This is a genomic window from Kitasatospora sp. NPDC023385 (assembly GCF_055664045.1).
Genome location: NZ_JBVOOL010000021.1, coordinates 1 through 55,942, shown reverse-complemented (window position 1 = coordinate 55,942; position 55,942 = coordinate 1). Strand labels below are relative to the sequence as shown.

51 protein-coding genes and 2 pseudogenes (1 of these 53 cut by a window edge) are annotated in these 55,942 nt (G+C 72.6%); 34 read left to right on the top strand and 19 right to left on the bottom strand.

Features of this window, described 5'->3' with window-relative positions; genetic code table 11:
* The 3 genes in view from AC0B61_RS27705 to AC0B61_RS27695 are tightly spaced (at most 43 nt apart) and all read left to right on the top strand, a layout consistent with a single transcriptional unit that may run on beyond the window.
* A protein-coding gene (locus AC0B61_RS27705) for a sensor histidine kinase (protein WP_471743692.1) crosses the window boundary here: on the top strand, window positions 1–838 show its 3' portion. Its footprint begins 419 nt before the window's first position; only the last 838 of its 1,257 coding nucleotides appear in the window; its start codon lies beyond the left edge, outside the window; it ends in the stop codon at window positions 836–838.
* A complete protein-coding gene (locus AC0B61_RS27700; RefSeq protein ID WP_471743691.1) occupies window positions 835–1,467 on the top strand; it encodes a response regulator in 633 nt (210 codons plus the stop codon). The genes AC0B61_RS27705 and AC0B61_RS27700 overlap by 4 nt, the downstream gene beginning before the upstream one ends.
* 43 nt (window positions 1,468–1,510) lie before the next feature.
* Window positions 1,511–2,539: a nitronate monooxygenase gene (locus tag AC0B61_RS27695; RefSeq protein WP_471743689.1), complete on the top strand. Its 1,029-nt coding sequence runs from the start codon at window positions 1,511–1,513 to the stop codon at window positions 2,537–2,539.
* Between the two features lie 135 nt (window positions 2,540–2,674).
* Here the strand turns inward: AC0B61_RS27695 and AC0B61_RS27690 are convergent, their stop codons facing one another.
* Window positions 2,675–4,135 (bottom strand): aminopeptidase P family protein, encoded by a 1,461-nt coding sequence (locus AC0B61_RS27690; RefSeq protein ID WP_471743687.1) that lies wholly within the window; start codon window positions 4,133–4,135, stop codon window positions 2,675–2,677.
* A 177-nt stretch (window positions 4,136–4,312) separates the two neighbouring features.
* Between AC0B61_RS27690 and AC0B61_RS27685 the strand changes: the two genes are divergently transcribed.
* The 5 genes from AC0B61_RS27685 to AC0B61_RS27665 are packed head-to-tail and all read left to right on the top strand — an operon-like array spanning window position 4,313 to window position 10,103.
* Window positions 4,313–6,064: an ABC transporter substrate-binding protein gene (locus AC0B61_RS27685; protein WP_471743685.1), complete on the top strand. Its 1,752-nt coding sequence runs from the start codon at window positions 4,313–4,315 to the stop codon at window positions 6,062–6,064.
* A gap of 13 nt (window positions 6,065–6,077) precedes the next feature.
* Window positions 6,078–7,040, top strand: a complete 963-nt coding sequence (locus AC0B61_RS27680) for an ABC transporter permease (protein WP_471743683.1) — start codon at window positions 6,078–6,080, stop codon at window positions 7,038–7,040.
* Entirely contained in the window at window positions 7,037–8,023 is a 987-nt protein-coding gene (locus tag AC0B61_RS27675) for an ABC transporter permease (protein ID WP_471743681.1), read from the top strand. Before AC0B61_RS27680 ends, AC0B61_RS27675 begins: the two co-directional genes overlap by 4 nt.
* Window positions 8,023–9,021 carry an ABC transporter ATP-binding protein gene (locus AC0B61_RS27670; protein ID WP_471743679.1) on the top strand — a complete coding sequence of 333 codons (999 nt, stop codon included), beginning with the start codon at window positions 8,023–8,025 and terminating at the stop codon, window positions 9,019–9,021. The genes AC0B61_RS27675 and AC0B61_RS27670 overlap by 1 nt, the downstream gene beginning before the upstream one ends.
* Window positions 9,021–10,103: an ABC transporter ATP-binding protein gene (locus AC0B61_RS27665; RefSeq protein ID WP_471743677.1), complete on the top strand. Its 1,083-nt coding sequence runs from the start codon at window positions 9,021–9,023 to the stop codon at window positions 10,101–10,103. The genes AC0B61_RS27670 and AC0B61_RS27665 overlap by 1 nt, the downstream gene beginning before the upstream one ends.
* Before the next feature lie 142 nt (window positions 10,104–10,245).
* Here the strand turns inward: AC0B61_RS27665 and AC0B61_RS27660 are convergent, their stop codons facing one another.
* The 3 genes from AC0B61_RS27660 to AC0B61_RS27650 all read right to left on the bottom strand — a co-directional run bounded on the left by AC0B61_RS27660 (window position 10,246) and on the right by AC0B61_RS27650 (window position 15,380).
* Window positions 10,246–12,618, bottom strand: a complete 2,373-nt coding sequence (locus AC0B61_RS27660; RefSeq protein ID WP_471743675.1) for an immune inhibitor A domain-containing protein — start codon at window positions 12,616–12,618, stop codon at window positions 10,246–10,248.
* A gap of 215 nt (window positions 12,619–12,833) precedes the next feature.
* Window positions 12,834–13,211: a YrdB family protein gene (locus AC0B61_RS27655; RefSeq protein ID WP_471743673.1), complete on the bottom strand. Its 378-nt coding sequence runs from the start codon at window positions 13,209–13,211 to the stop codon at window positions 12,834–12,836.
* Between the two features lie 102 nt (window positions 13,212–13,313).
* The gene (locus AC0B61_RS27650; protein WP_471743671.1) at window positions 13,314–15,380 is read right to left on the bottom strand and encodes a S9 family peptidase; all 2,067 of its coding nucleotides are present in this window, start codon (window positions 15,378–15,380) and stop codon (window positions 13,314–13,316) included.
* An 84-nt stretch (window positions 15,381–15,464) separates the two neighbouring features.
* Here AC0B61_RS27650 and AC0B61_RS27645 point away from each other — a divergent pair, with 84 nt between their 5' ends.
* Window positions 15,465–16,637 (top strand): aminotransferase class V-fold PLP-dependent enzyme, encoded by a 1,173-nt coding sequence (locus tag AC0B61_RS27645; RefSeq protein ID WP_471743669.1) that lies wholly within the window; start codon window positions 15,465–15,467, stop codon window positions 16,635–16,637.
* A gap of 69 nt (window positions 16,638–16,706) precedes the next feature.
* On the opposite strand, the gene AC0B61_RS27640 is transcribed toward AC0B61_RS27645, so the two are convergent.
* A complete protein-coding gene (locus AC0B61_RS27640; protein WP_471743809.1) occupies window positions 16,707–17,102 on the bottom strand; it encodes an ArsR/SmtB family transcription factor in 396 nt (131 codons plus the stop codon).
* 35 nt (window positions 17,103–17,137) lie between these two features.
* Complete coding sequence (locus AC0B61_RS27635; protein WP_030242892.1) at window positions 17,138–17,512, bottom strand: hypothetical protein; 375 nt, start codon at window positions 17,510–17,512, stop codon at window positions 17,138–17,140.
* A 331-nt stretch (window positions 17,513–17,843) separates the two neighbouring features.
* On the opposite strand from AC0B61_RS27635, the gene AC0B61_RS27630 reads away from it, so the two are divergent.
* On the top strand, window positions 17,844–20,699 hold the full coding sequence (locus tag AC0B61_RS27630) for a DEAD/DEAH box helicase (RefSeq protein ID WP_471743807.1): 2,856 nt from the start codon (window positions 17,844–17,846) through the stop codon (window positions 20,697–20,699).
* Between the two features lie 270 nt (window positions 20,700–20,969).
* Here AC0B61_RS27630 and AC0B61_RS27625 read toward each other — a convergent pair whose 3' ends face one another.
* From AC0B61_RS27625 to AC0B61_RS27610, 4 genes are all read right to left on the bottom strand, one after another.
* Complete coding sequence (locus AC0B61_RS27625) at window positions 20,970–21,449, bottom strand: HIT family protein (protein WP_471743667.1); 480 nt, start codon at window positions 21,447–21,449, stop codon at window positions 20,970–20,972.
* A gap of 107 nt (window positions 21,450–21,556) precedes the next feature.
* Entirely contained in the window at window positions 21,557–22,459 is a 903-nt protein-coding gene (locus AC0B61_RS27620) for a 5'-3' exonuclease (RefSeq protein WP_471743805.1), read from the bottom strand.
* Window positions 22,460–22,519: 60 nt separating this feature from the next.
* Entirely contained in the window at window positions 22,520–23,623 is a 1,104-nt protein-coding gene (locus AC0B61_RS27615) for a cation diffusion facilitator family transporter (protein ID WP_471743665.1), read from the bottom strand.
* Window positions 23,624–23,845: 222 nt separating this feature from the next.
* The gene (locus AC0B61_RS27610; protein ID WP_471743663.1) at window positions 23,846–24,619 is read right to left on the bottom strand and encodes a gamma-glutamyl-gamma-aminobutyrate hydrolase family protein; all 774 of its coding nucleotides are present in this window, start codon (window positions 24,617–24,619) and stop codon (window positions 23,846–23,848) included.
* A 156-nt stretch (window positions 24,620–24,775) separates the two neighbouring features.
* Here AC0B61_RS27610 and AC0B61_RS27605 point away from each other — a divergent pair, with 156 nt between their 5' ends.
* The 4 genes from AC0B61_RS27605 to AC0B61_RS27590 all read left to right on the top strand — a co-directional run bounded on the left by AC0B61_RS27605 (window position 24,776) and on the right by AC0B61_RS27590 (window position 29,745).
* Complete coding sequence (locus AC0B61_RS27605) at window positions 24,776–26,161, top strand: glutamine synthetase family protein (RefSeq protein WP_471743661.1); 1,386 nt, start codon at window positions 24,776–24,778, stop codon at window positions 26,159–26,161.
* A gap of 83 nt (window positions 26,162–26,244) precedes the next feature.
* Complete coding sequence (locus AC0B61_RS27600) at window positions 26,245–27,612, top strand: aldehyde dehydrogenase family protein (RefSeq protein ID WP_471743659.1); 1,368 nt, start codon at window positions 26,245–26,247, stop codon at window positions 27,610–27,612.
* Window positions 27,613–27,619: 7 nt separating this feature from the next.
* A complete protein-coding gene (locus AC0B61_RS27595) occupies window positions 27,620–28,420 on the top strand; it encodes a 3-oxoacyl-ACP reductase (RefSeq protein WP_471743658.1) in 801 nt (266 codons plus the stop codon).
* A 113-nt stretch (window positions 28,421–28,533) separates the two neighbouring features.
* Window positions 28,534–29,745 carry a DUF2510 domain-containing protein gene (locus AC0B61_RS27590; RefSeq protein ID WP_471743656.1) on the top strand — a complete coding sequence of 404 codons (1,212 nt, stop codon included), beginning with the start codon at window positions 28,534–28,536 and terminating at the stop codon, window positions 29,743–29,745.
* Window positions 29,746–29,927: 182 nt separating this feature from the next.
* Here the strand turns inward: AC0B61_RS27590 and AC0B61_RS27585 are convergent, their stop codons facing one another.
* From AC0B61_RS27585 to AC0B61_RS27575, 3 genes are all read right to left on the bottom strand, one after another.
* Window positions 29,928–30,854: a lytic polysaccharide monooxygenase auxiliary activity family 9 protein gene (locus AC0B61_RS27585; protein ID WP_471743654.1), complete on the bottom strand. Its 927-nt coding sequence runs from the start codon at window positions 30,852–30,854 to the stop codon at window positions 29,928–29,930.
* 242 nt (window positions 30,855–31,096) lie between these two features.
* Window positions 31,097–31,495, bottom strand: coding sequence for a hypothetical protein (locus AC0B61_RS27580; RefSeq protein WP_471743652.1), 399 nt, complete (start codon window positions 31,493–31,495; stop codon window positions 31,097–31,099).
* A 57-nt stretch (window positions 31,496–31,552) separates the two neighbouring features.
* On the bottom strand, window positions 31,553–32,770 hold the full coding sequence (locus AC0B61_RS27575) for an amino acid deaminase/aldolase (protein WP_471743650.1): 1,218 nt from the start codon (window positions 32,768–32,770) through the stop codon (window positions 31,553–31,555).
* A 90-nt stretch (window positions 32,771–32,860) separates the two neighbouring features.
* Here AC0B61_RS27575 and AC0B61_RS27570 point away from each other — a divergent pair, with 90 nt between their 5' ends.
* Window positions 32,861–33,634 (top strand): SseB family protein, encoded by a 774-nt coding sequence (locus AC0B61_RS27570; protein WP_471743648.1) that lies wholly within the window; start codon window positions 32,861–32,863, stop codon window positions 33,632–33,634.
* Between the two features lie 112 nt (window positions 33,635–33,746).
* Here the strand turns inward: AC0B61_RS27570 and AC0B61_RS27565 are convergent, their stop codons facing one another.
* Window positions 33,747–34,124, bottom strand: coding sequence for a DUF1844 domain-containing protein (locus tag AC0B61_RS27565; protein WP_051829769.1), 378 nt, complete (start codon window positions 34,122–34,124; stop codon window positions 33,747–33,749).
* A 459-nt stretch (window positions 34,125–34,583) separates the two neighbouring features.
* Between AC0B61_RS27565 and infC the strand changes: the two are divergent.
* From infC to AC0B61_RS27510, 11 genes and pseudogenes are all read left to right on the top strand, one after another.
* Window positions 34,584–35,160, top strand: a pseudogene (gene infC, locus AC0B61_RS27560) (translation initiation factor IF-3); the annotation flags it as partial.
* Window positions 35,161–35,514: 354 nt separating this feature from the next.
* The gene (gene rpmI / locus AC0B61_RS27555; protein WP_030055648.1) at window positions 35,515–35,709 is read left to right on the top strand and encodes a 50S ribosomal protein L35; all 195 of its coding nucleotides are present in this window, start codon (window positions 35,515–35,517) and stop codon (window positions 35,707–35,709) included.
* 108 nt (window positions 35,710–35,817) lie between these two features.
* Window positions 35,818–36,213, top strand: coding sequence for a 50S ribosomal protein L20 (gene rplT, locus AC0B61_RS27550; RefSeq protein WP_030055649.1), 396 nt, complete (start codon window positions 35,818–35,820; stop codon window positions 36,211–36,213).
* Between the two features lie 149 nt (window positions 36,214–36,362).
* Window positions 36,363–37,229, top strand: a complete 867-nt coding sequence (locus AC0B61_RS27545) for a TrmH family RNA methyltransferase (RefSeq protein WP_471743645.1) — start codon at window positions 36,363–36,365, stop codon at window positions 37,227–37,229.
* A gap of 116 nt (window positions 37,230–37,345) precedes the next feature.
* Window positions 37,346–38,449 (top strand): sensor histidine kinase, encoded by a 1,104-nt coding sequence (locus AC0B61_RS27540; protein WP_471743643.1) that lies wholly within the window; start codon window positions 37,346–37,348, stop codon window positions 38,447–38,449.
* Window positions 38,450–38,681: 232 nt separating this feature from the next.
* Window positions 38,682–39,803 (top strand): phenylalanine--tRNA ligase subunit alpha, encoded by a 1,122-nt coding sequence (gene pheS / locus AC0B61_RS27535; RefSeq protein ID WP_471743641.1) that lies wholly within the window; start codon window positions 38,682–38,684, stop codon window positions 39,801–39,803.
* A complete protein-coding gene (gene pheT, locus AC0B61_RS27530; protein ID WP_471743639.1) occupies window positions 39,803–42,304 on the top strand; it encodes a phenylalanine--tRNA ligase subunit beta in 2,502 nt (833 codons plus the stop codon). The genes pheS and pheT overlap by 1 nt, the downstream gene beginning before the upstream one ends.
* 198 nt (window positions 42,305–42,502) lie before the next feature.
* On the top strand, window positions 42,503–42,940 hold the full coding sequence (locus tag AC0B61_RS27525) for a GntR family transcriptional regulator (RefSeq protein ID WP_471743637.1): 438 nt from the start codon (window positions 42,503–42,505) through the stop codon (window positions 42,938–42,940).
* A complete protein-coding gene (locus AC0B61_RS27520; protein ID WP_471743635.1) occupies window positions 42,940–43,866 on the top strand; it encodes an ATP-binding cassette domain-containing protein in 927 nt (308 codons plus the stop codon). The genes AC0B61_RS27525 and AC0B61_RS27520 overlap by 1 nt, the downstream gene beginning before the upstream one ends.
* The gene (locus AC0B61_RS27515) at window positions 43,863–44,828 is read left to right on the top strand and encodes an ABC transporter permease subunit (RefSeq protein WP_471743633.1); all 966 of its coding nucleotides are present in this window, start codon (window positions 43,863–43,865) and stop codon (window positions 44,826–44,828) included. The genes AC0B61_RS27520 and AC0B61_RS27515 overlap by 4 nt, the downstream gene beginning before the upstream one ends.
* A 123-nt stretch (window positions 44,829–44,951) precedes the next feature.
* The gene (locus AC0B61_RS27510) at window positions 44,952–45,794 is read left to right on the top strand and encodes a chitosanase (protein WP_471743631.1); all 843 of its coding nucleotides are present in this window, start codon (window positions 44,952–44,954) and stop codon (window positions 45,792–45,794) included.
* Window positions 45,795–45,916: 122 nt separating this feature from the next.
* Here AC0B61_RS27510 and AC0B61_RS27505 read toward each other — a convergent pair whose 3' ends face one another.
* Complete coding sequence (locus AC0B61_RS27505) at window positions 45,917–46,786, bottom strand: 3-hydroxybutyryl-CoA dehydrogenase (protein ID WP_471743629.1); 870 nt, start codon at window positions 46,784–46,786, stop codon at window positions 45,917–45,919.
* A gap of 282 nt (window positions 46,787–47,068) precedes the next feature.
* Between AC0B61_RS27505 and AC0B61_RS27500 the strand changes: the two genes are divergently transcribed.
* On the top strand, window positions 47,069–47,887 hold the full coding sequence (locus AC0B61_RS27500; protein ID WP_471743627.1) for an SDR family NAD(P)-dependent oxidoreductase: 819 nt from the start codon (window positions 47,069–47,071) through the stop codon (window positions 47,885–47,887).
* 77 nt (window positions 47,888–47,964) lie between these two features.
* Here AC0B61_RS27500 and AC0B61_RS27495 read toward each other — a convergent pair whose 3' ends face one another.
* Window positions 47,965–48,867, bottom strand: coding sequence for a polysaccharide deacetylase family protein (locus tag AC0B61_RS27495; RefSeq protein ID WP_471743625.1), 903 nt, complete (start codon window positions 48,865–48,867; stop codon window positions 47,965–47,967).
* A gap of 208 nt (window positions 48,868–49,075) precedes the next feature.
* Here AC0B61_RS27495 and AC0B61_RS27490 point away from each other — a divergent pair, with 208 nt between their 5' ends.
* Window positions 49,076–49,960, top strand: coding sequence for an SAM-dependent methyltransferase (locus tag AC0B61_RS27490; protein WP_471743623.1), 885 nt, complete (start codon window positions 49,076–49,078; stop codon window positions 49,958–49,960).
* 153 nt (window positions 49,961–50,113) lie between these two features.
* Window positions 50,114–50,620, top strand: a complete 507-nt coding sequence (locus AC0B61_RS27485) for an FBP domain-containing protein (RefSeq protein WP_471743621.1) — start codon at window positions 50,114–50,116, stop codon at window positions 50,618–50,620.
* 35 nt (window positions 50,621–50,655) lie between these two features.
* Here AC0B61_RS27485 and AC0B61_RS27480 read toward each other — a convergent pair whose 3' ends face one another.
* Window positions 50,656–51,033, bottom strand: a complete 378-nt coding sequence (locus AC0B61_RS27480; protein WP_471743620.1) for an RNA-binding S4 domain-containing protein — start codon at window positions 51,031–51,033, stop codon at window positions 50,656–50,658.
* 34 nt (window positions 51,034–51,067) lie between these two features.
* Window positions 51,068–51,472 carry a VOC family protein gene (locus tag AC0B61_RS27475; RefSeq protein ID WP_471743619.1) on the bottom strand — a complete coding sequence of 135 codons (405 nt, stop codon included), beginning with the start codon at window positions 51,470–51,472 and terminating at the stop codon, window positions 51,068–51,070.
* A gap of 96 nt (window positions 51,473–51,568) precedes the next feature.
* Here AC0B61_RS27475 and AC0B61_RS27470 point away from each other — a divergent pair, with 96 nt between their 5' ends.
* From AC0B61_RS27470 to AC0B61_RS27450, 5 genes are all read left to right on the top strand, one after another.
* The gene (locus AC0B61_RS27470; protein WP_471743617.1) at window positions 51,569–52,768 is read left to right on the top strand and encodes a methyltransferase; all 1,200 of its coding nucleotides are present in this window, start codon (window positions 51,569–51,571) and stop codon (window positions 52,766–52,768) included.
* 198 nt (window positions 52,769–52,966) lie between these two features.
* Window positions 52,967–53,467, top strand: a complete 501-nt coding sequence (locus tag AC0B61_RS27465) for a DUF4265 domain-containing protein (RefSeq protein ID WP_471743615.1) — start codon at window positions 52,967–52,969, stop codon at window positions 53,465–53,467.
* Between the two features lie 64 nt (window positions 53,468–53,531).
* Window positions 53,532–54,077: a DUF6368 family protein gene (locus tag AC0B61_RS27460; RefSeq protein WP_471743613.1), complete on the top strand. Its 546-nt coding sequence runs from the start codon at window positions 53,532–53,534 to the stop codon at window positions 54,075–54,077.
* Between the two features lie 330 nt (window positions 54,078–54,407).
* Window positions 54,408–54,698 carry a barstar family protein gene (locus AC0B61_RS27455; protein WP_471743611.1) on the top strand — a complete coding sequence of 97 codons (291 nt, stop codon included), beginning with the start codon at window positions 54,408–54,410 and terminating at the stop codon, window positions 54,696–54,698.
* Between the two features lie 20 nt (window positions 54,699–54,718).
* Window positions 54,719–55,036 (top strand): hypothetical protein, encoded by a 318-nt coding sequence (locus AC0B61_RS27450; RefSeq protein WP_471743609.1) that lies wholly within the window; start codon window positions 54,719–54,721, stop codon window positions 55,034–55,036.
* A gap of 360 nt (window positions 55,037–55,396) precedes the next feature.
* Here AC0B61_RS27450 and AC0B61_RS27445 read toward each other — a convergent pair.
* A pseudogene (locus tag AC0B61_RS27445) lies at window positions 55,397–55,942 on the bottom strand (hypothetical protein); the annotation flags it as partial.

Sequence of the window (55,942 nt, the reverse complement as noted above, 5' to 3'; positions counted from 1 at the left end):
CTCGATCGGCCCCGCGCTCGGCGCGGCCGTCGCCACCGCCACCGTGCTCGGCTACCAGGCGCTGTACCGGGAGAGCGAGGAACGGAGCCGGCTGATCGACGAACTCACCGCCGCCCGCGCCGACCTCGCCGCCGCCCACCACACCGCCGGAGTGCTGGCCGAGCGCGAGCGCCTCGCCCGGGAGATCCACGACACCCTGGCCCAGAGCCTCAGCTCCATCCAACTGCTGCTCCGGGCAGCCCAGCGGGCCCTGCCCGAACGCACCGACGCCGCCGCCGGATACGTCGAGCAGGCCCGGCAGGCCGCCCAGGACAACCTGGACGAAGCCCGGCGCTTCGTCCGCGCGCTCACCCCGCCCGCACTCGACGAGGACTCGCTGCCGGTCGCGCTGGAGCGGCTGTGCGCGACGACGACGGCGCAGAGCGGCCTGCCGGTGAAACTGCACCTCTCCGGCGACCCGGTACGGCTGCCGGCCGCGCAGGAGACCGCACTGCTGCGGATCGCGCAGTCGGCGCTCGGCAACACCAGCCGGCACGCGAAGGCCTCGCGGGCCGAGGTGACACTCAGCTACATGGAGGGCGAGGTGGCGTTGGACGTGGTCGACGACGGGGTCGGGTTCGACCCGGCGGCGGTCGCGGGCCGCACCGGCGGGGACGGCGGCTTCGGGCTGCCCACCATGCGGGCCCGGGCCCGGGCGCTCGGCGGCGGCTTCACGGTCGAGTCGGCGCCGGGGGAGGGGACGGCGGTGGCCGTGCAGCTGCCGGTCGGGCCGGTGGTGCCGGTCGGGCCGGTCGGGCCGGTCATGCCGACCGTTCCGGGATCGGGGGAGACGCCGTGATCCGGCTGCTGATCGCGGACGACCACCCCGTGGTGCGTGCCGGACTGCGGGCGGTGCTGGAGAGCGAACCGGACTTCGCGATCGTCGCGGAGGCCGCCACCGCCGAACGGGCCGTCGAACTGGCCGCGGACACGGCCGTCGACGTCGTGCTTATGGACCTGCAGTTCGGGCCCGGATCGGCGATGAACGGCGCGCAGGCCACCGCCGCGATCACCGGCCGGGCGGGCGCGCCACGGGTCCTGGTCGTCACCACCTACGACACCGACGCCGACACCCTGCCCGCCCTGGAGGCCGGCGCCACCGGGTACCTCCTGAAGGACGCGCCGCCCGAGGAACTGGCCCAGGCCGTACGGGCGGCCGCGGCCGGGCGCTCGTCGCTCGCACCCAGCGTCGCGGACCGGCTGCTGGAGCGGATGCGGACGCCCGCGGCGGCGCTCAGCGCGCGGGAGACCGAGGTGCTGGGGCTGGTCGCGGACGGGCTGAACAACCGGCAGGTCAGCCAGCGGCTGCACCTCAGCCAGGCCACCGTGAAGTCCCATCTGGTGCACATCTACACCAAGTTGGGGGTGGACTCGCGGACGGCGGCGGTGCGGGAGGCGCGGGGGCGGGGGCTGATCCGGCGAGCGTAGGGTGGGGAACGGTCCGTACCCGCAGCAGTGTGAGGAGCCCCCGATGGCCGCCCGTCCCGACCTCGACTCGCTCGCCGTACCCGTGCTCGCCGCGCCGATGGCGGGCGGGGCCTCGACGCCGGAGCTGGCCGCCGCGGTGAACCGGTCCGGCGGGCTGGGGTTCCTCGCGGCGGGGTACAGGAGCGCTCCGGCGATGGCCGAACAGATCGCACTGGTACGGAAGTTGACCGACCGGCCGTACGGGGTGAACCTGTTCGTGCCGGCCCCGCCCGGGGACCGGGCGGCCGTCGCCGCCTACCGGGAGCGGCTGCGGCCCGAGGCCGAGCGGTGGGGGGTGGCGCTGCCGGAGGACATCGGGCCGGACCGGGACGACTGGGAGGCCAAGCTCGCCGCCCTGCTCGCGGACCCGGTGCCGGTGGTCTCGTACACCTTCGGGCTGCCGACGGCCCAGGAGACGGCCGCGCTGCGGGCGGTCGGCACCCTGCAGGTCGGCACCGTCACCACGCCGGAGGAGGCGCGGGCGGCGGAGGCGCTCGGCATGGACGCGCTGTGCGTGCAGGGCCCCGAGGCGGGCGGGCACCGGGCCACCCACCGCGCGGCGGACGCGCCGGGCGAGGTGCCGCTGCTCGAACTGCTGCCTGCCGTACGGGAAGTAACGGCGCTGCCGCTGATCGCCGCAGGCGGGCTCGGCGACGGCCCGGCGATCGCGGCGGCGCTGCGGGCCGGGGCGGTCGCGGTGCAACTGGGGACGGCCCTGCTGCGCTCCGACGAGTCCGGCGCCTCGGCCGTGCACCGGGCGGCGCTCACCGAACTCCCGGAGACGACCGTCACCCGCGCCTTCACCGGCCGCCCCGCCCGCGGCCTGCGCAACGCCTTCATCGACCGCCACGGCCCGTACGCCCCGCCCGCCTACCCCGAGGTCCACCACCTCACCGCCCCGCTGCGCGCCGCCGCCACCCGCCGCGGGGACACGGACGCCATGCACCTGTGGGCCGGCACCGCCCACCGCCTGGCCCGCCCGGGCCCGGCGGAGGAGATCGTCGCGGAGCTGTGGCGGAGCGCGCGGGGGTAGCGCGCCGGGCGCGCGCCGGCTGTGGTGTGTTGTCGCCCGCAGGAGCGGATCGGACGGGAAAGCGCGCGGTAGGAGGTGGCCGTCCGGCACGGGGAGCGGACGATCAAGGTGGCTTGACCGGCGGCTCCCCCCGTCTCAGCCGAGCAGGCCGGCCATCCACGACTCGACGTCCCTGGCCGTCCTCGGCAGGGCGCCGGACATCAGGTGGGCGCCGTCGGCGGTGATGACCAGGTCGTCCTCGATGCGGATGCCGAGGCCGCGGAGTTCGACCGGGAGGGTTTCGTCGTCGGGCTGGAGGTAGAGGCCGGGTTCGACGGTGAGGACCATGCCCTCCTCCAGGACGCCGTCGAGGTAGCGGTCGGCGCGGGACTTGGCGCAGTCGTGGTAGTCGAGGCCGAGCATGTGGCCGCTGCCGCAGAGGGTGTAGCGGCGGTAGAGGCCGTTGTCGTCGGCGAGGGCCTGTTCGGCGGGGATGCGCAGGACGCCCCAGTCGGCGAGGCCTTCGGCGATGACCCGCATGGCGGCGCGGTGGAAGTCGCGGAAGCGGGCGCCGGGGCGCAGGGCGGCGATGCCGGCGCTCTGGGCGGCGAGGACGAGGTCGTAGGCCTGGCGTTGGACGGGCGTGAAGGTGCCGCCGAGCGGGAGGGTGCGGGTGATGTCGGCGGCGTAGAGGGTGTCGGTCTCGACGCCGGCGTCCAGTAGGAGCAGGGAGTTCGGGTCGAGGGCGCCGTCGTTGCGGATCCAGTGCAGGACGCAGGCGTGGGCGCCGGAGGCGGCGATGGTGGTGTAGGCGGTGCCGTTGCCCTCGGCGCGGGCGCGCAGGTCGAAGACGCCTTCGATCCAGCGTTCGCCGCGGTGGTGGCGCAGCGCGGTGGGCAGGGCGCGGACGACGTCCTCGAAGCCGGTGACGGTGTGGTCGACGGCGAGTTGCAGTTGCTCGACCTCCCAGGTGTCCTTGACCAGGCGCAACTCGGCGAGTACGGCCGCGAGTTCACCGTCGGCTGAAGCGCGAGCGGGGGAGCCGGGGCGGCCGGTGGCGTCGTCGACGCGTGCGTCGGTGCCGGCCAGGACCCGGGTGGGCGGTTGCGGTCCGCAGAGCAGTGCGTCCAGGTCGTCGAGGTGTTCGGTGCGCACTCCGGTGAGCCGGCCGGCTTCGGCGAGGTCGGGTCGGGGGCCGACCCAGAATTCGCCGTAGCGCCGGTCGCGGTAGAACTCGCCGCCGTCGCGCGGGGAGCGGGGGCGTAGGTAGAGGACCGGTTCGTGGCCTCGGGGGCCGGCGGGTTCGAGGACGAGGACGTGGTCGGCCTGGTCCTCGCCGGTGAGGCCGGTGAGCCAGACGTACGCGCTGTGCGGGCGGAAGCGGTGGTCGAGGTCGTTGCAGCGGACCTTGAGCCGGCCGGCCGGGACGATCAGCCGTTCGCCGGGGAAGGCGGCGGAGAGGCGGGCGCGGCGGCCGGGGAAGCGGTCGTGGCCGGGGACGCGCCGGTCGGCGGGGAGCGGGGTGGCGGTCCAGCGGGTGCCCATGAAGGCGGCGAGGGCGGGGGTGACGGGAAGGTCGTGGCTTCCGGTGTTGAGGCCGGTCTGGGGGTGGGTCACCGGTGAACTCCTTGACGGGGCTGGGGAGGTGTCTGGCGCTCAGGAGGTGCGGGTGCGGGCACGGACACAGCTCGGTAACGGGGGGCATCACCTCTTGTGCAGTGCAATTTCACATTACTATGTTACGGGTCACACAGCGGAGCGGCCGGATCAGGCCCCCCACAGCGGAGTTGCAACATGACCAGGCGCACCCACACCGCCCTCGCGGCAGCCCTCGCGGCGACCCTCACCCTCGGCCTCGGGGCCTGCAAGAACGACAAGAGCGACAGCGGCAGCGACGCCGGGCCCTCGAACAGCCAGGGCCCCGGCGCGGCGTCCGGCTCGGTCGTCGGCGGCACCCCGGCCAAGGGCGGCACGCTCACCGTCCTGACCAACCAGGACTTCGCCCACCTCGACCCGGCCCGCAACTGGGTGGTGCCGCACATGGACTTCGGGACCAGGCTGCTCTACCGCACGCTGACCACCTTCAAGTCCGAGCCGGGCGCCGCGGGCAGCGAGATCGTCCCGGACCTCGCCACCGACCTGGGCCGGTCCTCCGAGGGCGGCGCGGTTTGGACCTTCACCCTGAAGGACGGCCTCAAGTACGAGGACGGCAGCCCGATCAAGTCCGCCGACATCAAGTACAACGTCGAACGGTCCTTCTCCCCGGACCTCACCGGCGGCCCCGACTACGCGGCTCAGTACCTGGCCGGCGGCGAGAACTACAAGGGCCCGCTGGGCGGTGAGCACCTGGCGAGCATCGAGACGCCGGACGACAGGACCATCGTCTTCCACCTGAAGCGGCCGGTCGCCGAGTTCTCGGACACCGTCACCCTGCCGACCTTCTCCCCGGTGCCGCAGTCCCAGGAGAAGGGCACCCAGTACGACTCCCGGCCGTTCTCCTCCGGCCCGTACAAGATCGAGACCTACGACCGCGGCAAGCAGCTGGTGCTGGTCCGCAACACCGCCTGGGACCAGGGCACCGACACCGTCCGCAAGGCGTACCCGGACCGGATCGTGGTCACCCAGGGCATCAAGGGCGGCCAGGCCGACGACCGGATCATCGCCAGTGACGGCGCCGACGCCAACGCCATCAATATGCCGTGGATGCAGCACGAGACCGTCGCCAAGGTGCTGCCCAAGGCGGACGTCAAGTCCCGCATGGTGGCCGAGCAGACCGGCTGCACCGACATGCTGTACCTGAACACCGCCAAGGCCCCCTTCGACGACCCGAAGGTGCGCGAGGCGATGATGTGGGCGGTCGACCGGGAGGCGCAGGTGACCGCCTTCGGCGGCCCGGCGGTGACCGACGTGGCGACCTCCTTCCTGCCCCCGTCGCTGACCGGCGGCGTCAAGTCCGACCCGCTGAAGATCCCGGCGGCCGGTGACCCGGCGAAGGCCAAGGCGATGCTCAAGGACGCGGGCAGGACCGACCTCAAGGTCGGCCTCACCGTGTCGCTCGGCGACAAGACCCGCGCCGAGGCGATCCAGCAGTCGCTGGCCAAGGCCGGTGTCGAGGTCACCGTCAACACCACGGACCCGTCCGCCTTCGCCGACACCGTCGGCGACATCAGGAACGCCCCCGAGCTGACCATCAGCGGCTGGTGTCCCGACTACCCGTCCGCGGCGACCTTCCTGCCGTTCCTCTTCGACGGCCGCACCATCAAGGAGAAGGGCAACCAGGGCAACTACAGCCAGTTCAAGGACCAGGCCACGATGGACCGGATGGACCGGATCGCGGCCATGACGGACGTCAACGAGGCCAACAAGGCCTGGCAGCAGCTGGACCAGGAGCTGATGGCGAAGGCCCCGGCCGTCCCGCTGATGTGGCAGCGCCGCCCCCTGCTGGTCGGCACCAACGTGGCCGGCGCGTTCGGCAACTCCGGCTACGCCGGCATGATCGACCTCGCCGTGGTCGGCCTCAAGGACCCCGCCAAGGGCAAGGGCTGAGGGGCCGGCACCGATGAGTACCACCACTGAGCCCGCCGCCGTGGCCGCGGCCACGGAGGCGGGCGCCGCGAAGAGTTCCGGGCGGGGGCCGTGGCGGCTGGTCTGGGACCAGCTGTGGGCCAAGGGCTCGGCCCGGTTCGGGCTGATCACCGTCGGCGTGCTGATCCTGGCCGCCGCGCTGGCCACGCCCCTCGGCTCGCTCGGCGGCTGGTCCCCCGAGGAGTTCGACAAGCGCGCCATCGACCCGTACCTGGGCGGTCTGCCCCGGGGCGACTTCGGCGGCATCGGCGCCCGGCACTGGCTGGGCGTCGAGCCGATCACCGGGCGCGACCTGTTCGCCCGGGTGCTGCACGGCGGGCAGGTGTCCCTGCTGATCGCCTTCACCGCGACCGCCGTCGTCGTGACCGCCGGCACCCTGGCCGGCATCGCGGCGGGCTACTTCGGCGGCCGGACCGACGCCCTGCTGTCCCGGCTGATGGACCTCACGATGTCCTTCCCCTCGCTGATCTTCATGATCGCGATGATGTCGGTGGCCAAGGACATGAACCGGATCCTGCTGATCACCCTCGTGATCGGGCTGTTCACCTGGCCCGGCATCGCCCGCGTGGTCCGCGGCCAGACCCTCTCGCTCAAACACCGCGAGTACGTCGAGGCCGCCAAGGTCGGCGGCGCCCGGTCCTGGCGGATCCTCACCAGGGAGATCCTGCCGAACGTCTCCGGCCCGATCATCGCCTACACCACCCTGCTCATCCCCGGGATGATCGCCACCGAGGCCGCGCTCAGCTACCTCGGCGTCGGCGTCCGGCCGCCGACCCCGTCCTGGGGCCAGATGATCGCCGAGAGCATCGTGCACTACGAGACCGACCCGACCTACTTCCTGATCCCGACGGCCTTCCTGTTCCTCGCCGTGCTCGCCTTCACCCTGCTCGGCGACGCGCTGCGCGACATCCTCGACCCCCGGGGAGGCCGGTCGTGATCCTCTACCTCGGCCGCCGGCTGCTCGGCGTGGCCGGCATCCTGCTCGCCATCTGCGCCATCACCTTCACCATCTTCTACCTGCTGCCCAACGACCCCGCCGCGGCGGCCTGCGGCAAGACCTGCAGCCCCGAACGGCTCGCCGACGTCAAGGCGGCGATGGGCCTGGACCAGCCGGTCTGGGAGCAGTTCCTCTCCTACCTCGGCGGCATCTTCGCCGGCCGCGACTACGGCTCCGGCCCCAGCGCCGTGCACTGCGGCTTCCCCTGCCTCGGCTACTCCTACGAGTACGGGCTGCCGGTGTGGGACCTGCTGACCGACCGGCTGCCGGTCTCCGTCTCGCTGGCCCTCGGCGCGGCCGCGCTCTGGCTGCTCCTCGGCCTCGGCGCCGGCGTCACCTCGGCGCTGCGCAAGGGCCGGCCGGTCGACAAGGTGCTGATGGTGCTCTCGGTCGGCACCGCCTCGCTGCCGGTCTACTTCACCTCGATCATGCTGATCTGGGGTGTCGTCAGGACGGCCGGGCTGCTGCCCTACCCGGCCTACCACCAGTTCACCGAGAACCCCGTCGCGTGGGCCTCCAACCTGCTGCTGCCGTGGATCGCCCTGGCCCTGCTGTACGCGGCCATGTACGCCCGGCAGAGCCGCAACTCGATGATCGAGGCGATGGCCGAACCGTACATCCGCACCGCCCGGGCCAAGGGCCTGCCGCCGCTGACGGTCACCGTCAAGCACGGGCTGCGCTCCGGGATGACACCGATCCTGACCATCTTCGGCATGGACCTCGGCGGCCTGCTGGCCGGCGCCGTCATCACCGAGTCGATCTTCGGCCTGCCCGGCGTCGGCCGGCTGTTCTACGACGGCCTGGGCCGCTCCGACCAGCCCGTCATCCTCGGCGTCACCCTGCTCGCGGCCTTCTTCATCGTCGCGGCGAACCTGCTGGTCGACCTGCTCTACGCGTTCGTCGACCCGAGAGTGAGGTACTGATGGCCGCACTGCTGGAGGTCGAGGACCTCAGGGTCTCCTTCGACACGCTCCGGGGCACCGTCCGGGCCGTGGACGGCATCTCCTTCGCCGTCGAGTCCGGACGCACCCTCGGCCTGGTCGGCGAGTCCGGCAGCGGCAAGTCGGTGACCTCGCTCGCCGTCATGGGGCTGCACCGCGGCGCCGCCGTCACCGGCTCGATCCGGCTGCACGGGCAGGAGTTGAACGGGCTCGGCGAGAAGGCCCTGGGCGCCGTCCGGGGCCGCCGGATCGCGATGATCTTCCAGGACCCGCTGTCCAGCCTGCACCCCTTCTACACCGTCGGCGAGCAGATCGCCGAGCACTACCGGGTGCACTTCAAGGCGAACCGCAAGGCCGGCCGGGCCCGCGCGGTGGAGATGCTGGCCGAGGTCGGCATCCCCGAGCCGGCCCGCCGGGTCGACGAGTACCCGCACCAGTTCTCCGGCGGCATGCGCCAGCGCGTCATGATCGCCATGGCGCTCGCCTGCGAGCCCGACCTGCTGATCGCCGACGAGCCCACCACGGCGCTCGACGTCACCGTCCAGGCGCAGATCCTCGAGCTGATCGCCCGGATCCAGCAGGAACGCGGCCTCGGCGTCGTCATGATCACCCACGACCTCGGCGTGGTCGCCCGGGTCGCCCACGAGGTACTGGTCATGTACGGCGGCCGGTCGGCCGAACAAGCCCCGGTGGAACGGCTGTTCGCACAGCCCGCGCACCCGTACACCCGCGGCCTGCTGGACTCCCTGCCCCGCCTGGACGACACCGACGACGCCCCGCTGCGGGCCATCCCCGGCAGTCCGCCGTCACTGATCGCCCCCGCCCCCGGCTGCTCCTTCGCACCGCGCTGCGCCCGCACCACCGCCGCGTCCGCCGAGGAGCACGCCCGCTGCGTGGCCGAACGCCCCGCGCTCGGCCCGCTCGCCCCCGGCCACCAGGCCGCCTGCCACCTGCCGCTGGTGCCGGAAGGGGTGCTGTGATGCCCGAACGACCGCTGCCCGAGCCTGCGTTGACCGAACGCGTGCTGCCCGAGCCGGCGTTGACTGAACGCCCGCTGCCCGGAGCTCTGCCCTCCGGAGCCTCGCTGCCCGAGCCGCTGCTGTCCGTACGGGACCTGGTGAAGACCTTCCCCGGCCGACGCAGCCGCACCGGCCGGCCCGGCGCGCCGATCCGCGCCGTGGACGGGGTGAGCTTCGACGTCGGGGCGGGGGAGACCCTCGGCCTGGTCGGCGAGTCCGGCTGCGGCAAGTCCACCACCGGGCGGATGGTCGTCCGGCTGCTCGACCCGACCTCGGGCACCGTCACCTTCGACGGCACCGAGATCGGCGGGCTCTCCCAGGCCCGGCTGCGGCCCCACCGGCGGCACCTGCAGATGGTCTTCCAGGACCCGTACTCCTCGCTCAACCCCCGGCAGACGGTTTCCCGGATCATCTCCGAGCCACTGCTGGTCCAGGGCGAGAGCGCCGCGGCGGCGCGCAAGCGGGCCGCCGAGCTGATGGAACTGGTCGGGCTGATCCCCGAGCACCTGGACCGCTACCCGCACGAGTTCTCCGGCGGCCAGGCGCAGCGCATCGGCATCGCCCGCGCGCTGGCCACCTCGCCGAGACTGGTGGTCGCCGACGAGCCGGTCTCCGCGCTGGACGTGTCCATCCAGGCCCAGGTGGTCAACCTGATGGAACGGCTCCAGCAGGAGCTCGGCCTGGCGTACGTGTTCATCGCGCACGACCTCTCGGTGGTCAAACGGGTCTGCGACCGGGTCGCGGTGATGTACCTGGGCCGGATCGTCGAGATCGGCGACAAGGCCGAGGTGTACGGCAGCGCCGCGCACCCGTACACCAGGGCGCTGCTGTCCGCCGTGCCGCTGCCGGACCCGGCGGCGGAGCGGACCCGGGAGCGGATCGTGCTGCTCGGCGACCCGCCCAGCCCGGCCAACCCGCCGACCGGGTGCACCTTCCACCCGCGCTGCCCGAAGGCCCAGGACCTGTGCCGGACGGAGCAGCCGCTGCTGCGGATCGCCGGCCCGGGCACCCGGCAGGCGGCCTGCCACTTCCCGGAGGTCTGAGCCGGGCACCGAGACCCCCGGTCGGGCGCGGCGGGGAACCTTACGAGGGCCGCGTCCGACCGGGTTCCATCCGCAGGCCCCGGACCCCCCTTCATCGGGGGATCCGGGGCCTGTCGTCATGCGCTGCTCAGGCGGCCGTGCTTCAGGAGGCCGGGCCGACCCGGACGGTGGTGATGCGCCCGCCCTGGGACTCCCGGACGACCTCGATCTTCGTGTTGGTGTCCGGCACCTTGACCGTCAGCTGCGGCGTGGCAGGGTCGGCGTACACCCCGGTGTGGTCGTTGAACACCGGGACGGCCGGCTCGGCCGGGATCCGCACCGCGACGCCGCCCTTGTGCAGGGTGAACGGCGTGGTCGGCTTGAGCGAGAAGGTCGCGTCGAAGGTCTGCGCCCGCCCGTTGACCAGCGTGCCGTCGGCGAAGCGGATCGGCGCCGGGTGGGCGTCGATCGGCAGGATCAGCCCGCCGCCGGGGTGGTCCTTGGTGTTGTTGTCGCCGTACGAGGTGTCCCACAGCCAGAGCAGTACGCCCTCCTGGTACGGGTAGTTGTCGACGGTGTCGGCCTTGCCCGCGACGCCGCCGTAACCGAAGTTGTACGGCCCGGTCTTCAGGAACGCCCCGTACCCGGTGTAGCGGCGGTTCTCGGCGATGTACGCGCGGGGGTGCTGCTTGACGGCGGTGCGGCCGGTGATCGCGGTGAAGCCGCCGGCCGTCCAGCCGCCGGTGCCGTCCTCCGCGCCGTCGGCGAACAGTCGGGTGCCTCCGGCGGTCGCCGTGACGGCGTCCACCAGCACGCCCCGGCCGTGGGTGTTGTTGTCGGAGGTGACGTGGAAGCGCAGCCGGACCTGCTGCCCGAGGTAGCCGTCCAGCGGGATGTGCAGCTTCCGGTACGTGCCGGAACTGCCGCTCACCCCGGGGGTGTTGGCGCTGGTGTTGCCGATGGGCGCGCCGTCCACGGTGCCGCCCAGGGCGGTCCAGTGCCTGCCCTGGTCGGTGGAGGCCTCGACGGTCAGGAAGTCGTAGTCCTGCTCGGTGTCGTACCAGGCCGCGGCGTCCAGTGCGGCCGGCCCGGCGGCGGTGCGCAGGTCGACGTCCCGGGAGAGGGAGTTGTCGAGGTTGTCCCCGGTGTCGCTCCACCACTGCTTGGCGCCCTCGTACGGGTCGGCGAGGTCGGTGCTGGTGGTGCCGTCCGGGAGGTGGACCAGGACGGCCTGGGCCTGGTCGGTGTGGTAGCCGCTCACCCCGAGGGCGTGGCTGGAGCGGGTGGCGGCCTGCGCCTCGTCGTAGTCGAGCCAGCCGAACTGCAGCTTGCTCCAGGCGTCGAGGTCGCCCGGGTAGCCGCCGGTGGTGTTGGGGCCCTTGCCGAGGTAGGAGCCGGAGGACATCAGTGACCAGAAGTTGACGCTGTTGTCGCCGCCGTTGGTCGGGTAGAGGTCGGGCAGGCCGAGGTTGTGGCCGTACTCGTGGGCGAACAGGCCGACGCCGCTGTTCTCGCCCGCCTGGACATAGTCGTAGACGTAGAGGCCGGTGTCGCCGACGGGTACGCCGCCGATCCGGTCGCCCGCCGGACCGGTCTGCCCGGTCGCGTCCGGGAAGGCCCAACTGCGGTGCGCCCACAGCGCGTCGGCGCCCTGGGCGCCGCCGCCCCAGGTCTCGTCCACACCGGCGTGGACGACGATGACGTTGTCCAGGTAGCCGTCGGGCTGGTTGAACTCGCCGTCCTTGTCGTGGTCGTAGCGGTCGTAGACGTCGTACTGGGCGAGCTGCGCCTTGATGTCGGCGGACGAGCGGCCCTTGGCGGTCTCGCCGTCGTACCAGGCCTTGACGGCGTCCCGGACGAACTCCTGGGCCTGGGCCCAGGCGCCGGAGCCCTGCGGGCCCTTGTTGCTGCCGTAGCGCGCCTCGTTGTACGGGACGGTGACCCAGTCGCTGACGGTGCCCTCGACGTCGTACCGGCCGGAGGACTGGGTGCGGTAGTAGTTGCGCATCGAGACGGCGCCGGGCGTGTCGTCGAAGAACATCTTCTGGTAGTACGCGGTGTCGAAGTCCGGTGACCACAGCGTGTGGTTGTCGCCCTTGCCCGGCTGGGGGATCCGGTCGTGGCGCGGGCCGGGGGTGCCGCCGTAGCGGGCCTGGCCGTTCCACTGGGTGGTGGTGTCGACCTCGTCGCCGAACTGGGCGAGGATCACGAAGACCTTGTCCGTGCGCTGGTGCGCCAGTTGGACGTAGTCGTCGCCGATCTTCACCTTCGCGGGGGCCCGCTTGTCGGCGCTCTTGGCGACGGTGCCCTTGTTGAGCTGTTCCAGGGCCTTGCTGCGAAGCGCCTGGCGCTCGCGTTCCTGCGGGACGAGCGGCGCGGGCGGGGCCTCGGCGCCCTGGGGGGCGGTGTCGGGGGCCGCGGCGGCGGTGACGGTGAGGGGTGCTGGGGGAGCGGCTTGGGCGGGGGTGCCCAGCAGGGTGGCCGCTATCGCGCTGGTGGTGAGCGCCGCTGCGAGGGCCGCGGACAGTCTGCGCAACTGACCGGTCCTTTCCGGGGGATGGGAGTGGTTCAGGTCATCGGGTCATCGGGTCGTCATCGGTCGGTCTGGGAAAGCGCAGGTAATATTTCACATGTCACGGGTCACGTGGAAGAGGGGCGGCAAGCGATAGAGGCAAGCGACCAGGGCAAGCGAGAGGGGCGCCGCACCCGAAGGTGCGACGCCCCTGTCCGCCCGGCCTGCCTGCCGTGCCGTCAGCGGGTGCTGTACTCCACGGCCACGCTGACCACCACCAGCGCGCCGTACACCACCGCCGGCGTGGTCCGCCCGGTGGCGTACAGGGCGAGCGCGGCGGTGCCGAGCACCAGCAGCTTGAGCACGATCTCCGCGGCCACCGGCAGCCGGAACCTGGGCCCGCCCGCGGCCAGGAAGAGGCCCCAGACGGCGGCTGCCAGGGCCGGTGCGCCGAGCCCCAGCAGCAGCCGGGTGGCCAGGGTGGAACCGGTCTTGAAGCCCCAGTAGCAGAGCGCCGCCAGCATGGCGAGCTCCAGGCCGAAGGCGAGGCCGGCGTTGCCGGCGGTCAGCGGGGTCCACTGGCGCTGCCCGACCGGGCCGGGTCTGTCGATCCTCATCCGCGTGCTCTCCCCGTTCCGTCGCGCCGCCCGGGCCGGGCGGCGGTCCCGCGGAGTGTCGCAGTCCGGACCCGGCGGCGCAATGGAAACCGCGGTACGCCCTCAGCCCAAGGCGTCCCGCAGGAAGGAGAGTTCGGCCTGGGCCAGCTGCTCGCTCGTGCCCCCCGGAGTCATGTGGGTGACGCCCGGCAGCGGCAGCACGGCGTGCGGCCGGCCGGCCCTGGTGAGCGCCTGGGAGAGCAGCAGGGTGTGCGCGGGGTGGACGTTGTCGTCGGCCAGCCCGTGGATCAGCAGCAGCGGCCTGGTCAGGCCGGGCGCGTCGGTGAGCAGGCAGTCGCCGGCGTAGCCCTCCGGGTTGTCCTGCGGCAGACCGAGGTAGCGCTCGGTGTAGGCGGTGTCGTACAGCCGGAAGTCGGTGGGCGGGGCGCCCGCGCAGGCGGCGTGGAAGACGTCGGGGCGGCGCAGCACGGCGAGTGCGGCGAGGTAGCCGCCGTACGACCAGCCGCGCACGCCGACCCGGCCGAGGTCGAGGTCCGGGTGGTGCGCCGCGAGCGCGTGCAGGGCGTCGACCTGGTCGTCCAGGGCGGCCTGCGAGAACCGGCGGAAGATGGCCCGGGTGAAGTCCGGGGAGACGAAGGGCGTGCCGCAGTTGTCGGTGGTGACCACGGCGAAGCCCTGGTCGGCCCACCACTGGCGGAGCTGCCAGCGGCGTGGTTCGGCGGCCACGGCCTGGAAGCCGGGCCCGCCGTAGACGTCCAGCAGGACGGGCAGGCGGCGGCCGGGGACGTGCTCGCGCGGGTACACCACGGCGCTCGGCAGGCCCCGGTCGGTGACCCGGGCCAGCCGGGGGCGGGCCGGGTACGGCAGTGCGGCGCTGAGGTCGGTGAGCGGCAGTTCGCGGCCGTCGCGCAGGACGCAGCGGCGGATCCCGTCGGCGGTGGCGGAGGTGAGCAGCAGGGTGTCGGCGGCGGCGAGGGCGGAGTGCACGCCGCGGCCGGGGGTGAGGAGTTCGGGGGCGCCGCCGTCCGGGTCGATCAGGTGGACGTACTGGTCGGCCGGGTCGCCCTGGCCGGTCTCGCAGAGCAGCCGGCCGCGCAGCCGTCCGACCACCCGGCGGATCTGCAGTCCGGTGGTGTCCAGCGGCTTGCCGTCCAGGGCGAGGCCGCGGGCCTGCGGGGTGTCGTGGACGGTGAGCAGCCGGCCGTCGGGCAGCCGGTCGGGGGTGCCGGGCAGGTCGTCGACCCAGAACTCGTCGGTGGTGCGGGAGAGTTCGCGGGTCTCGCCGGTGGCCGGGTCGGCGCCGAGCAGCAGCACGTTCTGCTGCAGGCGGTCGGCGACGGTGAGCAGCACCTCGTGGTCGCCGGCCCAGGAGGCGGCGCAGAGGTAGGGGAAGCGGTCGGCGTCCCACCGCAGCCGGACCCGGCCGCCGTCGAGGCCGAGCACCCAGAGCTGGACGTCCGCGTTGGGGCCGCCGGCCTGGGGGTAGGCGAAGTCCTCGGGTGCCTCGCCGGGGTGGGCCGGGTCGGCGAAGTGGCGTCGGGGGAGGGCCGATTCGTCCACCCGGGCGGCCAGCAGTGCGCCGCCGTCCGGGCGCCACCAGTGGCCCCGGGCGCGGCCGAGCTCCTCGGCGGCGGCGAACTCGGCGACGCCCCAGCGGGCGCCGTCTGCGGGGGAGAGCGGTACGAGGCCGGGGGTGACGTACAGGGCGTCCTCGGCGACGTAGGCGACGCGCTGGCCGGTGGCGTCCGGCCGGGGGTCGAACGCGGGCCCGGCGACGGGGAGTTCGTCGCTGGTGCCGGTCGCGGTCTCGGTGCGGAACAGCCGGCCGTCGAGGGTGAGGACGGCGACCGCGAGGTCGGCGGTGGCCGCGTAGCCGCCGATCCCGGCGGCGACCAGCCGGGTGCGCTCGCGCAGCCGGCGCTCGATGACGGGCAGGTCGTCGCGGCGGCCGGTGCGGCCGGGCAGCAGTGCGGCCGGGTCGGCGACCGTCCGCTCCTCGCCGGTGGCGGTGTCGAGCAGGTGGAGGCGCTCGACCGGGTCCTCGGGGCCGGCCGAGCGGAGCAGCAGCAGTCGGGTGCCGTCCTCGGCGAGGGTGTACGCACGCGGTGCGCCGAAGGTGAACCGGCCGGTGCGGGCGCTGAGGGCAAGGAAGGCGTCGGTGATGGTCACGGCCCCGATCGTGGTCGCGCGGCGCGTGCCGGGACCAGTAGTCTGTCATGTGAAATGTCACACACCATGCGAGTGGAGGAAGTCGTGACCGAGGACCTGCCGGCCGCCGAGCCCCCGGCCCCGCTGCCCGCCGCCGACGGCCTGTTCAGCGTGTCGCCGGAGGCCGCGCACCTGAACCACGGCTCGTTCGGCGCGGTGCCCGTTCCCGTGCAGCGCGCTCAGGCGCGGCTGCGCACCGAACACGAGCTGGACCCGGACGGCTTCTTCGCCGACCTGCCGGCCCGGATCGCCGCCGCCCGGGCCCGGATCGCCGCCGAGCTCGGCACCGACCCGGCCCTCCTCGCCCTGGTCTCCAACGTCACCGAGGCGGTCGCGATCGCCCTCGACAGCATCCCGTTCGCCCCCGGCGACCGGATCCTGGTCACCGACCACGGCTACGGCGCCGTGACCCAGGCCGTCGCCCGCAAGTCCGCCGAGACCGGAGCCGAGCTCGTCACGGTGCGCGTACCGCTGGACGCCCCCGACGAGCACGCCGTCCGGGAGGCGGTGCTCGCCGCCGTGGACGGACGCACCACCGTCGCCGTCCTGGACCAGCTCACCTCGCCCACCGCCCGCCTGGTGGCCGGCCCCGCCCTGCTCGCCGAACTGCGCCGGCGCGGAGTGACCACCGTGGTGGACGGCGCTCACGCCCCCGGCATGCTGACGCTCCCCGTCGACCCCGACGCCGACTTCTGGTTCGGCAACCTGCACAAATGGGCCTTCGCCCCGCGCGCCACCGGCGTCCTCGCCGTCCGCCCCGAACGGGCCGCCCGGGTGCGCCCGCTGGCCCTGTCCTGGGAACACGACAAGGGCTTCCCCGGCAACGTCGAATGGCGCGGCACCTGGGACTACACGCCCTGGCTGGCCGCCCCGGCCGGCTTCGAGCTGCTGCACGGACTCGGCCCGGCGGCGGTGGCCCGGCACAACGCGGCGCTCGCCGCATACGGCCAGCGGATGCTCGCCGAACGGGCGGGTCTGGAGCCGCTGCCCGCGACGCCCGGGGTGTGGATGCGCACCGCCCGGCTGCCGGCCGGCCACGGCGAGACCGAGCCGCAGGCGCGGGCGCTGATGGCCGAGGTGTGGCAGCGGCTCCGCACCCGGATCGCCGTCCGCCCCTGGGCCGGCGGCGGGGTGCTGCGGATCAGCGCCCAGCTCTACAACCGGCCGGGGGAGTACGAGCGGCTGGCGGACGGGCTGGTGGGGCTGCTCAAGGGGTAACGCACCGGGGGCCGCGGGGAACCGGGGCCCAAGTGGCTCGGCGCGTTGCGGGTTCAGAGCGTTGCGGGCTCAGCGGCTTGGGGATCCCAGGGGCTCGGGGACGGTCTCCGAGCCCCCGTGGTCCGCCTGAAGCTCCGCGAGCAGCAGGTTACGGTCGGACAGCATCCCGGTGAGGATCCGCCGCGCCGTCCGCAGCAGGTCGGCGACGTCCCCGCCGGCCAGCGCGTAGACCACCGTGCCGCCCTCCCGGCTGGCGGTGACGATGCCGGACCGGCGCAGGACCGCGAGCTGCTGGGACAGGCTGGAGGGTTCGACCTCCAGCTCGGCGAGCAGGCCGCGGACGGGCGTCGGTCCGGCCTGGAGCAGTTCCAGCACCCGGATCCGGACGGGATGGCCGAGCATCCGGAAGAACTCGGCCTTGGCCTGGTAGAGCTCCCCCAGCCTTCGGCCGGGAGGTACCCCCATCGTCACGGTGCCCCCCTTCCTGGTGTCGGTCCCGGTCAGATCTCCAGCGAGAGTTCGATCCGCTTGAGCTGGTGGCGGGCCATCGCGAGGTTGGAGCGGCTGCGGTTGAGCGCGAGGAAGAGGAAGAGGCCGCGTCCGCTGGGCGTCGTGATCGGACGGACCATGTGGTACTGGTTGGTGAGGCTGATCAGGATGTCCTCGATCTCGTTGTCGTGCAGGTTGAGCATCTCCATGGCGCGCATCTTGGCGCGGACCACGTCGGTGTTCCCGGCCGCGGCGACGTTGAGGTCCAGCTCACCGCCGTCGCCGAGGCTGCCGAGGGCCATGCCGCTGCCGTAGTCGACGAGGGCGACGCCGATCGCGCCGTCGATCGTCATGGCCTCCTTGAGGGACATCTCCAGGTTCGCCATCGTGGCCGTCCTCCCGTGCGTTGGTGACTGTGACGTCCGAAGGTAGGGAGATCGGGCGGCGGTCCACCGGTGATGATCGAAGACGTTCGGAGAGATTCGAAGACATTCGAAGACGGCCCATCCGCGATCGCTTGAAGACATTTGCAACTATGGATCTGAGAGGGAACTGATCCCACGGCGGTCCCACACCGATCCGACAGCGATCCCACGGCCGTCCCGCGGCGATCCCCCGGGACGACCGGACCGCAGAAAAAACGGTGCTATCGATGTCACTCCTCCCGGGTAACCTCTCGCTGAGATGCGAGATCACACCAATCACACCCGGACGGCGATGAACACCCCCGATCCAGAGCCCCAGGACGACCGGGAGCTCAGCCCCGCCGAGGCGTACGCGGCCAGCCGTCGCCGGGCCAGGGAGCAGGCCACCGCCCTCCACGGCTTCCAGCAGCTGTACGACTTCCCGCTGGACGACTTCCAGCTGCAGGCCTGCGAGACGCTGGAGGCCGGATCCGGCGTGCTCGTCGCCGCGCCCACCGGCTCCGGGAAGACCATCGTCGGCGAGTTCGCCGTGCACCTGGCCCTGGCCGCCGGGCGCAAGTGCTTCTACACGACGCCGATCAAGGCCCTCTCCAACCAGAAGTACGGCGACCTGGTCAAGCGCTACGGCGCCGCCAAGGTCGGCCTGCTCACCGGCGACAACACCGTCAACGGCGACGCACCCGTGGTGGTCATGACCACCGAGGTGCTGCGCAACATGCTCTACGCGGGCTCCAGCACGCTCGACGGCCTCGGCTACGTCGTGATGGACGAGGTGCACTACCTCGCCGACCGCTTCCGCGGCGCCGTCTGGGAGGAGGTCATCATCCACCTCCCCGAGTCGGTCACCCTGGTCTCGCTCTCCGCGACCGTCTCCAACGCCGAGGAGTTCGGCGACTGGCTGGACACCGTGCGCGGCGGCACCAAGGTGATCGTCTCCGAGACCCGCCCGGTGCCGCTGTGGCAGCACGTGATGGCCGGCAACCGGATGTACGACCTGTTCGCCGACCCGGACCGGGACGGCCGCCCCAGGAACAGCCCGAAGAACCCCGCCAAGGCCGTCAACCCCGAGCTGGTCCGGCTCGCCCGCTCCGAGCCGGACCGCAACCCGCGCGACCGCTTCAACCGCGGCCGGGGCCGCTCGATGCCCAACGGCCGCCCCGGCCGGGTCTGGACACCGGGCCGGGTGGACGTCATCGACCGGCTCGACGCCGAGGGCCTGCTGCCCGCCATCACCTTCATCTTCAGCCGGGCCGGCTGCGAGGCCGCCGTCCAGCAGTGCCTCAGCTCCGGGCTGCGGCTCAACAAGGACTCCGACCGAGCCCTGGTCCGGGCGATCGTCGAGGAGCGCTGCGCCGACATTCCCGACGAGGACCTGCACGTCCTCGGCTACTTCGAGTGGCTGGACGGGCTGGAGCGCGGCATCGCCGCCCACCACGCCGGGATGCTGCCCCGGTTCAAGGAGGTCGTCGAGGAGCTCTTCGTGAAGGGCCTGGTCAAGGCCGTCTTCGCGACCGAGACCCTCGCGCTCGGCATCAACATGCCCGCCCGCTCGGTGGTCATGGAGAAGCTGGTCAAGTGGAACGGCGAGACGCACGCCGACATCACCCCCGGCGAGTACACCCAGCTCACCGGCCGGGCCGGGCGGCGCGGCATCGACGTCGAGGGCCACGCCGTCGTGCTCTGGCAGCGCGGTCTGGACCCGGAGGCGCTGGCCGGCCTGGCCGGCACCCGCACCTACCCGCTCAAGTCCTCGTTCCGGCCGTCGTACAACATGGCCGTCAACCTGGTCTCCCAGTTCGGCCGGCACCGCTCGCGCGAACTGCTGGAGACGTCCTTCGCCCAGTTCCAGGCGGACCGCTCGGTGGTCGGCATCTCCCGCCAGGTCCAGCGCAACGAGGAGGGCCTGGAGGGCTACCGCGAGTCGATGACCTGCCACCTCGGCGACTTCGACGAGTACATGGAGCTGCGCCACCGCCTCAAGGACCGCGAGAACGAACTGGCCCGCGAAGGCAGCAGCCAGCGCCGCTCGGCCGCCGTCGAATCCATCGAGCAGCTCAAGCCGGGCGACGTCATCCACGTCCCCACCGGCAAGTTCGCCGGCCTCGCCCTCGTCCTCGACCCGGGCCTGCCGCCGGTCAACCGCTCCGGCCGGGGCGCCCCCCGCCACCCCGACTTCCAGGACGGCCCGCGCCCGGTGGTGCTCACCGCCGAACGCCAGGTCAAGCGGCTCGCCATGATCGACTTCCCGCACCCGGTCGCCGCGATCGAGCGCGTCCGCATCCCCAAGTCCTTCAACCCGCGCAGCCCCCAGTCCCGCCGCGACCTCGCCTCCGCGCTGCGCACCAAGGCCGGCCACCTGGAGCCCGAACGGTTCCGCAAGGGCCGCGCCGCAGCCGCCGACGACCCGGAGATCACCCGGCTCCGGGCCGAACTGCGCCGCCACCCCTGCCACGGCTGCTCCGACCGCGAGGACCACGCCCGCTGGGCCGAGCGCTACCACCGGCTGCACCGCGACACCGAGCTGCTGGAACGCCGGATGCGCTCCCGCACCCACACCATCGCCCGCACCTTCGACCGGGTCTGCGGCCTCCTCACCGACCTCGGCTACCTGCGCGGCGACACCGTCACCGACGACGGCAAGCGGCTCGGCCGGCTCTACGGCGAACTCGACCTGCTCGCCTCCGAGTGCATCCGCGAGGGCGTCTGGCGCGGCCTGGCCGCCGCCGAACTCGCCGCCTGCGCCTCGGCGCTGGTGTACGAGGCACGCCAGTCCGACGACGCCGGCGCCCCCCGGGTGCCGGAGGGCGCGGCCAAGGAGGCGCTCGCCAAGATGGTCCGGATCTGGGGCCACCTCGACGCCCTGGAGGAGCAGCACCGCATCAACACCGCCGAAGGCGTCGGCCAGCGCGAACCCGACCTGGGCTTCGCCTGGGCCGCCTACCGCTGGGCACTCGGCCACAGCCTGGACCAGGTACTGCGCGACGCCGACATGCCGGCCGGCGACTTCGTCCGCTGGACCAAGCAACTGATCGACGTCCTCGGCCAGATACAGGACGCCGCCGGCGAGGACGCCGACCTGCGCAAGACCGCCCGCAAGGCCGTCGACGGCCTCCGCCGCGGCATCATCGCCTACTCCTCCGTGGGCTGAGCCGAACGCGAAAAGGGCCCGCACGTTCGTGTCGAACGTGCGGGCCCCTTCGCATGCCCGGCGCCTTCCCAACAATGCGGGGATGGAAGCCCCTCCCCACCCCTTGCGCGCCTCGCCGCTTCTCCCCGCTGAAGCGGCGACGGCGCTGCGCAGGTGGCGCCGGGGCGAAGCCCAAGTACCCAAGTACCCAAGTTCAAGCTCGAGTTGTATGCGGCAACTCGCCAGGATGCGCGTGTTGAGGGGCTGTCGAGCCGTGCTCTGGCGCGCCCGTCAGCGCACGTCCTGCAACTGATCCAGTTCCGTGCCGACAGCCTCCCGCAGTACGTCATGCTGCGGGCTGAGCGCGAACTGCGCATCGCTCCACCACTCGCGCGGATACAGCCACACTGGCATGCCCACACGATCGGCCGGCTCCCATTCAAATCGCGGCCACACATGCGCATGCAGGAAGCCGTCGGTATTGCCGAGGATCTCCAGGTTCACCCGACGGAAAGCCGGGTCGAGGCGCCTGCACGCACGCTCGACCGCTTCCCCCAGCCGGTCCATGTCGGACAAGAAGGCCAGCCGCCTTGCCCTCGACAGGTCCGACAGTCGCTGCACATCCGCGTCATCCGTGAGCAGCACCGAGTACCCGGGCAGGAACTGCACGTCCCCGATCACCGCGAAGCCCGCCTCAAGGCGCCTGAGCACGGCGGGGTTCTCTCCCCGCAGCGCACTTCCGATCCGGTCCATCCGCCAGTCATCCCTCATGGTGGTGGACGCTATCTGGAGGAGCTGACGAGCGAGAACACGGCCAAGGGCGAACGGTTCGGGCCCGCACGTTCGTGTCGAACGTGCGGGCCCGTCGCCGTAGGGCCTCAGTGGGTGGCGAGGGCTTCCAGGAGGCGTTCGAGGGAGGTGCCGAGGCCCCAGCGGGTGGCGAGTTCCTCGAGGGTCATGGGGTCGAGGGGCTCGCGTGGGAGGGTGGGGTCGAAGTCGGGGAGGGGGGCGTCGTCGGCGACGCGGACGACCTTGGGGGCGACGTCGAGGTAGGCGGCGCCCTCGACGATGTTGCGGCGGCGGGCCGGGGTGAGTCGGGAGCCGATGTCCAGGGCGGCGGCGCGGATGGCGGTGAGGTCGCCGTATTCGTTGATCAGTTGGGCGGCGGTCTTCTCGCCGATGCCCTTGACGCCGGGCAGGCCGTCGGACGGGTCGCCGCGCAGGGCGGCCATGTCGGCGTACTGGGCGCCGCGCACGCCGTACTTCTCCAGCAGGAGCGCGTCGTCGGTGACCTGCAGGTTGCCCATGCCCTTGACCGGGTAGAGCACGGTGATGCCGCGGGCGTCGTCGACCAGTTGGAAGAGGTCGCGGTCGCCGGTGACGATCTGCACCGGGCCCTTGGCGCGGGCGGTGAGGGTGCCGATGACGTCGTCGGCCTCGTAGCCGGGGGAGCCGACCCGGGCGATGCCGAGCGCGTCCAGCACCTGTTCGATCACCGGGACCTGCGGGGCCAGCGTGTCGGGCACCTCCTCCTCGCCGTTCTCGGCCGCCTCGGCGACCCGGTGGGTCTTGTACGAGGGCACGAGGTCCACCCGCCACTGCGGGCGCCAGGCGGCGTCCATGCAGGCGACGAGTTCGTCGGGGCGGTGGTCATGAACCAGCCGGGCGATGAAGTCCAGCAGGCCGCGGACGGCGTTGACGGGCTCACCCTGCGGCGAGCGCAGGGTGTCCGGTACGCCGAAGTAGGCCCGGAAGTACAGGCTGGCGGAGTCGAGCAGCATCAGTCGCGGTGCGGTCACGTGTCAGATCATGCCGTACGGAGGTGACGGACGGCCGGTTCGTCAGTGCTCGTGCGGGCCCGCGCGGTGGACAGGACCGTGGGCGTCGGCGCAGTGTTCGGCGGTGGTGTCGCCCGGGGCGGAGATCTGCAGCAGCGCGCCCGCCTCGTCCTCGCCGACGTGGTCGACCTGGAGCGTGCTGTGGGTGATGCCGTACTCGCCGGCCAGTCGGCGCTGCAGTTCCCGCCGGACGGCGTGGCAGTCGCCGCCGGGGGTGACCAGGATGTGTGCGGACAGGGCCGGCTGGCCGGAGGTGATCTCCCAGATGTGCAGGTCGTGGATCTCCTCGACCAGTGGTTGGGCGACCATCCGGTCGGCCACCGCGTCCGGGTCGATGCCGGCTGGGGCGGCTTCCAGGAAGATCCGCCCGGAGTCCCGGACCAGTGCGATGCCGGCCTTGAGCATCAGGGCGACGACGATCAGCGAGGCGATGGCGTCGGCGCGGGCGAAGCCGGTGGTCACCACGACGAGGCCGGCGATGGCGGTGGCGATGAACGCGTACAGGTCGGTGAGCACGTGCTGGAACGCGCCTTCGACGTTCAGCGAGCTCCGGTTGGCCTTGGACATGCACCAGGCGGCGGCCAGGTTGACCACGATGCCGATCAGCGCGGTGACCAGCACCAGCGAGCCGGTGACGGCCGGCGGCTCGAACATCCGGGTGATCGCCTCGTAGCCCAGCCAGGCCGAGAGCACCAGCAGGGTGACCCCGTTGGCCTGCGCGGAGAGGATCTCGGCCCGCTTGAGCCCGTACGTGTAGCCGCCGCGGGCCGGGCGGGCGGCGAGCCGCATCGCGACCAGCGCCAGGGCGATCGCGGCGGCGTCGGTGAGCATGTGCGCCGCGTCGGAGATCAGCGCCAGGGACTGAGCGGCGAAGCCGACCGCGACCTCGCCGGCCATGAAGACGACGATGAGGGCGAGGGCGCTGAGCAGCCAGCGGCGGTCCGCGTCGGCGGCGACGCCGTGCGAGTGCCCGCCGTGCCCGCCGTGGCTGTGGCTCCCGTGGCCGCGGCTCCCGTGCCCGTGGCTGCCGTGCGCGTGTCCGCCTTGCCCACCGGCGTGCTGGTGATCATGCGCATGATCATCATGCGAATGCTCGTGCCTGGCCATGGAAGTCCTCTCTGGGCGCACGGGTGGGAACGGGGGCGCGGCGCGACCGCCCTGCAACCGAAGTGAACCGCAGAATCGACAAAGATCCAAAGGCTGTACTGGTGACCGTTGTCGTTGCCGTTCGCGCGTCCGTGCCAGGCGGCCGCCGCAGCCGTCCGACCAGCGCAAACCCCTTGGGTCAGCGCCCAGTTGAGCTAACCGCTGCCCGCTACCCGCTACCCGCTACCCCAGCGCCATCGCGTCGAGCGTGGCCGCGTCCAGCGCCACCGAGCCCGGCGCCGCCGCGTCCAGGGTGGCGGCGGTCGCCGCCCGGACGAGGGCCCGCATCAGCCGCAGGTCGTCCCCCTGCTCCGGGTGCCACTGCACCCCGAGCGTGAAGCCCGGCCCCTCCACCGCCTCCACCGTCCCGTCCGGTGCGTGGGCGCTCACCCGCAGGCCCTGCCCGAGCCGGTCGACGGCCTGGTGGTGGAAGGTCGGCACCTCCAGCTCGCTCTCCGGCAGCAGCCCGCCCAGCAGTGTCCCCGGCACCGGCCGCACCAGGTGCGATCCGTAGTGCCCGGTGGTGCCGCCGTGCACATCCACCGGCACCACGTCCGGCAGGTGCTGCACCAGGGTGCCCCCGCACACCACGTTGAGGACCTGCATCCCCCGGCAGACCCCGAGCAGCGGCATCCCCGCCGCCAGCGCCGCCCGCAGCAGCGCGATCTCCCAGGCGTCCCGCTCCGGCGAGTCCACCTCCGTTGCCGGGTGGGCGGGTTGTCCGTAGTACGCCGGATCGACGTCCGGGCCGCCCGCGATGACCAGGGCGTCCAGTCGGGCCAGGACCTCCGGGGCGCGCTCCGGGGCGTCCGGCGGCAGCAGGAGGGCGATCCCGCCCGAGTCCCGGACGTACGCGGTGTACCGCTCGGGCACCAGGGCCACCCGGCGGCTCCGCCAGTTGCTCCAACTCGCGTCGACCAGGTAGGTGCTGACGCCGATCAAAGGCCTGCGATCCATGGCGGGCATTCTCCCCCCGGGCCGTCTGATCTACCGTCAACCCCGCCGGTCGGCGCGCCACACCCGTCCGCCCTCTTCCGCCCCGTCAGTCGCAGGCCGTACGGTTCGCTGTGACCGCTTGATCTCGAAGAGTGATCGAGGATGGAGGGTTCAGCCATGTCCGAGCACACCGCCGCGGGCTCGCCGCCCCGGCCGCCGCTGGCCCTGGACGAACTGCGCACCCTGGTGGACGCCGGGGAGGTGCACACCGTCGCGCTCGCCTTCACCGACATGCAGGGCCGCCTGCAGGGCAAGCGGTTCGCGGCCCGGTTCTTCCTCGACGAGGTCGCCGAGAACGGCGCCGAGGCCTGCGACTACCTGCTGGCCGTCGACGTCGACCTGAACACCGTGGACGGTTACGCCTTCTCCTCCTGGGCCACCGGCTACGGCGACTTCGCGATGCGCCCCGACCTCGGCACCCTGCGGCTGACCCCCTGGCAGCCGGGCACCGCCCAGGTCACCGCCGACCTCGCCCGGCACGGCGGCCACCCGGTGGACGCCGCCCCGCGCCAGCTGCTGCGCCGCCAGATCGCCCGGCTCGCCGAGTACGGCCTGGCCGCCGACATCGGCACCGAGCTGGAGTTCCTGGTCTTCCGCGACACCTACGAGCAGGCCTGGCTCGGCGGCTACCGCGGCCTGACTCCGGCGAACCTCTACAACGTGGACTACTCGATGTTGGGCACCGCCCGCGTCGAGCCGCTGCTCTCCCGGATCCGCACCGAGATGGCCGGCGCCGGCCTGGTCGTGGAGTCGGCCAAGGGGGAGTGCAACCTCGGCCAGCACGAGATCGCGTTCCGCTACACCGACGCCCTCACCACCTGCGACCAGCACAGCGTCTACAAGACCGGCGCGAAGGAGATCGCCGCCCAACTCGGCTGCGCGCTCACGTTCATGGCCAAGTACGACGAGCGCGAGGGCAACAGCTGCCACATCCACCTCTCGCTGCGCGACACCGTCGGCGCCCCCGCCTTCGCCGACCGCGACGGCCGGATGACCGACACCATGCGGCACTTCCTGGCCGGGCAGCTGGCCGCGTTGCGCGAGTTCAGCGTGCTCTACGCCCCGAACATCAACTCCTACAAGCGCTACCGCCCGGGCTCCTTCGCCCCGACCGCCGTCGCCTGGGGCCGGGACAACCGCACCTGCGCCTACCGGGTGGTCGGCCACGGCCCCGGCCTGCGGATGGAGAACCGGGTGCCGGGCGGGGACGTCAACCCGTACCTCGCGGTGGCCGGGATGATCGCGGCCGGCCTGCACGGGCTGCAGCGCAAGCTGGAACTGCCCGCGCCCTGCCTCGGCAACGCCTACGCGGTGGAGGAGTACGCCCGGGTGCCCGGATCGCTGCGCGAGGCGGCGGAGCTGTGGGCCCGGAGCGAACTGGCTCGGGAGGCCTTCGGGGACGACGTGGTCGAGCACTACCTGAACATGGCCCGGGTCGAGCAGGCCGCCTACGACGGCGCCGTCACCGACTGGGAACGCTACCGGTCCTTCGAGCGGATGTGACGCATGGCCGACGGACGCGACGCATGAGTGGAGGACGTGACGCATGAGCGACGGACGTGACGCATGAGCGACGGGTGTGAGGCATGAACCAGCCGACCGCGAGCACCGTCCGCAACCCCGCCACCGGCGAGGTGATCGCCGCCGTCCCGGACACCACCGCCGAGCAGTTGGACGCCGCCGCCCGGCGCGCGCTCGACGCCCAGAGCGGCTGGGCCGCGCTCGCCCCCGGCGAACGCGCCCGCCTGCTGCGCCGGTTCGCCGACCAGGTCGACGCGCACGTCCCCGAGCTGGCCGCCCTGGAGGTGAGCGAGGCCGGGCACACCGTGGGCAACGCCCGCTGGGAGGCCGGCAACGTCCGGGACCTGCTGGAGTACGCCGCCGGGGGCGTGGAGCGGCTGACCGGCCGCCAGATCCCGGTGCCCGGCGGCCTGGACGTGACCTTCCACGAGCCGGTCGGCGTGGTCGGGGTGATCGCGCCGTGGAACTTCCCGATGCCGATCGCCGCCTGGGGCTTCGCCCCCGCCCTCGCCGCCGGCAACGCCGTCCTGCTCAAACCCGCCGAGGCGACCCCGCTGACCGCCCTGCGGCTGGCCGAACTCGCCCTGGCGGCGGGCCTGCCCGAGGGCCTCCTCCAGGTCGTCCCCGGCGCGGGCGGCACCACCGGCCGGTCCCTGGTGGACCACCCGGCCGTCCGCAAGATCGTCTTCACCGGCTCGACCGTGGTCGGCAAGGAGGTCGCCGCCCGCTGCGCCGCCCGCGCCAAGCGGGTCACCCTGGAACTCGGCGGCAAGAGCCCGAACATCGTCTTCGCCGACGCAGACCTGGCCCGCGCCGCCGACCCGATGTCCTTCGCCGACAACAGCGGCCAGGACTGCTGCGCCCGCAGCCGGATCCTGGTCCAGCGCGAGGTCTACGACGACTTCCTCGCCCTGCTGCTGCCCGCCGTCGAGACCCTGCGCACCGGCGACCCGACCGACCCGGAGACCCGACTCGGCCCGCTGATCTCGGCCGCCCAGGTCCGCCGGGTGGCCTCGTACGTCACCCCCGAACTGCCGGTACTGGCCCGCGGCAAGGTGCCGGACGGGCCGGGCTTCTGGTACCCGCCGACGGTGGTCGCCCCCACCGACCCGCAGGTCCCGGCGGTCACCGAGGAGATCTTCGGCCCGGTCGCCGCCGTCCTCCCGTTCACCGACGAGGCCGACGCGCTGCGGCTGGCCAACGCCACCCGCTACGGCCTGTCCGGCTCGATCTGGACCAGGGACGTCGGCCGCGCGCTGCGCCTGGCCCGGGGCGTGCGGGCGGGCAACCTGTCGGTCAACTCGCACTCCTCGGTGCGCTACTGGACGCCCTTCGGCGGCTTCGGCGAGTCCGGGGTGGGCCGCGAGCTGGGGCCGGACGCGCTGCGCCACTTCACCGAGACCAAGAACGTCTTCATCCAGAGCGAGGAGTGACGGCCCGATGAGCGAGAAGCACGCCGCGCAGGACGCGGCGGTCTGCCGCCGGCTGGTCGGCCGCACCGCCGTGGTCACCGGCGCGGGGAGCGGCATCGGCCTGGCCGCCGCCCGCCGACTCGCCTCGGAGGGCGCGAACGTGGTCTGCGCGGACCTCGACGAGGAGACCGGCCGGGCCGCCGCCAAGGAGGTCGGCGGGCTGTTCGTGCACACCGACGTCACCGACCCGAACATGGTCGAGGCGCTGTTCGACGAGGCGTACGAGACCTACGGCGGCGTGGACGTCGCGTTCAACAACGCGGGCATCTCACCGCCGGAGGACGACTCGATCCTCACCACCGGCCTGGACGCCTGGCGGAAAGTCCAGGAGGTCAACCTGACCTCGGTCTACCTGTGCTGCAAGGCCGCCCTGCCGTACATGCGCCGGCACGGGCGGGGCTCGATCATCAACACCGCCAGCTTCGTGGCCCGGATGGGCGCGGCCACCTCGCAGATCTCCTACACCGCCTCCAAGGGCGGGGTGCTCGCGATGTCCCGCGAGCTGGGCGTGCAGTTCGCCCGGGAGGGGATCCGGGTGAACGCGCTGTCGCCGGGGCCGGTGGACACCCCGCTGCTGCGCGAACTGTTCGCCGAGGACCCGGAGCGGGCCGCCCGCCGACTGGTGCACATTCCGCTCGGCCGGTTCGCCCGGGCCGAGGAGATCGCCGCCGCGGTCGCGTTCCTCGCCAGCGACGACTCCTCGTTCATCACGGCGAGCGAGTTCCTGGTGGACGGCGGCATCTCCGGGGCGTACGTCACCCCGCTCTGAGCGGCCGCCCGGACGGGGCGCCGGGACCTTCTCACAGTAATTTCATCGAAAACGGCGGGAATTACCGGTTGCGCTGATTTCGCGTTTATCCGGCTGCCTTTAGATTCTCTGCTGTGAGCGAGCAGATTCCCGCCGGGTGGTACCCGGACCCGAAGGACACCACCGGCGAGCCGAGAGCGCAGCGGTGGTGGGACGGCAAGGGCTGGACGGCCGACACCCGGCCCGCGCCCTCGGACGCCCCGGCCCCGTCGCAGCAGGCCCCGGCGGCCGGCGAGCCGGAGCAGGAGACGGGGCCGGAGCCGGGAACGGCCGAGCAGTCGACGGTGCTGGAGGGCGAGGTCCTGGACAGCGGCCCGACCGTCCGCTACCCGGAACCTCCGCCCTTCGGCGCCGCGTACGGCTCGCCCGCCGGGCCGCCGAGCAAGGCCTGGCGTAAGCCCTCCAAGCTGGTCGTGGTGGCCGCCGTCGCCGCCCTGCTCGGTCTGGGCGCCGGCTCGGGGATCACCTACCTCGCGATGGACGGGCACGGCGACCGCGCGAAGCCCACCGCCCGGCACCAGGCCCCGCAGGGCGGCTCCGGGCCCTGGGAGGGTTTCCCGGGCCTCGGCGGCAACGGCGGCAACGGGGGCGGTGGCGGCAACGGTGGCAATGGCGGTGGCGGTAACGGCGGCAGCGGGGACGGCAAGGGCAGCGGCAAGGCGCGGCCCGGCGCCGGCCAGGCGATCGACGTGGTGAACCGGCTCACCCTGCCGGTCCCGTCCGGCTGGCAGGCCGGCACCTCCGGCGACGGCTACGCCATGATCACCGTCGGCTCGTACACCTGCGCGGACGGCACCGACAACTGCACCCTGGGCGGCGTGACCACCGGCCGGATCGACGGCGGCGGCACCGACGTCCAGGCGGCGGCCAAGGCCGACATCGCCAAGGCCGCCAAGGAGTCGTACGGCGACATCACCGGGCATCAGGAGCTCAAGTCCGAGGCGGTCAAGGTCAAGGGCCAGGACGGCTACCTGGTCCGCTGGAAGGTCGACGCGCCCAAGGGCAACAACGGCTACGTGCAGACCGTGGTCTTCCCGTCCGCCGACGGAAAGGCCCTGGTCTCGGTGCACTTCGGCTTCGACATCGCCGACAAGGCGCCGGACGTCGCCGTGATGGACACCGTGGTCCAGGGCATCGCCGACTTCAAGGGCAAGCTGCCGAGCCTTCCCGGCATCCCCGGCACCCCCGGAATCCCGGGGCTCCCCGGCACCGGCTCGGGCTCCGGAGCGGGCAACGGTGCGGGCAACGGTGCTGGCGCGGGCTCCGGACCGGGCACCACCACCTGAGCCCCGCGCTCCTCACACGGCGGCGGCCCACCCGGGAGGGATCCTCCGGGTGGGCCGCCGCCGTTCGCGTCTTCACCGTCTTCACCGCCCGCACCGTCCTCCCCGTCTCACCGGCGGACGTCGTCGCAGTCACGGGAACCGGGCCGGACGGGGGTGTGGCCGGCCCGGTCCCGCGTCCGGCGTCAGGAGTCGCGTCGAACAGCCTCGACGCGACGGCGCCGGAGCACCATGCCCGCCCAGCCGACGCCGATCGCGGCGGCACCGGCGAGCAGCAGCGGACCGGTGGCCGAGGTGCCGGCCACGGCCGCGGAGCTGGTCGGGACGATCCGGCCGGCCGGGGCGTTCGGATCCCCGCCGTGGCCGTGGTGGGCGACCGTCGACTTCGCCGCGTCGGCCGCGATCTGGGCGTCGCTGGGCGCGGCCGGGGCCTGGGCGGCGAGCGCCGGGACGGCCGCGGTGCCGGCCGCCGCGGCCGCGCCGAAGTCGACGTCGGAGCAGCTGTAGAACGCCTCCGGGCTGTCGCTGCGCTGCCAGACCATGTACAGCAGCTGGCGGCCGGTGCGCTGCGGCAGGGTGCCGGAGTAGGTGTAGTAGCCGTTGGTGGCGGTGCGGTCGACCTGCACCTTGGCCACCGGGGCCGGGTCGAGGTCCGACCACTTCAGCGGCTTGGTGGGGTCGTAGCCCGGCTTGGTGAGGTAGACGGTCTGGGTGCCGACGTGCGGCGCGGTGGTGCGGAACTGGAAGGTGAACGCGCCGGGCTTGACCGGGGTGGCGGGCCAGTCGAGGCGCGGCCAGTCCAGTGCGGCGTACTTGTCGCGGTTGGCCGAGCAGAGCTTGCCGTCCGGAATCAGCGCCTGGCTGTTGCCGTTGGCGTTGGCGATGTTGACCTCGTTCCAGTCGTACAGCGGCTGGGTGCCGCTCGCCGCGACGAGGTCCTTGCAGACCTGGGAGACCGGGTGCTCGGGGCCCTCCGCGTAGCAGGCGCCGACCCGGCTGACGGGGTTGGTCATCGTGCCGTGGGCGGCGGCGGTGCCGGCGGTGGTCGCGGCCACCGCGAGGACCGCGGCGCCGACCACGCCGACGGACAGGGCACTTCGCTTGATGGACATGGGGTGGGGACTCCTTGACCGTCGTTCCCGGGCGGGTGTGGGGGAGCGGGCACGCCTGCCCGTTCGGGAGTCGCCGGCCCGGCGCGCGGCCCCCGGCCAGAGCGTAGGATTGGTCTGGACCAGAGCGCAATAGCCTTGCGTGCGCCAGTTGTTGACGGTCTGTAGGCCTCCGAGCAGCGCAAAGGCCCGATGGGAGGCCGGAGTTGACTCTCCCATCGGGCCCGCTTGAGGCTCCGGAAAGGTCAGGGGCGCATGTGGTGGATGACGCCGGCCTGGATCGTGGTCCCGCTGTGCGTCCCGTCCTTGATCGTGTTGTAGACGTACGTGGAGCCGGCCTCCTGCTCAGGCCGCCTCGGGGTGAACTCGTCGAGGATCGCCTGGAGTTCGGCGACCGCCTCCGGGTTGTTCCGCAGTGTCAGGCGCAACCGCCGCTGCCACTGGGAGGTCTGGGCCTCGCCCTCCTCCGGATCGTCGGCGACCTCGATCCGGATCTCCTCCAGCTCCTGGCCCACCTCTTCCTCCCGGTCCTGTCCGAACAGGGCGGCGAAGCGCGGCCTGACCCGCGCCCAGGCCTCGGTGACCATCAGGCCCACCAGTGCGGTCGCACCCCTGGTCGCAAGCTCCGTGATCTCGGCTTCCATGCCGCCCCCTGTCGCTCGTGGTGTCACCACCACGGTAGGGCAACGGCGGACGGGGCGTCAGAGGAAGGTCTTCCCCTCACCCCGGTACGTCGGCACGGTCCGGACGATGCGGTCGCCCTCGATCAGGTGGAGTTCGGCGAAGCGCTCGCACAGCTCGCCCGCCTTGGCGTGCCGGAACCAGACCCGGTCGCCGATCAGCAGGTCGTCCGCGGCCGAGCCGAGCAGCGGGGTCTGCACCTCCCCGGCGCCCTCCATCGGGTCGTAGCGCAGGCCCGGCGGCAGGTACGGCACGGGTGAGCGGTCCGGGCCGGGCGCGCCGGAGGCCGGATAGCCGCCGCCGAGCACCGTCACCACGCCGACGCCGGGGCGGCGCACCACCGGCTGGCCGAACAGCGCGGCGGGACGGCTCCGGAACGAGCGGTAGTTGTCGAACAGTTGCGGCGCGTACAGCCCGGAGCCGGCCGCCACCTCGGTGACGGCGCGCTCGGCCACGGTGGACTCCACGCTGCCGGTGCCGCCGCCGTTGACGAACTCCAGCTCGGCGACCTGCCGCAGCCGCCGGACCACCGCCGCGCGCCGTTCGGCCAGTTCGGCCCGGGCCTTGGCCTGCATCAGCCGGATCAGCTGCGAGCGCACCGGCCGTCCGGGCACCCGGTCGCCCACCCCGGCGACGTGGCCCTCGTACGCCATCAGGCCGACCACCCGGAAGCCAGGGCGGCGCTGGACGAGTTCGGCGAAGGTGCCGATGTCCTCGGGGGTGCGCAGCGGCGAGCGCCGGGCGCCCACCCGGACCCGGCCGCCCAGCAGGTGCAGCGCGGTGTCCAGTTCCAGGCAGACCCGCACCTCGGCGTCGCCGCCGCGGGCCTTGTCGATCAGGTCCAGCTGGGCCGGGTCGTCCAGGACGACGGTGAGCTGCCGGGCGGCCTCCCGGTCGGCGGTCAGCTCGGCGAATCCGGCGCGGTCGGCGCTGGGGTAGGCGAGCAGGACGTCCCGGACGCCGGTCCGGGCCAGCCAGAGCGATTCGTCGAGGGTGAAGCTCATCACTCCGGCGAAGCCGTCCATGGCCAGCACCCGTTCCAGCAGGGCCCGGCAGCGCACCGACTTGGCGGCCACCCGGACCGGCTTGCCGCCCGCCCGGCGCACCAGGTCGGCGGCGTTGGCGTCGAAGGCGTCGAGGTCCACGACGGCCACCGGTCCGTCCAGGTGCGCGGTGGCGCGGTCGTACCGGAGGCGGTCGGAGACCGGGGCGGGTGCGGGCGCGTCGAGGATCACCATGGGCGCAGGGTGCCACAGCGGGCTACCGGTGGGTAGGGGGTGCGGGCCGGGAAATGGGCCCGTCGCGCGCGGTGGCATAGGGTCGGGCGGGTGGACCGCAACGACTTCTCTGACCCGGCGTTCGCCGGCAGGAACATCCCGAACCCCGGCTTCGGCGACGACGACGGCACCGCTGATCCGGCGCTCCGCGAGGCCCTCGCCCGCTGGTCGCGGGACCGCGCGGCCGAGCCCGGGGTGCTGGCGGCGCTGACGCCGACCCGGCTGATGGTCCCGATCGTCGCGATCCTCGGCGAGGTCGAGGTGGACGAGCACGGGCACCGGCACGAGAAGACCAGCGACATGGCCGTCCCGGTGCTGGAGGCCCCGGACGGGCGCCGCGCGCTGCCGGCCTTCACCTCCCTGGAGACGCTCGCCCGCTGGCGCGCCGATGCCCGCCCGGCGCCCACGGCCGCCCCGCAGGCCGCGATGGTGGCCTTCTCGGAGCGCGCCGACACGCTCCTGATCGACCCGGCCGGGCCGGTGCCCTTCCAGCTGAGCGGCGCCCGACTGCGGGCGCTCGCGGAGAACCGCCCGTTCCTGCCGCCTGCGCGGGATCCGGAGGTGCGCGAGGCGGTCCGGGCGCTGCTGGCGGCCGAGCCGCAGGTGGTCAGCGGGCTGCTGGCCGCCTCCGACGACTCGGACGGGGTGCTCGCTGTGGTGTTCGACCCGGCGCTGGACCAGGCGGCCCTGCAGGCCGCCGCGCAGCGGGTCGGGCAGGCGGTGGCCGCCGACCCGGTGCTGCGGGTGCGGCTCGACCGGGGGCTGGACCTCGCGGTGCTGCCGGCCGACGCGCAGCTGCCGGGGGAGCCGCTGTACCGGCGGTAGCGGCGGTAGCGGCAGCCGTAGCGGCAGCGGCACGAGAGGTACGGGAACGACAGGTACGGGAACGACAAAGGACCGCCTGCTCACGTGAGCAGGCGGTCCTTCCCGGTCGGGCTCAGGAGTAGACGGGCCCGGTGAACTTCTCGCCCGGGCCCGCGCCCGGGGCGTCCGGCACGAGTGAGGCCTCGCGGAAGGCCAGCTGCAGCGAGCGCAGTCCGTCCCGCAGCGGGGCGGCGTGGAAGTTGCTGATCTCCGGGGCGCCGGCGGTGACCAGCCCGGCCAGCGCGGTGATCAGCTTGCGGGCCTCGTCCAGGTCCTTGTCCTTCTCGCCGCCCTCGGCGAGCCCGCACTTGACGGCGGCCGCACTCATCAGGTGCACCGCGACGGTGGTGATCACCTCGACGGCCGGGACCTCGGCGATGTCGCGGGTCAGGTCGTCGAAGCCGATCGCGTCGTCGTCCGCGCCGGGGGTCTGGGTGGGCTCGCTGCTCAAGGGGGGCTCGTTCCGTCGTGCCGGTGTCCGTACCCCTGGAGCGTACAAGTTGGTCCTAAGTGGGGCGGAATAGTGTTCTACAGCGTGACGCTGTATGCTTCGAGACTGACCGGCCGGAATCCCGCAGGGGAGTCCGGCCAGCAAGAGGAGGCTCCACCCAGGAGGCCCGAGAGGGCAACCGCGAAAGTCTCCCACCCGATCGGCCTCGCGGTCGACGGGTCCGGTCCGCGACGGGCGCCACGGCGCCGGGTCGCCGCAGCGCTCCTCACCAGGGCGTTGCCTCCGGAGTGTGTGGAGCCCCGCTTGTACCGAGCGGGGCTTTTTTCGTGTCGCGGTGCACACGGTGCCGAAAGGTGCCGGGCAGCGCAGCACGAATGAAGCCCCGCCCAGTGGTCGAGTCCACTACGTGCGACCGCCGTCCGACGGCCGCATCGCAGAAGGTGCAACCGAGGAGGCCCCATCAGCACCGAGCCCCGCATCAACGACCGGATCCGCGTTCCGGAGGTGCGACTCGTCGGTCCCAGCGGCGAGCAGGTCGGCATCGTGCCGCTTGCCAAGGCGCTGGAGCTTGCGCAGGAGTACGACCTCGACCTGGTCGAGGTCGCGGCGACCGCCCGGCCGCCGGTGTGCAAGCTCATGGACTACGGCAAGTTCAAGTACGAGTCGGCCATGAAGGCTCGTGAGGCGCGCAAGAACCAGGCGCACACGGTCATCAAGGAGATGAAGCTCCGGCCGAAGATCGACCCGCACGACTATGACACCAAGAAGGGTCACGTCGTTCGGTTCCTCAAGCAGGGCGACAAGGTCAAGATCACGATCATGTTCCGTGGTCGTGAGCAGTCCCGCCCCGAGCTGGGCTTCCGCCTGCTGCAGCGGCTCGCCGACGACGTCCAGGACCTGGGCTTCGTCGAGTCCTCGCCGAAGCAGGACGGCCGGAACATGATCATGGTTCTTGGCCCGCACAAGAAGAAGACCGAGGCGATGGCCGAGGCCCGCGCCCTCGCGGACGCCCGCAAGGCCGAGCGTCAGGGCCGTACCCCCGGCTCCGACGCCGCCGACGACGTGGCGCTCGACGACGACCTCGCCGACGACCTGGCCGATGACCTGGCGATCGACGACGACGTCGCCGAGGACGAGGCGACCGACGACGCCGCGGCCGAGGACGAGGCGCAGGACGCCCCGGCCGAGGCTCCGGCCCCCGAGGCCGACGCTCCGGTCGAGCAGCCGGCCGCCTCCCAGGGCGCCTGAGCCTTCACCGGCCAGGGCGACCCGGGAGACCGGCCCCCAAGGTGACGGGCGCCCCGCCCGGTCACCACAGATCCATCCAGTTCACGCCCGCGTGGCAGGCGCCGCGCGGGCGCGGACGGGACCGACGAGGAGATACGGCGAAATGCCGAAGCAGAAGACGCACAGTGGCGCCAGCAAGCGCTTCAAGATCAGTGGCTCTGGCAAGGTGCTGCGCGAGCGCGCCGGCCGCCGCCACCTCCTGGAGCACAAGCCCTCGACGCTGACCCGCAAGCTGGCCGGGACGGTCGAGCTGGCCCCCGCTGACGCCAAGAAGATCAAGAAGCTTCTCGGCAAGTGATCGCCCTCCCGCCCGGTGCGAGCCCGAGCGGGACAGCTGATCCTTCCCGACCCATTCGAATGACGGACCACGTGAAGTAGTCCGTGGTCCAACCCAAGGAGTAATCAAGTGGCACGCGTCAAGCGGGCAGTCAACGCCCACAAGAAGCGCCGGGTCATCCTGGAGCGCGCCAGCGGCTACCGTGGCCAGCGTTCGCGGCTGTACCGCAAGGCCAAGGAGCAGGTCACCCACTCGCTGGTCTACAACTTCAACGACCGCAAGAAGCGCAAGGGCGACTTCCGTCAGCTGTGGATCCAGCGCATCAACGCTGCGGCCCGTGCCAACGGCATCACCTACAACCGCTTCGTGCAGGGCCTGAAGGCCGCCAGCGTCGAGATCGACCGCAAGATGCTGGCCGACCTGGCCGTCAACGACCCGGGTGCGTTCGCCTCCCTGGTCGAGGTCGCCCAGAAGGCGCTGCCGGCCGACGTGAACGCCCCGAAGGCCGCCGCCGACGCCGCCTGATCTTCCGAGATCGGTTGAGCTCTGACCGGACCCGCAGGCTCGCCTGCGGGTCCGGTTCGGCATTTCCGCCCCTCAGCGGCCTCCGCCCGTCAGCGGCCTCCGTCCGCACCGCGCCGTCCGTCCGCCCGCGCCCCCAGAGAACCGAGACCATGCCGAGCACCGACACCCCCCTGCTGACCTCCCTGCGCTCGCCGCGCGTCGTCGCCGCCCGTCGGCTGGCCAAGCGCAACCAGCGCACCAAGGAGCGGCGCTTCCTGGCCGAGGGCCCGCAGGCCGTCCGGGAGGCCGTCGCCTTCGGCAGGCTGCCGGGTACGTCCGAGCACGCCGTGGTCGAGGTGTACGTGGGCCTGGAGGCCGCCGAGCGGCACGCGGAGATCGTCGAGGCGGCCCTGGCGGAGGGGCTGCCGGTGCTGACCGCCACCGACGAGGTGATGGCCGACATCTGCGACACGGTGACCCCGCAGGGCATCGTGGCGCTCTGCCGCTTCATCGACACCCCGTTCGCCGAGGTGCTGGCGGCCCGCCCGAAGCTGGTCGCGATCCTCGCGCACGTGCGCGACCCCGGAAACGCCGGCACCGTGCTGCGTACGGCCGACGCGGCCGGGGCGGACGCCGTGGTGCTCACCGACGCCTCCGTGGACCTCTACAACCCGAAGGCCGTCCGCGCCTCCGTGGGCAGCCTCTTCCACCTGCCGGTGGCGGTCGGCGTGCCGGTCGAGGAGGCCGTCGGCAGGCTGCGCGAGGCCGGCGTCCGGGTGCTCGCCGCGGACGGCGCGGGGGAGCGCGACCTGGACCAGGAGCTGGACGAGGGCACCCTGGGCGCGCCCGGCGCGTGGGTGTTCGGCAACGAGGCGTGGGGGCTCCCGGAGGAGACCCGCGCGCTCACCGACGAGGTCGTGCGCGTGCCGATCCACGGCCACGCCGAGAGCCTCAACCTGGCCACCGCCGCGGCCGTCTGCCTGTACGCCTCCGCCCGCGCGCAGCGTTCGCCCGGCGGCTGCCGCCCGAACGCCTGACGCGCCCGGGGGCGCGCCCGGATCACCCGTTGCAAGCCCTACTGCGGCGGGCTGGGAGGCGCTAGGGTCTGCCTCGGTGGGGGGAACGGCACGGTGGGTAATCGGGGAGGCAACCCATGGTCGGCAGCGGACCCGAGCTCGACCCGGACGACCTGCCGGACGGCCTGGTGGTCGCCGACGGGCTGGGCCGGGTGGTCTGCTTCAACCGGGCCGCGGCCCGGCTCACGGGCGTGCCTCCGGCGGCCGCGCTCGGCTGCGAGCTGGAGGACGCCCTCCCGCTGGAGGACCTGGACGGCCACCGCTGGTGGCAGCTGACCGACCCGTACGGCGGCCTGGCCACCCGCACCCGTCAGCCGGAGCGCAATCTGCTGCTGCCCGGCGGTCGTGAGGTGCTGGTCTCCGCCCGGTACGTCCGCGCGGCGCCCTGCGGGCCGCTGGAGCGCCTGGTGATCGCCCTGCGCGGCACCGAGGCCCGGCGCCGCACCGAGCGCAGCCACGCCGAGCTGATCGCCACCGTCGCGCACGAGCTGCGCTCCCCGCTGACGAGCGTCAAGGGCTTCACGGCGACGCTGCTGGCCAAGTGGGAGCGGTTCACCGACGGGCAGAAGCGGCTGATGCTGGAGACCGTCGACGCCGACGCGGACCGGGTCACCCGGCTGATCGCCGAACTGCTGGACATCTCCCGGATCGACGCCGGCCGGCTGGAGCTGCGCAAGCAGGTCGTGGACCTGGCCGCGGCGGTGCGCCGGCACGTCGTGCGCAAGGTCGCCACCGGCATCCCCGAGGAGCGCTTCGACATCCGGATCAGCGAGCCGCTGACCGTCCTGTGGGCCGACCCGGACAAGGTCGACCAGGTGCTCGCCAACCTGCTGGAAAATGCGGTGCGGCACGGGGAGGGAACTGTCACGATCGAGGTGGCACCGGCCAAGGAGGTCGTCGAGGCGCCCGTCTGGGAGCGCTCCGGCACCCCGCCCCGCATCGTGGAAGGCACCGCGGTCACCGTGAGCGATGAAGGAAGCGGCATCCCCGAGGAGTCGATGCCGCGCGTCTTCACCCGCTTCTGGCGCGGCTCCAAGCGCGGCGGCACGGGCCTGGGCCTCTACATCGTCAAGGGCATCGTGGAGGCCCACGGCGGCTCGGTCCGCGTCGACCGCGCGCCCGGCGGTGGCGCCCGGTTCCGATTTGTCCTGCCCGCCGGGGTGCCCGACTTCATGCTCTGAGCAGTCGGCGGGTCGGCTCCGGACGGGCTTCGCGGCAGTCGCGCTACGCGCTGCGACTACACTCGACCTTTGGCGTCGCGCAACGCCCCGCGCGGCTGAGCCGCGGACACCCACTCCCGTGAGCCTCCGGTGAACGGTGACCGGCTGCCCGTGCCCCGGCCCCGCCGGGCGTGACGCGAAGGCGAGCCCACACACCTGAGCACGGACGAGCAGGAGCACGGGAAAGATAGAGATGTCGGCACCCAACAAGTCGTACGACCCGGTCGAGGTCGAGGCCCTCAAGCCCGAGGTGGTGGAGCAGGCGCGGGACGAGGCCGTCGCCGCCTTCGCCGCCGCCAGCACCCTGGACGAGCTGAAGCAGGCCAAGGTCGCCCACACCGGCGACCGGTCCCCGCTCTCGCTCGCCAACCGCGAGATCGGCGCTCTGCCCCCGCACGCCAAGGCCGCGGCCGGCAAGCTGATCGGCCAGGCCCGCGGCGCCGTCAACCAGGCCCTCGCCAAGCGGCAGGCCGAACTGGAGGCGGAGCGGGACGCCCGCGTGCTGGTCGAGGAGGCGGTGGACGTCACGCTGCCCTACGACCGTGCCCCGCGCGGCGCCCGGCACCCGCTGACCACCATGGCCGAGCGCATCGAGGACACCTTCGTCGCCATGGGCTACCAGGTCGCCGAGGGCCCCGAGGTCGAGGCCGAGTGGCTCAACTTCGACGCCCTCAACCTGGGCCCGGACCACCCGGCCCGCTCGATGCAGGACACCTTCTTCGTCCAGGCCCCGGACGGCAGCGCCGACTCCGGCGTGGTGCTGCGGACCCAGACCTCCCCGGTCCAGGCCCGCACCATGCTCGACCGCGAGCCGCCCATCTACGTGATCTGCCCCGGCCGGGTCTACCGGACCGACGAGCTGGACGCCACCCACACCCCGGTGTTCCGCCAGGTCGAGGGTCTCGCGGTGGACGAGGGCATCACCTTCGCCGACCTCAAGGGCACCATCGAGGTGCTGGTCGAGAAGCTGATCGGCGACCACCTGGAACTGCGCTGGCGGCCCTCGTACTTCCCGTTCACCGAGCCGTCGGCCGAGGTCGACCTGCAGTGCTTCGTGTGCCTGGGCGCGAGCGTCGGCAACCCGGACCGCCCGTGCCGCACCTGCTCCTCCGAGGGCTGGATCGAGCTCGGCGGCTGCGGCGTGGTCAACCCGCGGGTGCTCGTCGCCTGCGGTGTCGATCCGGACCGCTACAGCGGCTTCGCGTTCGGCCTGGGCCTGGAGCGGATCCTGATGAATCGTCACAACGTCGCCGACATGCGCGACATGGTCGAGGGTGACGTGCGCTTCACCCTCCCGTTCGGGATGGAGATCTGATGCGCGTCCCGCTTTCCTGGCTGCGCGAGTACGTCGACCTGCCGGCCGGCGAGACCGGCCGTGACGTCGCCGAGCGCCTGGTCCGGGCCGGCCTGGAGGTCGAGACCGTCGAGCGCGTCGGCGCCGACCTCAAGGGCCCGCTGGTGGTCGGCGAGGTGCTCTCCATCGAGGAGCTGACCGGCTTCAAGAAGCCGATCCGGCACTGCTTCGTCAACGTCGGCGACGCCAACGGCACCGGCGAGCCGCAGGAGATCGTCTGCGGCGCGTCCAACTTCGCCGTCGGCGACAAGGTCGTGGTCGTGCTCCCGGGCGCGGTGCTCCCCGGCCCGTTCCCGATCGCGGCCCGCAAGACCTACGGCCAGACCTCGGCCGGCATGATCTGCTCCGCCCGCGAACTGGGCATGGGCGACGACCACGACGGCATCATCGTGCTCCCGCCGGAGTACGAGCCCGGCACCGACGCCATCGAGCTGCTCCAGCTCGTCGACGAGGTGCTCGACATCGCCGTCACCCCGGACCGCGGCTACTGCCTGTCCCTGCGCGGCGTGGCCCGCGAGGCCGCCGCCGCGTACGGGCTGCCGCTGGCCGACCCGGCGCTGCTCGACGTGCCGCCGGCCAACTCCTTCGGCTACCTGGTCAAGGTCGACGACCCGGCCGGCTGCGACCGGTTCGTGGCCCGTACGGTCGTCGGCGTCGACCCGGACGCCAAGTCGCCGATCTGGCTGCAGCGCCGCCTGCAGAAGGCCGGCATCCGCCCGATCTCGCTGACCGTCGACATCACCAACTACGTGATGCTGGAGGTCGGCCAGCCGCTGCACGCCTACGACAAGCAGCGCGTGAACGGCCCGATCACGGTGCGCCGGGCGGAGGAGGGCGAAACCCTCACCACCCTCGACGGCGTCGAGCGCAAGCTCGCCGCCGAGGACCTGCTGATCTGCGACAACAGCGGCCCGATCGGCCTGGCCGGCGTGATGGGCGGCGCCTCCACCGAGATCCTCGACCCGGCCGCAGGCCCGGGCACCACCGAGGTGATCATCGAGGCGGCGCACTTCGACCCGGTCGCCATCGCCCGCACCGCCAAGCGGCACAAGCTGCCCTCCGAGGCGTCCAAGCGCTTCGAGCGCGGCGTCGACCCGGAGGCCGCCCGCGCCGCCGCGCAGCGCGCCGTCGACCTGCTGGTCCTGATCGCCGGCGGCACCGCCGAGGCCGGGGTCACCGACATCGCCGGCCCGCACCCGGTGCGCACCATCACCATCGCCGCCGACCTGCCCGACCGGGTCGCCGGCACCGCGTACGGCCGCGAGACCGTCACCCGGCGCCTGCAGGAGATCGGCTGCTCCGTCGCCGGCTCCGACGTCCTGGAGGTCACCCCGCCGACCTGGCGCCCGGACCTCACCGACCCGTACGACCTCGCCGAGGAGGTCATCCGGCTGGAGGGCTACGACAACGTCCCCGCCCGGATGCCCAGCGTGCCCCCGGGCAAGGGCCTGACCGAGGCCCAGCGGGTCAACCGCCGGATCGGCGTCGCGCTGGCCGCGGCCGGCTACGTCGAGGTCAACAACTACCCGTTCCTCGGCGAGGCCGCCTGGGACGCGCTCGGCCTGGCGGCGGACGACCGGCGCCGCCGGACGGTGAAGCTGGTCAACCCGCTCAACGACGAGGAGCCGGCGCTGCGCACCACGCTGCTGCCGGGCCTCCTCGGCGCGCTGCGCCGCAACATCGGCCGGGGCAACACCGACCTGGCGATCTACGAGGCCGGCACCGTCTTCCTGCCCAAGGACGAGCCGAGCGTGGCCCCGCGCCCGGCCGTCGACCACCGGCCCAGCGCCGAGGAGCTGGCCGAGCTGGACGCGGCGCTGCCGGACCAGCCGCGCCGGATCGCCGTCGCCCTCTCGGGTGAGCGGCTGCCGTCCGGCTGGTGGGGCAAGGGCGCCGAGGCCTTCTGGGCGGACGCCGTCGAGGCGGCCCGTACGGTGGCCCGGGCGGCCGGCGTCGGGCTGACCGTCCGCCAGGGGCAGTCCGCGCCCTGGCACCCGGGCCGCTGCGCCGAGCTGGTCGTCGCCGGCACCGACCGGGTGGTCGGCCACGCCGGTGAGCTGCACCCCCGGGTGGTCAAGGCGCTCGGGCTGCCGGCCCGGACCGCCGCGATGGAGATCGACATCGACCTGCTCGGTGCCGACGGCGCCGAGCGGGTCAGCGGCCCGACGGTCTCTGGCTTCCCGGTGGCCACCCAGGACGTCGCGCTGATCGTCGACGCGGCCGTCCCGGCCGCCGACGTCGAGGCCGCGCTGCGGGCCGGCGCCGGCGAACTGCTGGAGGCCATCCGGCTGTTCGACGTGTTCACCGGCGAGCAGGTCGGCGAGGGCCGGAAGTCGCTGGCCTACGCGCTGCGCTTCCGCGCCGTCGACCGCACCCTGACCGCCGACGAGGCCACCGCCGCCCGCGAGGCGGCCGTGGCCGAGGCCGTCGCCCGCACCGGGGCGGTGCTGCGCGGCGCCTGATCGCGCAGCCCCCGGTAGTGCCCTGGAGGGCCCCGCCCCGGACCACGAGGTCCGCGGCGGGGCCCTTCGCGTTGCCCGCTCGCTCTCGCCCGCGCTCGCCCGCTTGCCGCTTGCCCGCCCGCGAGACGGCCTGCGACCTCCCGTCTTTCCCGAGCCTTGGCTTGACGGATCCTCAGTCCATGGTTTATCTCTTTACCTATGGAAGTAGATAAAGTAGACGACCGGCCCTCGCCCATCGAGTTCCGCCTCGACCCGGCCTCCGGTGTCCCGACCTACCTGCAACTCGTGCAGCAGGTCGAACAGGCGCTGCGGATGGGCTGGTTGACCGAGGGAGACCGGCTGCCCCGGGTGCGCGAGGTGGTCGCCGGGCTGGCGATCAACCCGAACACCGTGCTCAAGGCGTACCGCGAGCTGGAGCACCGCGGCCTCGCGGCCGGCCGCCGGGGCCAGGGCACCTTCGTGCGGGGGCTGCCCGCCGGGGTGGTGCCGCTGCGTGAACGGGCCGCGCTGCGGCGGGGCCTGCTGGACTGGATGCGCTCGGCGCGGGCCGCCGGGCTGGACGAAGGGGGGATGGTCGCGGTGTTCGAGGACGCGCTGCGCGACCTGCGTGAGGGGCGCGACGGGGTGGTGGCGTGATGGCGACGGACACGGTGATCGACTGCAGTGGGATCGGGAAGCGCTACCGCCGCTCCTGGGCGCTGCGGGACTGCCACCTCGCCGTCCCGGCCGGGCACGTGGTGGCGCTGGTCGGGCCGAACGGCGCGGGCAAGAGCACGCTGCTCGGCCTCGCCGCCGGCCTGACCCTGCCCAGTGCGGGGGCGATGACCGTCCTCGGCGACCAGCTCCCGGGCTCGCCGAGGGCCCTGGACCGGATCGGCTACGTCGCCCAGAACGCGACGCTCTACCCGGGCCTGCCGGTACGGGACCTGCTCGCGATGGGCCGCCACCTGAACCGCCGCTGGGACGCCACCCGGGCGCGTGCCCACCTGGAAGGCCTCGGCATCCCGCTGGACCGCAGGTACGGCCGCCTCTCCGGCGGCCAGCAGGCGCAGGTCTCGCTCGCCCTGGCCCTCGCCAAGCGGCCCGAACTCCTGCTCCTGGACGAGCCGTTGGCCGCGCTCGACCCGCTCGCCCGGCACGACTTCATGGCCGTGCTGCTGACCGCGGTGGCCGAGGACGGGCTCTCGGTGGTGTTCTCCTCGCACGCCGTCAACGAGCTGGAGCAGAGCTGCGACTACCTGGTGGTGCTGGCCGGCGGCCGGGTCCAGGTGTCTGGGGAGGTGGACGACCTGCTGGGCGGCCACCGGATGCTCACCGGTCCGACGGCGGAGGCGGACGCGGTCGCCGAGCGCCTGCCGGTGGTCCGCGACCGCCGGGCCGGCGCCCAGTCGCACCTGCTGGTCCGCACCGGTGGCGTGGACGCCCCGGTCTCCGGCGGCTGGCGCCAACAGCGCGTCGGCCTGGAGGAGTTGGTGCTCGCATACCTGCGGGAGCCGGCCGCCTCCGCCCTGCCCGGCCCGCGCGGGGCCGTCCCCCCGAACGAGAAGGTACTGCTGCCGTGAGCTCCACGACCCTCGCACCGCCCCGCTCCGCCGTTCTGCGCGCGGCCGGGCTGCGCCACCGGCCCGCGCTGCGGACCCTGCTGGGCGTCCTCGCCGGGCTGGCCCTCGTGCTGGCCATCACCGGGTACTACGTCCACGCGGGGCTCGACCGCTCGGGTGCGGGCGGGTGCGACATGGCACTGCGGACCTGCAACGAGCGCTGGAAGGTGTTCCTGCGCGAGTACGGCGCCGAGCTGGCGGTCGGCGGGAACCTGGTCTACTTCCTGGGCGGCGCGCTCGGGGCCTTCGTGGGAGCGCCGCTGCTGGCCCGCGAGTTCGAGCACGGCACGGTTCGGTTCGTCTGGACCCAGGGGGCCGGGCGCAGCCGGTGGACGGTCGGCGGGCTGGTGGTCGTCGGCGGCGTGCTGGCCGTGGCGACGGCCCTGCTGGCCGCGGTGCTCAACTGGTGGATCGCGCCGCTGGCGACGAACGCGGGCCGGTTCTCCGCACTGGTGTTCACGAGCGCCCCGCCCGCGCTGGTCGGTCGGGTGCTGCTGGTCTTCGCGCTGTCCGTGCTCGCCGGCGCGGTGCTCAGGCGGACCGTGGTGGCGCTGGGGATCGGGGTCGCGGCCTCGGTCGTGACCACCCTGGTCGCCGAGTCGCTGCGCTTCCACTACCGCACGCCGCTCCAGGACACCGTGCACACGCTCGCGCAGGCCTCGGTCGACCACCGCTGGGAGGGGAGCGTCTGGGTCACCGATCCGGCGGGGAACCAGCTCGGCATCGGCCGGCTCTACGACCTGGGCGGCGATTACTACGGAGCCCAGAAGCTGCTGACCGAGGGCGGTTACTCGCTGCACGAGACCTACCAGCCGGAGAGTCGCTACTGGCTGTTCCAGCTCGTCGAGTTCGGCTGGATGGCGCTGCTCGCCGCGGTGCTGTGCGCGGCGGCGGTCTGGTGGGTGCGGCGCCGGGCGGTCTGACCTGCGGCTCCCATGATCGCTTGAAGAGTTTCCGTCAAACCCCTTGCGGGGGCGGGGTCTGAGGGCGTTTCCTTTTCCCTCGTTAGGAAAGTTTCCTAACCCATCGAGGAATCGGAGCTTCCCATGCGCCCTCAGCCCCGTCGTGCCCTCCGGATCGCTCTCGCCGCCGCCCTGGTGGCCGCACCCCTCACCATCGCGGCCACCACGGCGGCCCAGGCCGCTCCGGCGCCGGCCGCGTCCGTCCGGCTCCAGGGGGTCGGGCTGGACGACCCGCACAAGAAGGACATCGCGATGCAGCTGGTGTCCAGCGCGGAGAACTCCTCCCTGGACTGGAAGGCCCAGTACCAGTACATCGAGGACATCAAGGACGGCCGCGGCTACACCGCCGGCATCATCGGCTTCTGCTCCGGCACGGGCGACATGCTGGACCTGGTCCAGCACTACACCGACCTCAAGCCCGGCAACATCCTCGCCAAGTACCTGCCGGCCCTGAAGAAGGTCAACGGCACCGAGTCGCACGCCGGCCTCGGCTCCGCGTTCGAGCACGACTGGGCCACCGCCGCCAAGGACACCGTCTTCCAGCAGGCCCAGAACGACGAGCGCGACCGGGTGTACTTCAACCCCGCCGTCAAGCAGGCCAAGGCGGACGGCCTGCGCGCGCTCGGCCAGTTCGCCTACTACGACGCCATCGTCATGCACGGCCCCGGCAACAGCTCGGACAGCTTCGGCGGCATCCGCGCCGCCGCCATGAAGAAGGCCAAGACCCCCGCCCAGGGCGGCGACGAGGCCACCTACCTCAAGGCCTTCCTGGACGCCCGCAAGGTGGTCATGAAGAAGGAGGAGGCCCACTCCGACACCAGCCGGGTGGACACCGAGCAGTCGGTCTTCCTCAACGCCAAGAACTTCGACCTCAACCCGCCGCTGAAGTGGAAGGTCTACGGCGACAGCTACAGCATCAACAGCTGACGCGACGCCAAGCGGCGGGGCCAGGCGGTCGGATCACGACCACCGGGCCCCGCCGTCGTCCGTGCCGGGCCCCGCCGGCCGTACCAGCACGTACCGGTCCGCGTCGGCGACGTCTCTGCAGGTCAGGCGCTCGTGGTGTAGTCGTAGAAGCCGCGGCCGGACTTGCGGCCGAGGAGGCCCGCGTCGACCATCCGGGAGAGCAGCGGGGGAGCGGCGTACAGCGGCTCCTTGTACTCGTCGTACATCGACTCGGCGATCGAGACGATGGTGTCCAGGCCGATCAGGTCGCACAGCCGCAGCGGCCCCATCGGGTGGGCGCAGCCGGCCTCCATGCCCTTGTCGATGTCGGAGGCGGTGGCCACACCCGTCTCGAACATCCGCACCGCCGACAGCAGGTACGGCACCAGCAGCGCGTTGACCACGAAGCCGGCCCGGTCGCGGGCGCGGATCGGCTCCTTGGCGAGCACCTGGGTGGCGAAGGCCTCGACCCGCTCGGTGGTGGTCGCCGAGGTGGTCAGGGTCGGGATGACCTCGACCAGCTTCTGCACCGGTGCCGGGTTGAAGAAGTGCAGACCGATCACCTGCTCGGGGCGGGAGGTGGCGGCGGCCAGCTTGACGATCGGGATCGAGGAGGTGTTGGAGGCCAGGATCGCGTCGCGGCGCTCGATCACCCGGTCCAGGGTCTCGAAGATCCGGACCTTGACGTCCTCGCGCTCGGCGACGGCCTCGACGACCAGGTCGCGGTCGGCGAAGTCGGACAGCTCGACGGTGAAGGACAGCCGGGACAGCGCCTCGTCCCGCTGCTCGGGGGTCAGCTTGCCGCGCTTGACGGCCGTCTCCAGGGAGTTGATCAGCCGGGTGCGGCCGAACTCCAGCGCCTCACCACTGGCCTCCGACACCAGGACGTCCAGGCCGGCCCTGGCGAAGACCTCGGCGATGCCCGACCCCATCAGGCCGCAGCCGACTACTCCGACGCGCGCGATGTCACTCACTCAGTTGCCCTTCGGTGGTGCTGGGGGTCGCCCAGCGACTGGTGGCCCAGCGAGCTGCTGGTCAACGGGCCGGTGTACCGGTATGGGTGCACCGGTCACCGCCCCGACGACGTTACTACTCCGTACCGGCCGGTAGGTCACCCCCTCCCCGCGGGAGTGCCACCGCGGGGAATCCTCCGAACGGGTGAGGCGGCGACCCCGGCGGGTGCGCCCGGGACCGCCGTCGCCGGGCGGCCGACAGAATGCCGCAGACGGGGGCCGGGGACGGGAAGGGAGCACACGGTGTCGACGGGATCGCTCGCAGGACAGGTCGCCCTGGTCACCGGCGCGGGCCGGGGCATCGGCCGGGAGATCGCCATCGGCCTGGCCGCCGAGGGGATGGCCGTCGGCCTCCTCGGCCGCACCCACCAGACGCTCACCGACACCCTCAAGGAGTGCGTCAAGCACGGCTCCCGGGGCGTGGCCGTCACCGCCGACGTCACCCGCCCCGACTCGGTGCGCGCCGCCGTGCCGGTCGTCGAACGCGACCTCGGCCCGATCGACCTGCTGGTCAACAACGCCGGGCTGGTGGACCGCGCCGAGGTGCCGATCTGGGAGACCGACGCCAACCAGTGGTGGCAGGTGGTCGAGACCAACCTGCGCGGCCCCTACAACCTGCTGCGCTGCGTGCTGCCCGGCATGGTCGCCCGGCAGGGCGGCCGGGTGGTCAACCTCAACTCCGGCTTCGCGCTGCGCCCGGACGGCAACTACACCGCGTACGCCACGTCCAAGGGCGCGCTGCTCCAGCTCTCCGACAACATGGCGGACTCGCTCGCCCGGCACGGCGTCGTCGTCCTCGACATCAGCCCTGGCGCGGTGGACACCGACATGACCGCCGGGATGCCGATGTTCAAGGACATGAAGGCCTGGGGCTCCATCCCGTACATGGTCGCGGTCACCGTGGACGCCGCCCGGGGCCGCTTCGACGCGCTGCACGGGCGGTTCGTCCACGCCGGGCGGGACGACCTGACGGAACTCGTCGACCGGGCCGACGCGATCCGCGCCGCGGACGCCCGCACGCTCCGGCTGCGCCCGTACAAGGACGACGACCCGATGGTCTGAGCGCCCCGCCGGACCGCCGGTGATCTGCTCGCGGGTGGCCGGGCCGGTGCGTGGCTGGCCTGTGGGGCCTCCCGGTCCTACGCGCAGAGCTGGCTGGCGGTCACCGGCTGGAGCCCCGCCTTGGCGAGCCCGTCCAGGATGGCCGGCAGCGCGTCCACCGTGCACTGGTGCCCCATGTGCAGGGCCACCACCGAGCCGCCGCGCACCGCGTTCAGCACCCGGCGCTGCAGTTCGGCGGCCGGAGGGTCGTTGTAGTCGCGCGGATCGACGTCGAAGGACAGCACGTGCTCGTAGCCGACGGCCCGGGCCTGCTCGCGCACCATCGGGGTCGCGTACTGGGCGGCCGAGGGGCGGAACCAGCGGCCGATCGAGCCGGTGAGGCGCTGCAACCGGTCGGCGCACTGGGCGATCTCGGCGCGCGCCTGGTCCGGTGTCATGGCGGAGATGTTGAGGTGGTTCTGGGTGTGGTTGCCCAGTTCGTGGCCGCCGTCCAGGATCCGCCGGGCCATCTGGGGCTGCTGGTCGAGCCAGCTGCCGACGGCCATCACGGTCAGCTTGGCGCCGCGCTGCTCGGCGATCTCCAGCAGGGCGGTGGCCAGCTTCGGGTCGCCGCTGCCGTGGAAGGTGAGCGCCACGTTCTTGCCGGTGCGCGGCCCGTTCACGACCTCGACCGGGGTGCCGGGCGCGAGCGGCGGCAGCGGGGGCGGGGTCGGTGGGGCGGTGGGCTGGGCGGTGGCCGCGGTCGCCTCGGCGGCGGGCTGCGGCGGCGCGGTCGGCGCGGCCGAGGCCGGGCCCTCGCCGCCGTTCCAGGCCGGGTCGGTGGTGTGCTGCGGATCGACGGTGCCGGGGTGTGCGGCCAGCGCCCCCGGGTCGGCCCGGCGGGGCGCCCCGGTGCCGCAGGCGGCGAGGAGGCCGCCGGCGGCGGTGAGGGCGGCCAGCTTGGCGGTGGAGCGCAGCACGGTGCGGCGGTCGGCAGTCATCGGCAGCCAGCATAGAGAGGACGGGCCCGGCGGGCGATCCGGTATGACCGGCTCCGACCGCTCTTGACGTGCACACACTCTGTCTACGGGTGTTGCGTAAACCTGAACTCCCGCTGTTTCCACGGGGTGTCGTTGGATACGATCATCGCGCACCGTGTTGACAGGCGGTCGCACTACTTCCGGCATTGCGCATTGGGGGCGGACCAGGATGAACGACGACACCGCGGCGACCGGCCGGGCCACCGACACCGACTGGCACTGGGCCAGAGCGGACGACTGGCAGCCGCCGAGCGAGCTGGACACCGGCATCCCGCACACGGCCCGGATGTACGACTACTACCTGGGCGGCAAGGACAACTTCGAGGCCGACCGCAAGGCCGCCCAGGCCGCGATATCCGCCTACCCGGCGCTGCCGCTGCTGGCCCGCACCAACCGGCAGTTCCTGGGCCGTGCCGTGGAGTTCGTGGCGAGCCGGGGCATCCGCCAGTTCGTCGACATCGGCACCGGCATCCCCGCCGTCGGCTCCACCAGCGAGGTCGCCCAGCGGGTCGCCCCGGACGCCCGCGTGGTGTACCTGGACAACGACCCGATCGTGGCCACCCACGCCCGCGCCCTGCTGGCGAGCCACCCCGCCGGGCACACCTCGGTGATCGAGGCCGACCTGCGCGACCCGGCCACGATCCTCTCCCACCCGGCGCTGGCCGCCGCCGTCGACCTCTCCCAGCCCGTCGCGCTGATGCTGGTCGCCGTCCTGCACTTCATCCGCGACGAGGACGGCGCGCAGCAGATCGTCCGCACCCTGCGCGACGCGCTCGCCCCGGGCAGCGCGCTGGTCCTCTCCCACGGCAGCCCCGACTTCGCCTCCCGGGAGAGCGCCGCCGAGGGCACCCGCATCTACCGGAGCGCCAGCGCCCCGCTCGTCCTGCGCCCCCGGGCCGCGGTGGAACCCTTCTTCGGCGACTTCGAGTTCGCCGGCCCCGGGCTCGTCCAGCTCCCGCTCTGGCGGCCCACCGCCGGCCACGTCCCCACCACCGAGCTCCCCGAGGGCTGGCAGGACGTCTCCGCCTACGCGGGCGTCGCGTTCAAGAAGTAGCGCGGGCGGCGAGTACCCCGCCGGCCCTCAGGACGGGGCCCGGCGGCTCGATCTCCAGGTCGGGTACCCGGTACGGCGGCCGGTGGCCCGGTCGGTACGTACCGGGAGAAATTGACGCGACAGGCCAGCTGCGGCGGTGTTAGCTTCCGCCGCATGGAACCCCTGAGTGAGAACGAGATCCGCGCGTCCTTCGTCAACTGCTCCAAGGGCGAGGCCCGTCGGCTCAACCTGCCCCGGGGTCTGGCCGAACTGCCCTGGGAGAGCCTGGACTTCCTCGGCTGGCGGGACCAGGGCGCGCCCGACCGGGCCTACCTGGTGGCCGTGCGCGGCGGCGAGCCGGTCGGTGTGACGCTGCGGGTGCCGACGGTCCGGCGCAGCCTGACCAAGACCAACGTGTGCTCGCTGTGCATCACCGCGCACGCCGGCAGCGGCGTCGCGCTGCTCGCCGCCCGCCGGGCGGGGGCGTCCGGGCGCGAGGGCAACACGGTCGGGACGTACATCTGCGCGGACCTCGCCTGCTCGCTGTACGTGCGGGGGTTGAAGAAGTCCGCGCTGGTCAGCCGGCCCGACGAGTCGCTGCCGCTGGAGGACCAGATCGCCCGTACGGTGGGCAACCTCGACGCCTTCGTCGCCAAGGTGCTCACCGACACGTCCGCGTAGCGCAGACAGTCGCAAAAGCCCCGCGCGAGGGCCACTCAGTGCCCGCGGCGCAGCTGGTCCACCTCGCGGCGCTCGCGCTTGGTCGGGCGCCCCGCGCCCCGGTCCCGCTGCCCGGCCGCCGCGACGAGCTCGCGCGGCGGCCGCGGCGGACTGTTGTCGACCAGGCACTCCGCGGCGGCCTCGGCGCCCACGCGCTTGCGGATGAGCTTCCGCACGACCACGACCCGCTCGTACCCCTCCTCGCGGACCCGGACCTCGTCCCCGGGCTTCAGCGCCTGCGCCGGCTTGGCCCGTTCGCCGTTCACCCGGACGTGCCCGGCCCGGCAGGCGGCGGCGGCCAGTGCCCGCGTCTTGACCAGCCGGACCGACCAGATCCAGCTGTCCACCCGCACGCTTCCCTCGTGTTCAGCCATCCTCGGAGCCTACCCAAGCGGGCCGGCCCGGGGTCTACGCCGCGGACGGCGCCTCCTGGATCGCCCAGCCGTTCCCGTCCGGGTCGTTGAAGAACACGAAGTTGTTCCAGGGCTCGCCGTGGCCGTTCACCCGGGCTCCCGCGACGAAGTGCTGGACGGGGCTGACTTCCACGCCCCGCGCCAGCAGTTCGGCGTGCGCCTTCTCGATGTCCGCCACCACGAGCTGGAGCCCCTTGACCGAGCCGGGCGGCGAGTCGATGACGCCCTGGCCGACCACGATCGAGCAGGGCGAGCCCGGGGGAGTCAGCTGGACCACCCGGACCCCGTCCCGCAGGCGGGTGTCATGGTCGACGGTGAAGCCGGCCTGCTCCTCGTAGAAGAGCTTGGAGCGGTCCACGTCGGTCACCGGGACCACCACGACTTCGAGTTTCCAGTCCATCGCCCTCACCCCTCTCGGTCGGGCTCTTCCAGTATCCGTCCGGCGGCGTTCATCCCAAACTGTTCCCCGCGGGCCGTCCGATAGCCTGAGAGCACGATGAATCCGCAGACCACGCCCGCCGCGACCCCATTCCGTACCCCGTGGGGCGCCTTCGACCTCACCCGCTTCCCCGAGGACCCGCGCGAGCGGCTGCGGGCCTGGGACGCCGCCGACGAGTACCTGCTGCGCCACCTCGCGGGCGAGGCGGACAGCGCGGACGGGGCCGCGACCGAGCTGGCCGGCCGCCGGATCGCCGTCCTCGGCGACCGCTGGGGCGCGCTGACCACCGCGCTCGCCGCGCACCGGCCGGTCCAGATCACCGATTCCCACCTCGGCCGGCGGGCCACCATGGCCAACCTGGCGCGGGCCGGCGCCGCCGTCGAGGAGGACCGGCTGCTCACCACCCGGGACACCCCGCCGGAGCGGATCGACGTCCTGCTGGTGCGCGTCCCCAAGAGCCTGGCCCTGCTGGAGGACCAGCTGCACCGGCTCGCCCCGGCCGTCCACGCGGGCACCGTGGTGATCGGCACCGGCATGGTCACCGAGATCCACACCTCCACCCTGCGGCTCTTCGAGCGGATCCTCGGCCCGACCCGCACCTCGCTCGCCGCCCGCAAGGCCCGGCTGGTCTTCTGCACCCCCGATCCGGCCCTCGATCCCGGCCCCAATCCGTGGCCGCACCGCTACGCGCTGCCGTCGGACGTGGGCCCCGCCTCCGGCCGTACGGTGGTCAACCACGCCGGCACCTTCTGCGCCGAGCGGCTCGACATCGGCACCCGCTTCCTCCTCGCCCACCTGCCCGCCCCCGCCCCGGGCGCCCGGGTGGTGGACCTGGGCTGCGGCAACGGCGTGGTCGGTACGGCCGCCGCGCTGGCCGGGCCGGGCGCGGAGGTGCTCTTCGTCGACGAGTCGCACCAGGCGGTGGCCTCCGCCGAGGAGACCTTCCGCGCCAACCTGGGCCCGGACGCCCCGGCCTCGTTCCTGGCCGCCGACGCGCTCGCGCCCGAGGTGGTCGCCGCGGGTTCGGTGGACCTGGTGCTCAACAACCCGCCGTTCCACTCCCACCAGGCGACCACCGACGCCACCGCCTGGCGGATGTTCACGGGCTCCAAGCGGGCCCTGCGGCCCGATGGTGAGCTCTGGGTGGTCGGCAACCGCCACCTCGGTTACCACGTCAAGCTGCGCCGACTCTTCGGCAACTGCCAACTCGTGGCCGGGAATCCGAAGTTCGTGGTGCTGCGCGCCGTCAAGCGCTGACCGGCCCCAGGCCGCCCTGTGACGAGGATCGATAGGTGGCCCGTCCGGCCGGGGCATTGCCTGCGAGGAGACCACTGAGGATCGCTACTTGGCCTCAGCTAAGACCGATAGTTGGCCCGGCTCGGGAGTGGCCTTGGCTTCTTCGTGAAGCCGGGGCCAGCAGCGACCCCGGGGAGCGGATATACGATCATGGGCTCCATGACTTCAACGGCATCATCGAGCCAGGACGTGGCCGGGCAGCGCATCAAGGTCTGGTTCCGGTTCGTGCCTCGGGATGGCTGGCTGCCGCACGGCACGGAGGGCTTGTGGGCCACACCGCTCAGCGATGACACCGCCCGTATCGAGAACGTTCCGTTCCTCCAGGACGGTGTCGCCGAGGGCGACGTCGTACGCTTCACGACCGGCGCCGACGGTCTGCGCTGGGCGCACGAGCGAGTATCAGCCTCCGGCAACTGCACTGTGCGTGTCCTGCCGGTGCCGAGCGGTCCCCTGGGGCGGAGTGCCCGGGCGGTGCACGGGCGATTGATGCCATTCGGGCTGGGCGGTGAGGTCTTCAGCGACGAGTTTCCGCTAGTCGCGTTCAACGTGCCGGCAGAGGCGGATCTAGGCGCGGTGAAGGCACTTCTGGTTCGGGGCCAAGAGGAGTGCTGGTGGCACTTCGAGATCGGCTGTGCAACCGACGAGTGGAGAGACGCGTAGATCGGAAGCGGTCACGTTGAGTAATGCGCTGGGGGTATGCCCCTCGACTGGCTAGGCTCCAGCTATGGGTGGTCCAGTGTTGGTGATTGAGTTGGCGGAGGAGGTTTCTGTCGCGGTAGTTGAGCGGCTCCGAGGCTTCCTGACGGGCTCGTCGGCTCGCTTCGAGGAGATGCGTCCAGGCAGTTACGACATCAACGTGTTCGCAGACCGACTCGGTATCACGGACCCAGATGGTGAAGTCGACGGGCGTCGGCCGTTTCTGGTTTCTGTCATGGGGCCCGGAAACGGGGACGAGGAGATCTTCGACGCAGAGCACGCGGACGGCCCTGATCTGGAACCCTTCGTCGGCTTCAGGCCGACTCACGCGGTGGATGTCATCGCCGGGTGTAACAGACCGATCGATCACATCTCCACGGCCTTGCTGACGGCTGCCATCATGGACGTGGTCGGCGGCGTTGCTCATGCTGAGCTACGGGATGACCAGATTGAAGTCGTGGCCGACCTCCCGGGCGTACTCGCCGTGACAGGCAGCCCCTGGCCGACCGCGTTCGGTACGGCGGAATTCCTGCGTGCATGGGCTGCTCAACCGGGCTTCCAACTTCTCAAATAGTCAGCTGGTAGGCATGTAAGTCGTTTGATTTTCCGGGGGTTGAGTGCGAGTCGAAGAGCAAAGCACGTGGAATCGGGAGTTCCCGCTGCGGTATCTCCTGGTCCGTGGGGACGAGAATGGAGAGGAACAGCTCTGGGGAAGATGCGCGGGCGTCGAGGGGCTGTTCGTCGATCGCGTGCCGCCGCCTCGGGAGATCCTGACACTGCGTGAGTGCACCCCCGAGGGCAGGCTGAGCGAAGCCATCGCTGACCCAGCGGCGTCGACCCGTCTCCTGAGTGACGTGTGCATCGAAGTCTGGGACGACGAACAGCCCGTGCTCGTTCGGAAGGTGTGCACCACCTCGACGGCCGCTTCATCACGGACGTGCCCGGTCTGCACTGCGCGATGGGCGAGGCACTGCTCGGGCCAGGCCGGTACTTCGGACGGGAATGGAACGCGTTCAAGGACTGCCTGGGCGGCGGATTCGGCGTGGCCGCGCCCTTCACCCTGATCTGGCACGACGCCGAGATCGCACGGCGAGCATTGGCCGACGTCGTGTCCGACCCGGACGGGCAGCTCTCGTATTTCGAGGACATCGTGCACCTCCTCGAACGATTCGGCGTCACGGTCGTGCCCCAGTGAGCTGAACAGTCCAGCCCCTCATGGCCACGCTCGCGCCCAGCTGGCGGCCGCGATCAGCGTCCGGCGAGCGGATCGCCCGCGTCGATCTCGTGAGCGAGCTGGTCAGCGTATTCGGTCAAGAGATTCCGCAGGTCCCCGTAGTGCTGGTGGGGGGTCGGACTGGTGAGGTGATACCAGGTGGTGTTGCGCCGTCGCGCCCAGAGCCGCTGAATCTCGGGCGGCTGTTCTGCCTCGATGGGACGGGGAGCAAAGAGGTGCTCGCCGCGGGTGACGTGGGCCCATACGAAGACGGAGGCGTCCTGGCGTTTGCGGTCGTCGAGAACGGGCTGCCTCCCTGACGACGATGGCAGACGTCTGGTGAGGTCAAGCCAGGCGTCGAGGGGTAGGGTCCAGGAGCGCATTGCGTCGCGTCGGCGCTGATAGTCGATCAGCCTACGCTTCGTAGAGCGAAGTTCCTCGCCAAGGTTGTCGACTGCTGTCCTGAAGTCCAATGGCAGGTCTCTGGAATCGAATTCGATACGGCTCGATCAGCGCATCAAGTCCGCACTCGTCCGATCGGACGCCACCTGTGAAGTTCGCGGGCACAACACCAGCACAGCACCCGGTCCAGGGATGCGGGACTGCTTCACCTCACGTGGTCGAAACGGACCGAACTTGACTCGAATTGTGCTCGCTGTCGCCCGACCAGGTCCGTGCCCTCACCAATGCGGATCGACGTCCCATTCGTCGAATGACTCGCTGACCTGCTCGTATGACTGGAAGGCGTGAGTTTCGAAGAACTCCGCCACCGAGAAGGGCTGCTGAGGATCGGTGAGGAGCCGGTAAATGAACTCGCTGGTAGAGCCGTCGAAGCGCTCCCACTCCCCGACGTCCTCATGGGCCTGGGCGAGGATCGGCCACTCGTCGGGGTTTGCGGAGTCCGTCAGCCACACGAACTGGTCAGCCTGGACGGAGTCAGCCCACCGGAGCAGGCCGCCGGCCACAGGAAAGACCGAGTGCGGGCGGTAGAGGGCGCCGATCCAGGGGTCGGCGGAGGCCTGCTCGCCAAGCCGTTTGGCCTCTTTGATCAGATCATGGTGCGGGCTGGGGGTGTCGGGCGTGGAGAGCCATAGGTATCCGTCGAACTCACCCGAGCCGAATCGCTCTGCCACTGAAGTTGAATCCGTGATGTCGCTCGGATGGGTGAAGCAGTAGCGTTCGCCTGCCCGCGGAGGGTCGGCCCCGGTAGTCGTGTGCTGTGAGGT

What these genes read in the sequence shown, in the direction of transcription:
- AC0B61_RS27640 (WP_471743809.1), bottom strand. Translation starts at nt 17,102, where the DNA reads ATGGGGGTACCTCCCGGCCGAAGGCTGGGGGAGCTCTACCAGGCCAAG.
- AC0B61_RS27450 (WP_471743609.1), top strand. Translation starts at nt 54,719, where the DNA reads ATGGCCACGCTCGCGCCCAGCTGGCGGCCGCGATCAGCGTCCGGCGAG.
- rpmI (WP_030055648.1), top strand. Translation starts at nt 35,515, where the DNA reads ATGCCGAAGCAGAAGACGCACAGTGGCGCCAGCAAGCGCTTCAAGATC.
- AC0B61_RS27610 (WP_471743663.1), bottom strand. Translation starts at nt 24,619, where the DNA reads ATGGATCGCAGGCCTTTGATCGGCGTCAGCACCTACCTGGTCGACGCG.
- AC0B61_RS27485 (WP_471743621.1), top strand. Translation starts at nt 50,114, where the DNA reads ATGGAACCCCTGAGTGAGAACGAGATCCGCGCGTCCTTCGTCAACTGC.
- AC0B61_RS27580 (WP_471743652.1), bottom strand. Translation starts at nt 31,495, where the DNA reads ATGGAAGCCGAGATCACGGAGCTTGCGACCAGGGGTGCGACCGCACTG.
- AC0B61_RS27670 (WP_471743679.1), top strand. Translation starts at nt 8,023, where the DNA reads ATGGCCGCACTGCTGGAGGTCGAGGACCTCAGGGTCTCCTTCGACACG.
- AC0B61_RS27465 (WP_471743615.1), top strand. Translation starts at nt 52,967, where the DNA reads ATGACTTCAACGGCATCATCGAGCCAGGACGTGGCCGGGCAGCGCATC.
- AC0B61_RS27635 (WP_030242892.1), bottom strand. Translation starts at nt 17,512, where the DNA reads ATGGCGAACCTGGAGATGTCCCTCAAGGAGGCCATGACGATCGACGGC.
- AC0B61_RS27625 (WP_471743667.1), bottom strand. Translation starts at nt 21,449, where the DNA reads ATGAGGGATGACTGGCGGATGGACCGGATCGGAAGTGCGCTGCGGGGA.
- AC0B61_RS27595 (WP_471743658.1), top strand. Translation starts at nt 27,620, where the DNA reads ATGAGCGAGAAGCACGCCGCGCAGGACGCGGCGGTCTGCCGCCGGCTG.
- AC0B61_RS27525 (WP_471743637.1), top strand. Translation starts at nt 42,503, where the DNA reads ATGGAAGTAGATAAAGTAGACGACCGGCCCTCGCCCATCGAGTTCCGC.
- pheS (WP_471743641.1), top strand. Translation starts at nt 38,682, where the DNA reads ATGTCGGCACCCAACAAGTCGTACGACCCGGTCGAGGTCGAGGCCCTC.
- AC0B61_RS27665 (WP_471743677.1), top strand. Translation starts at nt 9,021, where the DNA reads ATGCCCGAACGACCGCTGCCCGAGCCTGCGTTGACCGAACGCGTGCTG.
- AC0B61_RS27620 (WP_471743805.1), bottom strand. Translation starts at nt 22,459, where the DNA reads ATGCTGCTCGACTCCGCCAGCCTGTACTTCCGGGCCTACTTCGGCGTA.
- AC0B61_RS27460 (WP_471743613.1), top strand. Translation starts at nt 53,532, where the DNA reads ATGGGTGGTCCAGTGTTGGTGATTGAGTTGGCGGAGGAGGTTTCTGTC.
- AC0B61_RS27585 (WP_471743654.1), bottom strand. Translation starts at nt 30,854, where the DNA reads ATGTCCATCAAGCGAAGTGCCCTGTCCGTCGGCGTGGTCGGCGCCGCG.
- AC0B61_RS27540 (WP_471743643.1), top strand. Translation starts at nt 37,346, where the DNA reads ATGGTCGGCAGCGGACCCGAGCTCGACCCGGACGACCTGCCGGACGGC.
- AC0B61_RS27605 (WP_471743661.1), top strand. Translation starts at nt 24,776, where the DNA reads ATGTCCGAGCACACCGCCGCGGGCTCGCCGCCCCGGCCGCCGCTGGCC.
- AC0B61_RS27655 (WP_471743673.1), bottom strand. Translation starts at nt 13,211, where the DNA reads ATGAGGATCGACAGACCCGGCCCGGTCGGGCAGCGCCAGTGGACCCCG.
- AC0B61_RS27685 (WP_471743685.1), top strand. Translation starts at nt 4,313, where the DNA reads ATGACCAGGCGCACCCACACCGCCCTCGCGGCAGCCCTCGCGGCGACC.
- AC0B61_RS27630 (WP_471743807.1), top strand. Translation starts at nt 17,844, where the DNA reads ATGAACACCCCCGATCCAGAGCCCCAGGACGACCGGGAGCTCAGCCCC.
- AC0B61_RS27600 (WP_471743659.1), top strand. Translation starts at nt 26,245, where the DNA reads ATGAACCAGCCGACCGCGAGCACCGTCCGCAACCCCGCCACCGGCGAG.
- AC0B61_RS27475 (WP_471743619.1), bottom strand. Translation starts at nt 51,472, where the DNA reads ATGGACTGGAAACTCGAAGTCGTGGTGGTCCCGGTGACCGACGTGGAC.
- pheT (WP_471743639.1), top strand. Translation starts at nt 39,803, where the DNA reads ATGCGCGTCCCGCTTTCCTGGCTGCGCGAGTACGTCGACCTGCCGGCC.
- AC0B61_RS27680 (WP_471743683.1), top strand. Translation starts at nt 6,078, where the DNA reads ATGAGTACCACCACTGAGCCCGCCGCCGTGGCCGCGGCCACGGAGGCG.
- AC0B61_RS27695 (WP_471743689.1), top strand. Translation starts at nt 1,511, where the DNA reads ATGGCCGCCCGTCCCGACCTCGACTCGCTCGCCGTACCCGTGCTCGCC.
- AC0B61_RS27495 (WP_471743625.1), bottom strand. Translation starts at nt 48,867, where the DNA reads ATGACTGCCGACCGCCGCACCGTGCTGCGCTCCACCGCCAAGCTGGCC.
- AC0B61_RS27545 (WP_471743645.1), top strand. Translation starts at nt 36,363, where the DNA reads ATGCCGAGCACCGACACCCCCCTGCTGACCTCCCTGCGCTCGCCGCGC.
- AC0B61_RS27480 (WP_471743620.1), bottom strand. Translation starts at nt 51,033, where the DNA reads ATGGCTGAACACGAGGGAAGCGTGCGGGTGGACAGCTGGATCTGGTCG.
- AC0B61_RS27520 (WP_471743635.1), top strand. Translation starts at nt 42,940, where the DNA reads ATGGCGACGGACACGGTGATCGACTGCAGTGGGATCGGGAAGCGCTAC.
- AC0B61_RS27510 (WP_471743631.1), top strand. Translation starts at nt 44,952, where the DNA reads ATGCGCCCTCAGCCCCGTCGTGCCCTCCGGATCGCTCTCGCCGCCGCC.
- AC0B61_RS27615 (WP_471743665.1), bottom strand. Translation starts at nt 23,623, where the DNA reads ATGGCCAGGCACGAGCATTCGCATGATGATCATGCGCATGATCACCAG.
- AC0B61_RS27575 (WP_471743650.1), bottom strand. Translation starts at nt 32,770, where the DNA reads ATGGTGATCCTCGACGCGCCCGCACCCGCCCCGGTCTCCGACCGCCTC.
- AC0B61_RS27490 (WP_471743623.1), top strand. Translation starts at nt 49,076, where the DNA reads ATGAACGACGACACCGCGGCGACCGGCCGGGCCACCGACACCGACTGG.
- AC0B61_RS27470 (WP_471743617.1), top strand. Translation starts at nt 51,569, where the DNA reads ATGAATCCGCAGACCACGCCCGCCGCGACCCCATTCCGTACCCCGTGG.